Below are 57,671 nucleotides of genomic sequence, written 5' to 3' on the forward strand. Positions count from 1 at the left end.
TTTTCATAAGCAACGTCCTGTATTTTAAACATGAAAAAGCCCAGTAGTTAAATTTTACTATCGGGTAAAATTCAATCTTACTGAGCGAAATAAATAAAGCTACTCATTTGGCTAAATGTTCACTATTTATTTACGACACATATCAAGTTAATTTAGTGCTTTTTAAAACCATAAATCAACATAAAAGCACCCTCATCCTAACCTTCTCCCATAGGGAGAAGGAACTTTCAATACCAATATAATTCACTCCACATGATCATTTTTTGATTTATGAAAGATCTTTATTGATATGTCTTTGCCAAATAAACAATAGCCCCGCATCATTTTTAAATGATCAATTATTTCGTGCATCTTGATCTTGTTGGATCAATTCAATTTTATAGCCATCTGGATCTTCAACAAAAGCAATGACTGTGACACCACCTTTCATAGGTCCAGCTTCACGTACCACATTACCACCACGTGCTTTGATCTCTTCACAGGCTTTATAGGCATCATCGACACCAATGGCAATATGTCCATAAGCATTACCTAATTCATAACTTGCAGTATCCCAATTATGGGTAAGCTCTAATACAGTATGATACTCTTCATCACCATAACCCACAAATGCTAAAGTAAACCGCCCTTCTTCATAATCACGTTTACGAAGTAATGTCATACCGAGAACTTCAGTATAGAACGCTAAAGATTGTTCTAAATTGCCTACTCGTAACATGGTATGCAACATGCGCATGATTTATTTTCCTGTTTGATCAGATATCATCTGCCAATATAGGCAATACAGTTCAATATTTCAATTTATCTATATTTCAGCTGATCAATGATGTCGTCTTCTGGATTATTTTTAAGCAATAACCGCTTATTTTAGATGAACACTACAGCTTTATCTTTCGAATAAGCTGTTTGAATGTGTTAGCAATCCAATGATTCAAATTCTCATCCTGTTAAAAAAGCCTACTTTATCTATAAGATAAAATAGGCTCTTGCGATCATCATAAATCTATCTTGAGTAATTCAGTCGCTTACTCGATAGATTGATTCACCTTTTGCGCTTGATGTTCTCGCAATAATTTTCCAACCCATAGCACAAGCAATAGAATCGGAATACCAATTAAGGTGGTCATTAAAAAGAATTTAGGATAACCAATGTGGGTGACAATTGTTCCAGAATACCCGCCCAAAATCTTAGGTGTAAGCGTCATCAATGAACTAAAGATCGCATATTGAACTGCTGTAAATGACACACTGGTCAAACTAGACAAGAACGCAATAAATGCTGCACCAGCTAAACCAGAAGCTAAATTATCGACAACAATGGCAAAATACAGCCAACCAGAACTATATTTCTCAATCACTTTACCCTTAATCTCAACGGCTGCAGATGAATCCGCTTTGATTACTGGAATTGCTTGAACATCTACATCGATATCACTTTTTATCGTTGTTAATTGATAGCTTTGTTGAGTACTTAATGCTGCTTGTGCGTGTTGATAATTGACCACGGCGATCACGTTTTTTGAGCCAGAAGCATATAAGGCTTTACCCTCAATCGCACCACTAAACAAACCATCTTTATCTAATTTTGCAGGATATGTTTTGCCATCGAGTTTAAGGGTAATCGGCTGATCTGGATTAAGCTCAGATACAGGTATTCCTGCAATCTGCCCCTTAACCACAATACTTTGCTTTGCTTCTGTTTCAGACAATTGATTGTCACTGGTAATAGGCAACAATTGAATTTGGGGCTTGGCATTTTCTTTTAAATAGGGCACCGTATATTCATTCGCGACAGCCTGATCAACCAATGCTGCTTTGATATGAATGGTATTTTCCCCTAACAAGTCCTGACCAGGCACAGAAACTTTCCAATAGCCTACTTCATCAGGTTGAGCTTGAAATTTCTTATCGCCAATCTGTACAGATACAGCTTGCATTGGTGCACCCGATTTTACCAACCCGATAAAGATCAAATTGGTTGAACTTGCTAAAACAGCACCAACAAACATCAATTTCATAATGTTCATACGTTGCGCAAGTAAGCCACCTAAAAAACCACCCAATAGGCTAAAAATAACCCCGTAAATTTTAACGGCTTCTGCAATTTGCTCTTTGGTAAAGTTTAAATCTTGATAGAAAACATTCGAAATAACACCCGCAATAATGTCTGAAATTCGATAAAAACCGATCAATAACAGTAAAACCAATGCTAGCTTTACCCCATAACGCTTAAAAAAATCAGCAATCGGGTTAACCCAAGTCTCATAGGCCATCTTTTTATTGACCACACCAAAACGAATCAACGATGTTGCAACAAGAATTGCACCGAGACCTGAACCGAAAAAGCGTACTGCTTCCATTAAAAACTTCAGCAAGTTGTCTTCGACTTGCCAAGTCGCTTGCAGATATTGAACCATGTCATCGGAGTAAATATATAAACAAACAAAACTCGCCACAGCCAAGATAAAGACCAAAACTAAACGATAGTAATCAATATTTTTATAGTGTTTATCAACTCGATTAACCAAGGGTTCTCGGATTACTAAAGTGGTGATAATGCCCACTAGCATCACCAGCGCCATCGTTAAATAAGTATATTTCCACGCTTCATAAATATAGTTCCCTTTTGCAGTCCCCAAAGAAGCAGCAAGAAATAAAGCGCCCGCTCCGGCTAGAATCATCCCTAAACGATAGCCTGCGTTATAGGTCGATGCCAACACCGTTTGCATCTCGGTTTCAGCCAGCTCGATTCGATAGGCATCAATCACAATATCTTGTGTTGCTGCGGAAAAACCCAGTAATACTGCCCCCACAGCCATTTGGTAAATATAACTTTGGCCCAAAGCGGGATCAGAAAACGCCATAATACAGATCGCACAGATAATCAGTACTTGTGCAATCAACAACCAAGCACGGCGCCGACCCAGTTTTTTGGTGAGTATCGGGACGGGTAATTCATCAATCAGCGGTGCCCATACAAATTTAAAAGAATAGCCCAGCGCGGCCCAACTAAAAAAAGTCACTGCACTTTTTTCAATTCCAGCCTCACCCAACCATAAAGATAAACTTGAGAAAATGAGCAGAATTGGAATACCTGCCGAAAATCCAAGAAAGAGCATAATTGCAGCACGCCGATCGATAAAAGCGGCAAAAGCAGATTTCCATCCATTTTTTGCTGTGGAATTCTGCTCAGCTGATTGCTGAGATAATTGCGTTGTCATTGCGTTGTTATTTTCTGAAAAATGAAATAGTGCTATTCAACCGCTTAATGCTTAGAGTTTCAATCACTTTTATGCAACTGATGAGCGCTTTTACAGATATTTCCGCTTTTGGCGCTTGATCTTTACCCCCAATCCTGTATACCTTTAACTTTTCAACCCATATAAGTTTTGGATTTCACCTGTGACCCAAAGACACGATCAATTAAGCTCTACTACTGTTTCAATTACGACGACTGCAACCCCAATACAAAAAACTGAAACGATTTTTCCATCTGCTTTTGATCAAACGGAAATTCAAAACACGTTGACACAAACCGCATTAAAATCAGAACAACTGACGCATATCCCCAATCTGAGCAAGATTCCTACGTCAACCAAGCGAATCAAGCCCTTAAATAATTTCTTAGGGCAAGATCGCGCTAGAGCCTCTGTAGAAGCAGGGATTGCATTACCTTATTCAGGCTACAACATTTTTGCTGTGGGTACGGCAGGTCTTGGCAAAAGAACCATGATCAAGCGCCTGCTGCAACAACATGCCAAAACCATGCAAACGCCTGATGATTGGGTCTATGTTTATAATTTTAAAAATGCACGACAACCGATTGCACTACGTTTTCAAGCAGGCCAAGGCAGTAAGTTTCAAGCTTTAATCCACCAAGCATGGCAAACCATTCTCAAGCAACTTGAACGTCGCTTTAGTGCAGAAACGTATCACAATCGTATTGAACGCATTCGTCAAATTACGGGGAATGAGCAACAACTCGCTTTAGTTGAACTGACCAAAGAAGGCGAAGACCTCGACCTAAAACTGATTAATCGTAACGATGAACATATTTTTGTGCCGATCCATGTCAAAGATGACAAAGTATTGGAAATGTCACAGGAAGATATTAATGCGCTTGACAGTAAACAGCGCGCAGAAATTAATTCCAATATGCGTTATATGGATAAAAAGCTTGAGCGCCTTGGTCTACAACTCGGCGATTTGGAAGATGATGCACGTGATCAAGTTTCTGAACTGAATCGTGATATCGCCAAACAAGTGGTGATTCCTCGTATAGATTTGATTTTAAGTAAATTTAAAACCGTACACGGACTCGATCAATACTTAAAGCATTTTGCTGCAGATATCATTGAAAATGTTGAAACGATTTTAGATCAAGAAGGTGAAGAGTTCTCTCCTGCTTTATTTAATCGGGTGCCTTCACGTTACCAAGCTAATGTTGTGGTGAGCAATAAGCCAAACTCTGGTGCACCAGTTATTTTTGAAGACTTCCCAACACACTATAATTTACTGGGACATGTTGAACAGCTGACGCAAAACGGCACCATCACCACCGACTTTACTCTGATTCGCCCAGGCTCATTGCATCAAGCCAATGGTGGTTTTTTAATTTTAGAAGCAGAACAGCTGTTAGAACAGCCTTATGCATGGCAAGGGCTAAAACGTGCATTAAAATCAGGACAATTAAAGCTGTCTTCTCTTGAGCACATGCTGACTTTAACTGGCAGTATTTCAATTGAGCCTGCATCTGTGCCGCTCAACTTAAAAGTGGTTTTATTGGCAGAACCTGAAATTTATTATGAAATTTTAGAACTAGAGCCAGAATTAGGCAGTGTTTTTAAAATTCGTGCTGATTTTACCGATACCCTGCAACGTAATGATGATAATGAACAAGCTTATATGCAACTGATTGCAGACTATGTTCAACAAGACAAATTACTGCCTTTTGATCGCTCAGCATTGGCGGCATTACTAACAGATTCAAGTCGCCAAGCTGAAGACCAGAGTTCATTGTCTCTACATGCTTTGACCCTAGGTGACTTGATCCGTGAATCTCATCATCACGCTGCACAGTCAGATGAAAAGTTAGTCACCTCTCATCATATCAACACTGCCCTTAAACATCGTCAATATCGCTTAGGCTATTTAAGAGAACTCTATTGGCAAGACTTGTCACGTGGTACCCAACTGATTGAGACACGTGGCCATCGCTTGGGTCAGATCAATGCTTTATCCGTGATCCACTATGCTGATGTTGAGTTTGGTCTACCTTCACGCTTAACCGCTTCTGTATACCAAGGTGGCGGTGACATTCTAGATATTGAACGCAGTGTAGAACTTGGTGGTTCATTACATGCCAAAGGTGTCTTGCTGATGTCGAGCTTCTTAAAGGCTCATTTTGGTCGTGAACAGATTTTGCATTTCTCTGCTGCCCTCGCCTTTGAACAAAGTTATGGTCAAGTGGATGGTGACAGTGCCACGGTTGCAGAACTATCTGCATTGATTTCCGCAATCTGCCAATTGCCTATTGATCAATCGTGGGCGATCACAGGTTCGATGAACCAATTGGGTCAAGTTCAGCCTATTGGTGGGGTCAATGCAAAAATTGAAGGATTCTTCGATGCATGCAAACTCCAAGGATTAACAGGCAAACAAGGGGTGATTATTCCACGTCAGAATATGCAGCATTTAATGCTTCGCCATGATGTGATTGAGGCTGTCAATGAGGGGCAATTCCATATACATGCAATTGACACCATTGATCAAGCTTTAGAAATCCTAATGGCACGTCCTGTTGGAACATTAGACAAGAAAGGTCGTTATACCAAAGGTTCAATCTATGCAGCAGTGATGGCACAGCTTGAATATTGGCAAGCCTTGGAAGATGGCGTTGAAATAGAGCAAAAGCCAAAGAAAAAGAAAAAGAAAAAAAAGAACAAAGGAAAAAAACAGAAAAAGGCAGAAGCTGAATCAGCAAGCATCATTACTGACGAAAACCAAACTGAAGTTGCGGCAAAACAAAATAAGCACAAGTCAGCTTAAGTTGCTTCTTGGCTAAACTTCAGATAGACAAAGCTTTGAATATTCAAAGCTTTGTCTAATTTATTCTGATAATTTGTTAAATATTCAAAACAAACAAAGATTGAAACAGTGCATCAGTCACGACATAATCTCGTCTAGGCAACTGATCAGTTCAGCCAAGTGAAAACAACATAAAGCTTAGCCAATAAAAAAGCACCTTCTGGTGCTTTTTCTACATCATCTACTTATTAAGCATCTGCTGCTGGGCTATATTGCTCAATCAATGGTTTTAATTCACCATTTTGGAACATTTCTAGCATAATGTCGCTACCGCCAATCAATTCGCCATTAATCCACAATTGCGGGAATGTAGGCCAATTTGCAATTTGTGGCAAAGTTGCACGAATATCTGGATTTTCCAAGATATTTACATAAGCAAATGGACGACCAATTTGGCTAAGTGCTTCAACTGCACGTGCAGAAAAACCACATTGTGGGAATTGCGGAGTACCTTTCATATAAAGAAGTACTGCATGTTTAGCTATTTGATCGCGAATTAACGCTTCTGTATCACGCGCTTGTTCAGTCATTGATTAAATCCTCAACTCATCTGCCTGCATTATACCTAAATCCACAATAAAGAATATGTCTAGACGATTATTTCCAATTTTATTTATATTAAAGCTTTAAATCTTGCGCATATTTTGGTTAGATAATCCTTTACCCTTTCCACTCCTAACAGATAAGAGTTAGTTATGAATAACATTACCCTCGCTCCGGTACAAACTGATCAACCTTCACATTTGATGCCTGTATTCAGCCGTCAACCGATCAGCTTTGTCCGAGGACGAGGTTCTTATCTTTATACTGAAAATGGTACAGAGTATTTAGATGCATTGACAGGTATTGCCGTGTGTGGCTTAGGACATGCTCATCCTGTGCTGGCAGAGGCTATTGCAGAACAAGCGGCTACATTAATCCATACCAGCAATATTTACGAAGTCGCTTGGCAAACTGCAGCAGCGCAAAAGCTGGCTGAAGTTTCGGGTATGGAAGAAATCTTTTTCTCAAACAGTGGTGCAGAATCAAATGAAGGTGCAATTAAAATTGCACGTAAATTTGGTCACTTACAGGGTGTTTCTAATCCCAAAATCATTGTTGCGGATCAATCATTCCATGGTCGTACCCTTGCAACGCTTTCAGCTACGGGCAATAAAAAGGTTCAAGAAGGTTTTGCACCATTAGTTGAAGGCTTTATTCGTGTGCCTTTTGGCGATGTAGAAGCCATTGAAGAAGCCGCTATTCAGCATCCTGACATTGTGGCAATTCTGGTCGAACCGATCCAAGGTGAAGGCGGTGTCAATACCGCACCTCAAGGCTTTAGCTACCTTGAAGATATTCGTCGTATTTGTAATCAACATAATTGGTTAATGATGCTAGATGAAGTCCAAACAGGTAATGGTCGTACCGGTAAATACTTTGCTTATCAACATACCAATATTATTCCAGATGTTTTAACCACAGCAAAAGGCCTAGGAAATGGTTTCCCAATTGGTGCTGTGATGACACAAGGTCGTGGTGTTGGGGTACTTGCTGCGGGAAATCACGGCTCTACTTATAGTGGTACGCATTTAGGCTCACGCGTTGTCTACACAGTGATTGACTTGATCCAAAAAGAAAACATCGTTGCAAATGCTGCTGAAATTGGAGCATATCTGGTCGATCAGTTCCGTGCTCAACTTGTAGAGCAAAATGTGATTGTGCGTGGTTTCGGTATGATGATTGGTATCGAATTACCTAAAGACTGTGCCGAATTAGTAAACATTGCACGTGATAAGCATCATTTAATTATTAACGTTACTTCAGGCAATGTGGTGCGTTTACTGCCGGCTTTGAATATGAATCATCAACAAGCAGATGATTTATTAAAACGCTTAGTGCCTGCAATTAAAGAGTTCCTTGCCTAAGTGTGTATAAACGCTTTAAGAGATTAACCTGTTAATCTCTTTTTGTTTCATCATCATTGCGTATAAAATTGCAGATATAGAAAAGCCGCTTTAAAGCGGCTTTTTTATTAGAACTTATTAGAATTAGAACTTTGACTTTATGAAGCTTCTTGGAAAATTCTACCACCAGGTAACTGGCTAAAATATTGTTTCAAAGCATCCAAACAACGATGAATTTTCATCGGCTGCTGTTCACGCTTTAAGGTCACAGCACTTAAAGTGAAAGTTGGTAATTTCCACTCTGGAAGCACTTCAACCAATGTTCCGTTCATTAATTCTTTTTGCACATCTAAATAAAGGATTCGTGCAATACCATGCCCATGTTGGCACAATGATTTTGCAACAAATACGTTATTTGTCTGAAGACGATGCTTCATTTCTAAATTAACAACTTCACCTGTTGCACCATGCTGAAATGAAAAATGTTGAGAATTTTTCATGATATTTATCGGAATCAAATCATGATTCTGTAAATCTTCAGGACGTGAAATAGGTGCTGTTTGATTTAAATAACTTGGCGATGCAACTAAGATCTGATCGACTCGTGCAAGTGGCATACAACTCAAGTTATTCGCATCTTCGATTTTTGAAGACATGCGAATAGCAATATCTATACGCTCTTGAATCAAGTCAATATATTGGTTATCTGCTTCAAAATGAACCATCAAACCTCTATGTGCAGACATCCAATGCGATAAAGCAGGAACAACATGTGTTGCTCCTATTTCTGGGGTTGTCGCAATACGCAAATCCCCAACTAAATCATCGCGCAACTCATTAATGCGGATTTTTCCACGCTCTGCGGCAGCGAGCATTTCTTGACAACTGTGGAAAAAAGCTTGACCAGCCTCAGTTAAACTCAGCTTTCGCGTAGAACGATGTAGAAGTGTCACTTCCATTTCATGTTCTAGAGATCTAATTTGCTGACTAACCGCACTAGTCGTAATGCCAAGGTCACGCGCGGCACCACTAAAAGAGCTTTTTTCAACAACACAAGCAAATACACCCATTGCCCGAAGTTGATCTAACATAAATTTCCCTCTGAAATTATGAGCTGTTTCACACTTTTTTGTTCAAAACAACTCATTGTATTATACGAAGAAAATTACACTTTGCATTAAAATATTTAATTTATTGGTAAAATATTTGCTGGGTTTATCGGTTTGCCATCTAAACGTACCTGAAACTCCAACATGGTACTGCTAGCGCCTGAAGATCCCATCTCTGCAATCTTCTGTCCTGCTGTCACAGTTTGACCACTTTTCACCAACATTTTGCTGTTATGAGCATATGCAGTAATGTAACCATCAATATGTTTTACTAAGACAAGATTACCATATTCTTTTAATCCATCTGCAGCATAAACCACCTGTCCATCTGCTGCGGCAAAAATTGGATCACCTTGATTCCCTCCAAAACGTATTCCTTTAATATTATTCGCAATATTATAATTTGCAATAACAGATCCATTTGATGGTTTTACCCATCTCAATTGAGTTGATTGTACTGTCGTCGTCGTTTGTACAGGCGGTGGCGTTACTGACTGAGCCGTCGTTGTGCCAGTTGGCGACGTCGGCTGCTGCGTTGGTAACTTAATCGTTTGGCGTTGAATTTGTGGTTCATTGCTCGTCAACGGTTTCGTTGTAGATCTGGTGACATTACCCCCACCTTTTTTCAAACGTAATGACTGCCCTACATAAATTCGATAAGGCGCAGCAATATCATTCATTTCAGCAACACTGAGATAACTCAAACCATAACGCATAGAGATTGCACTTAGGGTATCACCAGAACGAACTGTGTAATAGTCAGGTGCAACAGCATAACGTGTAGGGTTATTAATTTGAGGCTTCGATGCACACCCAGTCACCACTATGGTAGAGGTGATTGCTATTGTGGACAAAATGATTTTCATCCATCGCTTAGGCATTTGAATTGGAAGTGTTGATCGAGCCAAAAGCATTGATTTCCCTCTCTACAATCTTAAAATTTAAAAATATTTGCTTAAGATTAGCAAAATACACACGTATTTCACTGTTTAACAGTGCTTTTTCACAAAGTTATAACACTCATACATCAAAATGACTATGTGAGAGTTGTGATTGTAGTGTTTCAAGAATTGTGTAATTGGTTGCATCCATCTGAATTGGCGTAATACTGACACAACCATTGGCAATGGCAAAAAAGTCAGATTGCAGGTTTTGTGCGTTTTTTTGGGGATCTGTCACCGCTTCACCCGCCAAACCAATCCAATAGACTTGACGACCACGCGGGTCAACCTGACTGGTCATTGGTTTTGATTGTATGCGACGACCCTGATACGTAATTTGAGCCCCTAAAATTTCTGCGACATCTGGGATATTGATATTTAAGATATGTCGTGGAGGCAGTTCAGGTAATCCTTTGGCAATAAAGTTGTAAACCCAGTTTGCGGCTTGCGCATAATCTTCAGGGTGGTCATAGGAACGTACATTACTGCCTGCCAATGAAACTGCGATTGCAGGCTGTTTCATCAAACGCCCTTCAAATGCCGCCCCCACAGTTCCAGAATAAAGGACATCGTCACCTAAATTCGCACCACTATTGATTCCACTGACAACTAAATCAAACTCAAAATCAAATAAACCATTCATGGACAAATAAACACAATCAGCAGGTGTGCCGTTTACTGCCCACATATCTGGTGCAACTTGAATCGGTCGAAGTGGTCGATCTAGGGTTAATGCACTTGAAAAACCACTGCGCTCACTTTCTGGCGCAACAATAACAACTCGACCTAATGGTCGTAATGCTTTTGCTAAAGCTTGAATACCTGGTGCAAAAACACCATCATCATTGGCAACTAAAATATTCACTAAAAAGTTCTCTGACTAAAAAATATTAAATGACTGCCGAGTAATTTAATTCAAATTTATTGAACAATTATATATAGTTACTTACTCAATTTTAAATCTAATTTGTGACTATAAAGATGATTACACGTTCTCTTACTCGTACTATTTCTATCGCACTCATCACACTTTGCGCACAATCTGCATTTTCAGAAACATTAACTTCACAAGAATCTGATCGAATTGTGAAAGAAGATATTGCCGCTACACAGGTGCTTGCCGAAGTTTGCCCAGCGTTAATTGGAAACAACCCTGCATTTCAAACTAAAATCGGAAGTTTAACCCAAACCTTATTAAAGGATTTGTCTAAACCTACAACATTGACTCAGCTTCAACAAGATCCAGAATACCAAACCGTACTCAAAGAAGCACAAACCAGTGCCAAAGAAGTTGATCAAGCTGAACACAAAGCAGTATGTGCAGATGTACTTGAACTTCCACACTAACATAAGATAAAAAACCTCCCCCCAATGCGATGTTAAAAAACCCTTTTTTGACATCTTTTGCATTGTTCAGTTTGCGAAAATTTCAAATAAATCTACAACATCGATACACTTTCTCTATATTTTTCACAGTTTTTACGTTTAATCTATGCAGGTTCTCAAATTAAAAATTGATTAGGTTATTTATGCGTATGACTTTAAAAATGCTTACATTAAGCCTTGTTTCAGCAAGTGGTTTGTTTATGACCCATGCTTTTGCCGCATCTGACAAAATCGAAGTCACACAGCAACAAGTATCTAAAGAAGAATTGGCTGCAATTTATGTATTGTCGGATATCTGCCCGAGTCTAATTAAAACAGATGCTGCGTTTAATAAAGGTTTTGATCACTTGCTTAAAGACTATATGCCTAATGACAAAGATCCTAAAGCAACCTTAAAATCACTTGCCAAGCAAAAAGATTTCCAAAGAGCATTAAAAGAAGCAAAAAGTGATGCTAAAAAAGCGGGTGATACTGAAAACACAGCAATTTGTAATGACATTAGTAACTATCAGTCATAACGATTTCTGCAATTTATTCAACAAATATTGAATTAGTTACAATAAGTAAGAAATAAGCCGACTTTCCTTATAGAAGTCGGCTTTGCTTTGCCCTAAAATGCTAGCCTGTTTGTGCTCATATAACGATTGGAACGACCTAGAATGACTCGAAAAAGCGCCATTGCTGCATTATTACTTTTACCTTCATTTTCTTATGCAGCAACCGTCTTAACAACTCCGCCAGAATTAAATAATAAATCGTATGTCTTAATGGACTATGAGACAGGTCAAATTCTTGCATCGAAGAATGAAAATGAAAAATTAGCACCTGCTTCGATGACGAAAATGATGACGAGTTACATCATTGAGCAAAAACTTCTTAAAGGCGAACTGACCGAAAGTGAAAAAGTTCGCATGAATGAGTCTGCATGGTGTCGTGGTAGCAGTACTGAATCTTGTATGTATGTGCCGTTAAATGGTACTGCAACAGTTTTAGAAATGTTACGAGGCATTATTATCCAGTCGGGTAATGATGCATCTAAAGCAATGGCTGAACATGTTTCAGGTAATGAAGGTTCATTTGCCTATGCAATGAACCAAGAAGCCAAACGTGTGGGCATGGTCAATACACACTTTATCAATGCAACAGGTATGCCTGCTGAAGGTCATTACTCCACTGCAAAAGATATGGCGGTACTTGCTAAACATATCATTCATGACAGTTCAAAATATTATCCTATTTATTCTGAAAAAGAATTTACCTTCAACGGGATTAAACAAGGTAACCGTAATGCCTTGCTTTATACTGACCCAAGTGTTGATGGCTTAAAAACAGGTCATACAGAGGAAGCTGGTTATTGCTTAACCACATCTTCAAAACGCGGTCCAATGCGTTTGATTTCAGTGATTTTTGGTGCACCGTCTATGAATGAACGTGCGAGCCAAACACGTTCATTGTTATCTTGGGGTTATTCAAACTTTGAAACGGTCAGCGTTCAACCTGCAAATCAAGTGCTTGCTAAAGCAAAAGTTTATTTTGGTAAAGAAAATGATGTACAAATTGGTTTAGCTGAAAACTTCAATGTGACCATGCCTAAAGGTCAAGCCAATGCAATCAAAACACAAGTCACTGTTCAACCCAACTTAAATGCACCATTAAAACAAGGTCAAGTCGTTGGTAAATTAACAGCAACCTTAGATGGTAAAGTGATTGCTGAAAAACCATTAGTGGCTTTAAAAGCTGTAGAAGAAGCAGGCTTCTTCTCTCGCTTAATCGACCATATCAAAATGTTCTTTAGCAACTTGTTCTAAGTTATTCGCTTAAACCTAATATTGAATCTATTAGACTAAAGCACAGGCATCCTGATCACAGATTTGGATGCCTTTTTAATTTATACTCGGTAAAAATACACTGGTTAAATTTGCTTTTGACATGGAAGCCAACATGAAAAAAAATATTCGTTCGTATTTAAGTCATCATCCTAAAATTGATTCAACTTGTTATATTGACGATCTCTCCGTTGTGATCGGTGAAGTAACTTTGGCGGAGAATGTATCTGTTTGGCCTTTTGCAGTGATTCGTGCTGATGTCAATCACATCAAAATTGGTCGTTATTCTAATGTACAAGACCATTGCATGTTACATGTCAGTCATAAAAATGATGCTAAACCCAATGGCTCACCTTTAGTGATTGGGGAAGATGTGACCATTGGACATCATGTCACCTTACATGGTTGTACCATTGGCAACCGTGTTTTAGTGGGAATTAATACCATTGTTCTAGATGATGTAGTGATTGAAGATGATGTCATGATTGGTGCGGGCTCACTGGTTCCACCGCGTAAGCGCTTAGAAAGTGGTTACCTCTATGTGGGAAGCCCAGTACAAAAGGTTCGACCTTTAACTGATAAAGAAAAGGAATTTTTGCCTTATTCCGCAAGACACTATGTCAAAGTAGCAAATCAATATTTAGAAGCGAATGATTAGGGATACAACAAACATATAAACATCTTTTAAAGCATATTGATTATTTGAATTAAGTGGTTCAAGTCGACTTCGTTCCACTGAAGCACAGTGGAATGAAGCCTATATTTTTTAGATCAAATTTCTATTTTGAAACATTGTAGTATTTGGTTAATTCTTCAAATACTGGTGCTTTGACATTATCTTTTAAGATATATCGAGTAATCACACCTTGATCTGTATGTATTTCCATAAAGATATTTTGAGAACTTTTAAAGTCCCCCATAAGATTGACTGGAATAAGCACACTGTTGCGAGAGCGATTTGCCTTAAAAGCAAAATCAATTTCAGTTGGTCCAATCACATTAAATGAGTGACTTTTTGCGCCATCACTAAATACAACTTTTTCAATATTATATTTTGTATAGGCACTATTTAAGCTAAGTTTCACTTTTAAAAAATCTTTATGTGTCTCATTCCACACTACGGTGACGATTGGACAAAGCTCATTTGGCTGACAAATTAATAATCCCTGCGTACCTAAATTTGAAGTAGCGTCATTAGGATTTGAAGCACACCCAGTAATTAGTAATACACTGAAAGGTATACATAATAATTTCTTTATCATACTTTTTTAAATCCTATTGTATGCCCAAAAATTGAAATGGTGGAGCGACCTTAAAAGAAGAATTAGCCTTACCTGCATAAACTTTTGCTTGATCAGCACCCAACTCAAGCTTTCTGGTTTGACCATCTTTAAAATCAATCTCTTTTAAGTCTACCCAAAAAACATTTGGTGATACAGCAGATTCAAAAAAATAAAGTCCTCGCTTATGATCTACCACTGTACGCCAACGTGTAGAGGAGATATTTGGCTCTTCTTCTGTATTGAGTCCAAACGGAACAGATGTGTTACGTATCACGCTAAATACACTTGCTAAAGAATATTCAGGTGTCGCATCTTTAGGAATCGCATTAATATAAAAAGACGCTCTTGCAAACCGATCTGCAGCTCGATTGGTCCCAGGTAACATCGTTGTTCCACCAATTTGTTTCCAATATGTATTTAACGCCAATTGCTGATCAAAGGTTGGAGAGTTTGTCATCACTTGATATTGTCGATTATGATGGATGACCTGCTTACCACCAATGTATTCAATAATAGCACTGTCACCCGTTGCATCTGAAATTGATAAATGCAGAGTCGCTAGTCTTTTTTCACCTGGCACTTGATCTGTTACTATCATAAACGGCTCTTGTGCTAAAGCCTGAATTGCTTCATCTACTGTTGCATAGTTATCTAAAACATACTGCGCCCAAAGTGAGATACTTAATGGCGGTTTTTTATTGTTTTTAACATTTGGATATTCAGACTCAACCAGCCAAAGTAAATTTGCAGCCAAACCCTTTTCATTCACACCATCTGTTGTTGAAATATCATAACCTGTTGCGACAACACTGCCATATTTAGATGTCCATTGAATCGATTTTGGCCCAGCCATACCACTGCGTTTTACATTATTGGGCAATATCCACAAGTTTGTTCCAACATCACTTTTCCAATCCATAGAACGTGCTGTCATCACATCATTATTGCCTAAATAAACAACCCTCGTACATGCCGTCGCCAGCTCAGCCGCAACCAAAAGCCCTGCTGCAAACAATACCTTTTTTATTGCCTTTTTCATGATTATACTCACTTATAAAATTACTAAAGTTAGACTTATTTTTGACTCAATATAAGCATATATTTCCAATAAAATATGCTTAAACTATATTTATCAAAAAAGTTTATTTCCATTCTATTTGTGATTACACATCTTTAAACGATAGATCCATGAACTAATTAATTTTGGATAACCATACCTATTCAACGAAGCATCCAATAAAACCAAATTGAATAAACACACTATTAACAGGAAAAATAAATAATTGTTAAGTTTAATAAAATTTTATATATACGTATTTTTTATCATATGTTTCAATCATAGTAAATGCCTTATTCGGGTATTTATTGTACAAAAATAAATTAAATGCCATTCACCATAAAACCAATAACTTTGAAATATTTACTTATGAGTTGCTACCTCTATCTATTGGTCATTACTGATAAGAATTAAAATAATAAAAAAAATTATTTCATAAATTGATGTCACATTTAATTGCATTTAGAGATCAAGATATAAGAATATTTTTATTAAACTTTTTACATGAAGTATCACAAAAAAACCATGGGATAAATCTTTCCTTTATAAAATAAGCAAATAAAAATTTAAAAAAAAATAAACAAAACTCGACCATGAGGTATTTTTAAACAGGCTATAGATATAAATCCTTTTAGGGTGATCAAAGAAAACCCTTATGAACATAGCCACCACGCGCTAAATTTTGTAGAATAATACTTTATCTCCCTTGGTGCTGGTCATGACCGCTTGGACACCCCACGTTACTGTTGCGACAGTTGTAGAAAAAGATGGAAAATTTCTTTTTGTAGAAGAATATACTGAAGGTGTAAGCCATACTGTGTTCAATCAACCCGCTGGGCATGTTGAATCTGATGAAACCATTATCCAAGCTGCGTTACGTGAAACCATGGAAGAGACAGGATATGCAGTAGAAATCAATTCATTACTGGGAATCTATACCTATACCCCACCCATGTTTCCAGACCGTACCTATTTTAGATTTTGCTTTTTAGCCCATGTAACTGAATACTTTTCAGACGCGCAACTTGATACAGATATCATTGGTCCGCAATGGATGACGCTTGAAGAACTGCTTGAATCTGCTCGCGCAAGAAGCCCTTTGGTCATTAAAGCTGTACAAGACGCACTTTCTGGGCAAAAATACCCGCTTTCGCTCATCTATGAGCACCAAAACTCTCCTTTAATTTCAAATTTGGATGCCTAATCCTATGCAACAACGTGTCATCGTCGGTATGTCGGGTGGTGTAGATTCATCTGTTTCTGCTGCACTTTTACTTCAACAAGGATATCAAGTTGAAGGGCTTTTCATGAAAAACTGGGAAGAAGATGATGGCACGGAATATTGTACCGCAATGGATGACCTTGCTGACGCACAAGCTGTGTGTGACAAAATTGGGATCAAACTCCATACTGCAAATTTTGCAATGGAATATTGGGATCGCGTTTTTGAACATTTCTTAGCAGAATATGCCGCTGGGCGTACGCCAAACCCAGATATTCTGTGTAATAAAGAAATTAAATTCCGTGCGTTCTTAGATCATGCTGTCAATTTAGGCGCTGATTTTATTGCAACTGGACATTATTGTCGTCGTGGCGAAACGGCCACCAATTCAAAAGGCGATCAATATGCGCCTTTATTACGTGGTGTAGACAACAACAAAGATCAAACTTATTTTCTTCACGCGGTTCATGGTCGTGAAATCAATAAGACCTTGTTCCCTGTTGGTGAGATTGAAAAACCACAAGTACGTAAAATTGCTGAAGAACTTGGTTTAGCTACTGCCAAGAAAAAAGATTCAACGGGGATTTGCTTTATTGGTGAACGCCGTTTTAATGACTTCTTAAAACAATATTTACCGGCTCAACCTGGGAAAATTGTCTTAGATACAGGAAAAGAGGTTGGTGATCATCACGGCTTAATGTACTATACGCTCGGTCAGCGTGGTGGTATTGGTTTAGGTGGACTCAAAGGTGCAGAAGAAGGTGCTTGGTTTGTTCTACATAAAGACATCGAAGGTAATCGTCTTGTGGTTGGACAAGGCCATGAACATCCACTGATGCAGAGTACCATTTTATGGTCTGAAACAATTGACTGGGTTGCAGGTGAACAAGCGATTCCAGACACAGGTTTCCGATGCACGGCAAAAACTCGTTACCGTCAGCCTGATCAAGCATGTACAATTTATAAAGATGCAAACACGCCAAATGGTGTTCGTGTCGAATTTGATGAAGCACAGCGTGCCGTTACGCCGGGACAAAGTGTTGTTTTCTATGTCGATGAAGTCTGTTTAGGTGGAGGTGTGATTCATCATACCAATGCACCAAAACCAGATTTTATTGAGTAATGATTAAAAATTATTTAAAGGAATTTAGGCATGGTTGAGTTGCCCTTTCAACAGCCTCAAACTTTGAATCAACGCCAAAACCGAGCTTTGGCGTTAGCAGCTGTGTTTCAAGCAACACAGCTGACGCATATGACTGCAATGTCAGGACGTCAAAGCATTGGTGAAAGCGGTAATTTCTATTTTGAACAGCTCATCAAAGCCAGCCTCAATATCCGTGCCACTGCCAATTCATCAGGTCAAACTTTAGACTTCTTCAATCAATTGGCAGACATCTCCTTAGGTTTAAAAGCTTTAGAAAGTAGTATTACGCAACCTTTCTCGACATCACCGAAATCTAGAATTCCTAAAATTGCCAATGCAAAACTGCCAATGACTTATGCTATGTCATTATTGGCCTTGGAAAAAAAAGTTTATAGCAATCCAAAGTTTGTTGAAATTATTGAACAATCTCAACAAAAAATATTAAAACAGCTGTCTTTTTTTGATAATAACTATTTACATCCAAGTATCATTGCCAATTTAGCACAAACCTATGTCGACACTGCTGGTCAAATTAACCCTCGAATTCTAGTCCGTGGTAATGCAGAAGCCTTTAAAGACTCTGCACATACCAATCGTATCCGTGCCAGTTTATTCACAGGCTTACAAATGGCTCACCTATGGCGTCAATTAGGTGGTAGTTCATGGAATATGATCTTTAGCAAACGTAAACTTCTTCAAGATATTCAAGATCTTGCTCGATTACAATATCAGGTTGTTTAATTTGATACTGTTCGAGTTACGCCATTCGCTCTAATTCCAAAATTTAAGGAATCTTTATGAACGCTTTAACCGCACTTTCTCCACTAGACGGACGCTATGCAAGCAAATGCGATGCATTACGCCCTTACCTCTCTGAGTTTGGTTTAATCCATGCTCGTGTGACTGTTGAAGTGCGTTGGTTACAAGCGCTTGCGAATCGTCCTGAAATCACAGAAGTTCCAGCTTTTTCTGCTGCAACCAATACAGCTTTAGATGCCATTGTTACTCAATTTTCGGAAGATGATGCTAACCGTATTAAAGAAATTGAACGTACCACTAACCATGATGTAAAAGCGGTTGAATATTTCTTAAAAGAAAAAATTGCACATATTGATGAGCTTAAAAATGCAGGCGAATTTATTCACTTTGCTTGTACTTCAGAAGACATCAACAACCTTTCTCATGCTTTGATGTTGAAAAATGGTCGTGAAGTGTTAGTTGTTGCTATGCAACAAATTGTTGATTCTATTGTGGCTTTAGCTGAAACACATGCAGAACAACCAATGCTATCACGCACCCATGGTCAAACTGCGAGCCCAACGACTTTGGGTAAAGAAATGGCCAACGTTGCATATCGTTTAGCGCGTCAAATCAAACAATTTAAACAAGTTGAATTATTGGGCAAAATTAATGGTGCGGTAGGTAACTACAACGCGCACTACTCTGCTTATCCAGAAATCAACTGGCCTGCTCACTCACAAGCATTTGTTGAATCACTCGGTTTAACCTTCAACCCTTATACAACTCAAATCGAACCACACGATTACATCGCTGAATTATTCGATGCTTTACGTCGTTTTAACACAATTCTTATCGACTTTAACCGTGACGTTTGGGGCTATATCTCTTTAGGCTTCTTTAAACAACGTTTAAAAGAAGGTGAAGTCGGTTCTTCTACAATGCCTCACAAAGTCAATCCAATTGATTTTGAAAACTCTGAAGGTAACTTGGGCATTGCCAATGCAGTATTAGCCCACTTAGGCGAAAAATTACCAATTTCTCGTTGGCAGCGTGATCTTACCGACTCGACTGTATTACGTAACATGGGTGTTGGCTTGGCACAAAGTTTAATTGCTTTTGAAGCATGTTCAAAAGGTATTGGTAAACTTGAGCTTAATGCAGCACGTATTCTTGAAGACCTTGATCATGCTCAAGAAGTATTGGCTGAACCAATCCAAACTGTAATGCGCCGTTATGCAGTTGAAAAACCATATGAAAAATTAAAAGCATTGACTCGCGGTCAAGCGATGACACGTGACATGATGGTTGATTTTGTCAATGGCACTGAACTTGAAGCCGTACCTGCTGCTGATCGTGCACGTTTGGCTGAAATGAGCCCTGCGACTTACACGGGTAATGCTGCGGATCAAGCCAAACAAATTAAAGATTTGATTGCTAAAATCTAAGCTTTTAATCTTCTAAAAGACCTGAAAATGCGAAGCCAATGCTTCGCATTTTTTTGCTTTTTGATTACAATGCGCAGTAATAATTTTTAGAAAATACCATAATGATTTATCATGCCTTAACAAAAAAACATTGGCTTGTTCTTGCTATTCTTGCAATCGCAATCATTCTTGCCAGTATCAATCCTTTAGAATATCCATCCTACATGCTGCATCAGATTGGCACCTTGCTCATGCTGATTACCCTGTTTTTCTGTCTAAAGAAAATAGGGCTGACATTTTCATCATTTTTATTGTATATCCTCTTCTTGGTGATTCATGTCATTGCAGCACATTATCTTTATTCTTATGTGCCTTATAATGATTGGTCAATCAAATACTTACATTTTGATCTCAATCAAGCAATGGGTTGGACACGTAACATGTTTGACCGCTTTGTACACTTGTTCTATGGTTTATTCCTTTACCCATTTTTCTACCGAATTTTCCAAGTCTGGTTACCAAGCTTAAAGCCTAAAACCTTATTTTTATTGGTCATTCAATTTGTTATGGCAACCAGTTTATTTTATGAATGGATTGAATGGTGGATTGCCATTGGCCTATCTCCAGAAGAAGCTGAAAACTACAATGGGCAACAAGGTGATATATGGGATGCACATAAGGATATGTTCTTAGCCACCATTGGTGCAATCATGACAGGACTAGTCTCTTTAAAAGCTGCGACAAAAGGGAATCATCCTCAATAATACGGACTTTCCTCTCAATATACTCACTCAGCGATCAAGTTCTTGGTGAGTATAGAATCCACTGAGTTTTACTTTTGCAATCTTTGTTTATTCTCTAAGATATCGGGCAAACTGCGCTCGATCCAACCAATCAAATAGTTTAATTTTTCAGCCGCTTGTGCACCTAAAATCGTCAATTGATACTCTACTTTCGGTGGTACTTCAGGGTAAACCGTTCTCAATATAAAGCCATCTTGCTCAAGCACTTTTAATGTCTGTGCCAGCATTTTTTCGCTGATCCCCTCAATTCGATTGCGCAGTTCACTAAAACGTTGTACACCATCATTTAAACAACGTAAAACCAATACAGACCATTTGCTGGTTAAATGCTCCAATATTTCTCTAGATGGGCACTGACTGGATAAAACTTGACCAATTAAATCACTTGAAGCATAGATGCTCATAAATTCTCTCTACACAGTAATTAGCTTACTTTTAGGTACGTACTTACATATAGTAAGTTTAATGATTATGATAATAACATCAAGTTTAAAAAACATCCAATTTAAATCATATTTAAAGGTGAATTTATGAAAATCGCAATTACAGGTGCAACGGGTCAACTTGGACAATTGGTGATCCAAGCCTTACTTCAACATACTGCTGCTGAAAATATTGTGGCGCTGGTTCGAAATATAGATAAAGCACAGTCGCTCAAACAACAAGGGATTGAACTTCGCCTATTTAACTATGATCAACCTGAAACATTAATACCTGCTTTACACAATGTAGATAAATTACTTTTAATTTCAGCCAATGAAATTGGTCGTCGTACCCCACAACATAAAGCAGTTATAGATGCCGCAGTCGCAGCCAAAGTTGAACACATTGCCTATACCAGCTTACTCAATGCAACAGATAACCCACTCGGTTTAGCGCAAGAACATCGTGAAACAGAAGAACTTATTCTGCAAAGTGGTTTGAAATATACGTTTTTACGCAACAATTGGTATAGCGAAAATTATCTTGGTAACGTTAAGCATACTGCGGAAACAGGAACGCTTTACGGCAGTGCTCAAAATGGAAAAATCAGTTCAGCTTCTCGTTTAGATTATGCTGAAGCTGCAGCCAAAGTCCTTGCTTCCTCAGGACATGAAAATAAAACCTATGAGCTTGCAGGTTCAAATCATTTTACCCTTGCAGATTTAGCCTCTTATATCGCTTTGGCATCAGGTAAAACTGTACAGTATCAAGATATCAGCCCAGAAGATTATACTCAGGCGCTTCTCACAGCAGGATTACCCCAAGCACTTGTAACGGTTATTGTTGATGCAGATGTACAGACTGTAAATGGTGCAATGTATAGTGAAAGTAAAGACTTGGAACATTTGATTGGTCGTAAAACAACGCATATTCAGGATCAGGTTAAAGCTTTATTTTAGGTATTTTAAAGATGAGCATGGGCTTAAATACAAAATTTAAGCCCATGCTATACTGAGTAATTAAGGATGAATATTTTTGATAGGGAAATCGATATTCATCTCTAGATCTGCGAGGGACTGCCTTTCTGTGTTGTACATGGTTGCACGGAACACCGCAATTTTTTTCATCGTCATTGGATCATTAATATTCAGTATTGGTCTAAGTTTATGCTTAACATATAAATGAATCACTTCATCAAATTCTAAATAAACGGGTCCATCAAACATAATCTTGATCGGGACTTGATATCGTCGTTTTAACTTAAATGGCACCGAAAGTTTAATCGGAATATCCACTTTTAAAGGAAATTGAGGCAACAGTTTATTTTGATAAACCAAGTCGGTAGTTGTTTCTAATGGCATTAGCGTTTCAATCTGAATATCAGTCTCATAATCAAGCTCAACCTCAATCGGCGTTGTCACAACAAAACTTAAATTAGCCAAATATTTGCCTTTCAAAGGTAAAGCCAACTCACGGTCAATCGTCAACTCAGTATCTAAAGCGCCTTGTGCATGTGTTTGTAAATAATTCCCCACATGGATTTTTGTCGGTAAAGATTCCGACAATTGAATTTGTGCGCTTTGTGCAGAAACCTGCATTGAGGCATGAATATTCAAATATAACCAAACGCACAGTGCAATGAGCAACACGACGCTGATAAAAGTGAACAACAAATTTCGTATAGATTTAAAGATCCACATTTCCATACCACCCTATTTTAAAGCTTCGGACTGTGGTTGTTGTGGTTCTACTGGCGGATGATCGCGACGTGATAGCCTTAAACTATTGAGCGGAATTTTAAGCTGCCCTTTTTCAATTTTTACCGGTAATGTATTTTGAACATCTACTGTTGCTTGAAGTGCTGATTTAATAGGAACATTGAGGTGGCCTTGAATTGGAATATTGGTTTTTAATGTCGCATCAAGTGGCACATGTAAATTTTCTTTAAGTAAAACCTTTACAGGCGCATCAAACTTTAAATGAATATTTTGGTTGAGTGGCACTTGTAAATTAATCGGCACATCCATATGAATCGGGATGTTCCCTTTTAACGGTAAAGTAATATCTTTGCCTAAAACAGTGACTTTAACCTTGGTATCAATCGGCATATCCTGATTGATTTTGATCACTTCACTCACAGGAATTGTGGTTTGAATTGGGACTTCATTATCAAAATACACATGTGGGGTTAAGGTTTGTGTAATCGGTAAGTTTAGCTTTTCATGAATAGGAATTTCAGCTTTCACTTTTCCTTTGACATCCACATCTAATGCGTCATGAATTTGTACTTTGGCTTGTAAAGGCTCTTTTAAATCGATACGTACAGCTTGATTTTCAAGTGGAATATAAATATTAAAATGTTTAAATACCCAGATTGCAATCAATACACCACACACTGTAGCAATAAGAATAAAGGCAACTCCTGCCATAACTTGCTTCAACTGCAAAATCCTGTCCTTAATTTTTATCCTTAATTATTTTTCATTTTAAATACTTATGTGAATTAATATGCGTTTTTATGTATAAAAGTCGAAGAGTTTTGTTTAATTAATAAACAATTGATATCTAACCTACGGATTATTTCGAAAAATCAGCTAACCAATAGCACTGCACAATTGCTGTATTATTTTTATACTCAACACTCACATCGCCTTTTTCATGATTTTGATTGAATTTTAGAGTTTCAAATCGCTGCTTTGCTGCTGTAGCACTCAGATCATAATATAAATATTCATTGTATTGTTGCGCTGGATGACCAAAACTAAACTCTATTTTGCGAATAGGAATGCCAGCATAAGTGACATTTTTTAATTTATAAGTGGTTGAGTCATATACCTGTTTATCCACATATTTTACATCAATCGTATAGTGTTTAAGTGATGCAATCAGTTCTGTATCTTCATTATGAAAATCATATTGCTGCCGAATTGCACAGTTTTGTTCAAAACGATCTTTTAATAAAGGACGTAATTCTAAGGATTTTGCATGTGTAGCAAAACAAGTAAATAACATCATGATGCATAAGATTTTTGTTTTCATTTTATTTTCTCTAATTTCTTAATCAAATGTTTTTAGTCAAATTGCTGAGACAAATGGTAATTTTCATTTGAATTTAACCATATATCATCAATTTTGAATATAAAAAAAGGAGCTTCATTTGAAGCTCCTTTTCGACGACTCTTACAAATTATGCATTTGTTTCAGCCGGTACTTTTGGATAGCTTACGCCACATACTTGTTCAGCAATACGCAATACTTGGCAGCTATAACCAACTTCGTTATCGTACCAAACGTAAGCTGTTAAACGGTTACCAGAAGTAATTGTTGCTTGTGCATCAAATACACCCGCTGTACGCGAACCAATAAAGTCAGACGATACAACTTCTGTAGAGTTGGTATAGCCAATTTGACCTTGAAGGTTAGAGTTGATCGAGATTTGACGAATATATTCGTTCACTTCTTCACGATCTACTTCTTTCTCAAGTGTTAAGTTAAGAATAGCAAGTGAAACGTTTGGTGTTGGAACACGTACTGAATTACCTGTTAATTTACCTTGTAACTGAGGTAATGCTTTCGCAACAGCTTTTGCAGCACCTGTTTCTGTAATAACCATATTCAGAGTTGCAGCACGACCACGGCGATCCGCTTTGTGGTAGTTATCAATCAAGTTCTGGTCATTTGTAAATGAGTGAACAGTTTCCACATGACCATTAATCACTTTGTATTTGTCTTCTAACACTTTTAAAACTGGTGTGATCGCGTTAGTTGTACAGCTTGCAGCAGAAATGATTTTGTCTGAATCAATGATGTCTGCTTGGTTAACACCAAACACGACATTCTTCATATCACCTTTACCAGGCGCTGTAAGCACAACACGACTTACGCCAGGGCATTTAAGGTGTTGAGATAAACCATCGATATCACGCCATTTACCCGTGTTATCAATCACTAGTGCATTGTCGATACCATAAGCTGTGTAATCAACTTCAGCAGGACTAGACGCATAGATCACTTTGATAAAGTTACCATTTGCAATGATTGCTTCATTTTGTTCATCAACAGAAATTGTTCCTGCAAATGGACCATGAATTGAGTCACGACGTAACAATGAAGCACGTTTTTCTAAATCACCATCAGATGATTTACGTACAACAATCGCTTTAAGGCTTAAACCACGACCAAGACCTGATTGGCTAATGATTAAACGCGCTAAAATACGGCCAATACGACCAAAACCATAAAGAACAACATCTTTAGGCTCAACTTGCGCAGGACGACCTTCTAAAGATTGAACAGCTTGAGCAACAAATGCATCAATATCGCCACCCTTTTCTTTATATTCAACTGCAAGTTTACCTAAATCAACTTCAGCAGAACCGATATTATCTAATTTCGCTAAAGCTTCTAAAATAGGGAAAGTATGTACAACAGAAAGCTCAACATCCATCATACGTGTACGACGGTGTGCTTTAAGAATTTGAATTACTGAACGGTTCACTAAAGAACGACCGTACACAGAAGTCACAATGTTTTTTTCACGGTATAATTGACCGATTAATGCAATCATACGTTCCGCGATTTCTTCACGGTTTTTCCAGCGACCTTGGTGCTCTGCATGTAGGGCGATGATAGTGTCTTTGCTCACAGATACGTCCTCTATTTATGTATATCTAGACATGGATTTTTAAACCCCATAATTGTAATGTAATTCTCATTTAGTTGAAATCAAATCGTGATACATTTTTATAATATTTTGTCATACTGGGTATTTTATTTTAAATTATGCCTTGATCTCTAAACAATATTTTAGCCATTTCGATTTTTTACATCTATGTAGATTTTTAGTATTGATATTGACTTTAGCAGAGTAAGAGGAAAATAAACCAGATAACAATGAAAGAACAAACCAGACAAAAGAAAAAAATAAAGCTGATGTAGCTTCGTTAAACATCCTATTATCGCGCTTAGTCTGAGCTTTCTACTCAGCCCCTAACACGCGCTTTAATCATCATTAATCGACGCATTAAATTCTTCTAAATCAAAATCAGCTAAATTTTCAGGCAGCTTCATTAAATAAGGAAAGCGAATAATGCCATTGTCCCCTGAAGGAAATGCGTAATGGCGCTCCAATTCACTCATTGAAGTCAGGCTTTCAAACTCGATGAATACACTATACTTTGCTAAACCTTTAGGGACAGTTAATACCTCTAAATAGGTTTGTTTTTTTATCAACATTGCGGCATGGTTTGCTTGAACAATATCCTTTTCAACTTTCCCACCTTTGATCATTTTTTTTAACAGTGAGCCTTCTACTTCATGCTGTTCATTCTTTAATTGCTTAACATAGCTGTCTAAAGCCCTATAATCCTTCACTTGCTCAGCGATAATTTCTTGAAGTTTTCTAATCGGTTGTTGAGAGCGTTCATGCATGACTTGCCACTCTCGCGGACTCATTGGAATAAAAATTTCATCTTTACGCTTTTCCAATAGCTTTAAATAAGCCAGCAGACGATATTCAAACAGTTGTACATGAGAATTAAAAAATAATGCGGGTTGTTCTTTAAAGTCACGATAATGCGATAAAATTTCAGAAAATATTCGATGTACACTCATAAACAAATATTCAAATTCTTCAATATGTGATAAATCGCTTTTAACCGCATTTCTTAAAGGCATCAATATATTGGCCGTGAGCAACTGTTCAATGGTTTTGATATGGTTTTGTGCAACCGTATCACTATTTTTCCCCACCATTCCAAGGGGTTCCATCAAAAATGGCAAGAGCTTGTTTTCAGTGAATTCTTCAAATTCTTGCACAATTTCAATCACATCTCTATGGACTTGATGCTGAATTGTGACCATTTTCTGAATCAAAAGATCCGTGCTATCTCGATATTCACTTTCACTCATTTGATCCGTATCGAGAACCAAACCCGTTACATAGACCTGATTTTTATATTCAATATTTTCTTCAAACAAAAAGCGTCGAATTGAATAAGGATTCTGTTCAAAATTTTCAATTGGTGCAATTAAATAGATAAATTCAGAGGTTTTAACAATCTCAAACTTACGAATCCGTTGTTCTCTTAAAATAAAATACTTAAAAAAAGGACGTTTCATTAATTCAGATGATTTGGTCAATAAGGGCTTAAACCAATAACCCAATAATTGTTGTTTAATAAACACTTCAATAATAAAACATTTAATTTGATCAGAAGTTAAGTTGCGGATACCTGCTGGCGCTTCAATATTTAATGTACGGATCAATTTCGCCACATCTTGTAAAAAAACACGACGAATCAGTAATTTTTCTCGCTGCAAATTTAGATGATCATCCACCGAAATCAAATCAATTTGATACAACGCATTTTCTAAATAGTCTGCAATCTGAATACTATCTGTAATATTTTTTAACCAATTGATTGAGTTGCTCAGTTTGGTTGCAATGGAACGCATTCGCTCATTTTCAAAGGTATATTTTAAATTTTCTAATGAATTTGTGATTTTAAATTCAAAGCTGTTATTGCCTTTGTTCCATTGAATTTCTTTCGGTCTTAAAATTTGACGCTCAATCTCTTCGCGTATTTCGATATTGGCTTCGTCAAAAACATCACACAAAACCTGTTCCCAGTTTAAATCGGTACTAGGCTCTAATTGCAATAAGGTTGCCCGTGTTTGATAGGGAATTATTGTTGTGTTCATAATATATTCAGCGTTTTTTTACTCAAAAACCAAATTAAAACATAGATTAATGAGATGAATTTAACACTTTTAAAAATTATAGTCCAATAATTATCAATTTATTTTTTCTTGATTAACCTATTCTTTCGTCTAATTTTTCGATATTCAAGGCTAAGTTTTTCCGTTTATTGTTTTGTTGATAGAGATGCCAGATCCCCTCCAATACCAAAACCCCCACAGCACACCAAATTGGAATATAGGTAAACCATTCATCTGCTGAAATAGACTCACCCAGCGCCAAGGATGCTAAGGCCAACAAGACAGGTTCTAAATAACTTAACAATCCAAACAAGACCATCGGTAGATGGCGACTCGCCAAAATATAGCTACCTAAACCAATCGCACTCAGTATTCCAAGTCCTGCAACCACAAATATTAAAACCGGTGCATCAGCAAATTGGCTATAAGCATCTAATCCTGTTTGAGTGAAATAAATTGCGATGGGAATACAAATTAAAATATCCCACCAAAAGCCACCTAAATTATCGGTTTTAATGGTTTTTCGCACCAGAAAATAAAGCGAATAGCCCAATGCAACACTGAGGGTTTCCCATGCAATAGTGCCCAAACGCCATAATTCGTGCCCTACTCCAAGCACCGCAAAAGCAACGGCAACCATCTGGAATTTAGATAATTTCTCTTTATAAAAAATGCTACCTGCAAGGACTAGAACCAAGGGTAAAAGAAAATATCCAAGCGATACTTGTAAGCCCCGTCCATTCATCGGCCCCCAAAGGAAAAGCCAAAGTTGGAAACAGGTCAAAATAGAAGTGATGATTAATAAAAGTAATAAAGCAGGTTGTTTGACCATTCGATGATAAATGGTTTTAACATGGACAAAATCACCGCTCAATAACATAAATAAGGTCAGGAACGGTAAAGTGGCGATAATCCGCCAACCAAAGGTTTGTTGACTATCTAGATCGCCCAGCAATTTGGTATAAAAGTATAAGACCCCAAATGTTACAGATGCCAATACAGACAATACGACGCCCTTAAACATCTGTCGCCTCACGGTGATTTTCAAATAAATTCTTAGGCATTATAAACATCTTCACCCAAAATTAATTTGAATATTCAATTATTTTTCCAAACTCAAGATTTGCAAATATCGAAATATTCAAACTATATCGGCTTAAATTTCTGATTATTCTTGTGCGTTCTGCTTGGTTCGAATCAGATCTTTTAAGTTAAAACCAACAGTCTGCGCATAACGAAGAAATTCAGTTACTTTTGTTTCATCTGGATGAGGGTCTCTAGACAGCAACCACAAATATTTTCGCTTCGGTTCTCCCACCAAAGCCATTTGATAGTTTGAATCAATTTTTAACACCCAATAATCACCACGTCCCACCGGCATCCAACGAATCGCTTCGGGAATAAAACTTACTTTAAATTTTGAATTAAACGGCTCATTACTGATAAATGCTTCACCCAATGAACGTAATTCTTGTCCATTTTGATCTACGCATCGATTATCAACTGCGACATTGCCATATTCATTCACGGTATATCGTGCAGTCACATCAGACTTACAATCTTTTTGAAAATACATTGGCTTGCGGGCAATTTCATACCATAGCCCTAAATATTGACCCAATTCCAATTTTGGAATCGCAGCTAAAGTCGAATTTTCCGCATAGACTTTTGGATAAAAAAAGTTCGAAAAAACCATCCCGAATACGATTATTAATTTTTTAAAGTCATAAGAATTGGGTAATATTTTAAATAATTGCACCTTATACCCTCAGCATTACTTTTTACTATTTATTATAAAATAATCAGAAATTTAAACTTAGACTGTAGCTTTATGTATCCTTGTTCGAGCTAAAGCTACAGCAAGCACAAAAGTGAAATCATTTCACAATGAGACAATTACTTTAACATTCTGGTTTTTAAACGCACAATTTCGTCACGTAATCGCGCAGCTTGTTCAAATTGCAGTTCTTTAGACGCTTTTAGCATTTCTTTTTCAAGCTTGCTAATGTGTTTCGTAAAGAGTTTTGGATCAGATAAAATATGACGCTCATCCGCAGTTAAAGCCTGATGCTGGTCACTAATACCTGCTTCAATTTGATCATCGCTGATCACTTCACCAGTATCAATTTCTTTAATTGCTTGACGAACAGCACTGCGTGGAATAATGCCATGCTCTTCATTAAATTGAATTTGTTTGGCCCGACGACGATCAGTTTCATCTATGGCTTTCTGCATCGAATCAGTTATACGGTCAGCATATAGAATCGCCTTACCTTTTAAATGACGAGCGGCACGACCGATGGTTTGGATTAACGACCGTTCAGAACGAAGAAAACCTTCTTTATCTGCATCAAGAATGGCAACCAACGATACTTCTGGCATATCCAGACCTTCACGCAACAAGTTAATCCCGACCAGAACATCATGTACTCCTGTCCGCAGTTCGTGAATAATTTTGACACGCTCAACGGTATCAATATCTGAATGTAAATAAGCCACCTTCACTCCATATTCTTTTAAATATGAAGTTAAGTCCTCTGCCATCCGCTTGGTTAAGGTGGTGACTAACACACGTTCATCGAGTTCTTTACGGATATTAATTTCTGAAAGTACATCATCCACTTGAGTCAATACAGGACGTATTTCAATTTCTGGATCGACCAATCCTGTTGGACGTACCACCTGCTCTGCAACTTGTTCAGATTTTTCCAGTTCGTATTTCGCAGGTGTTGCACTGACATAAATGGTGGTTGGAACAATACGCTCCCATTCCTCAAATTTCATCGGACGGTTATCCAATGCACTAGGTAAACGGAAACCATAATTGACCAAGTTTTCTTTACGTGAACGGTCACCTTTATACATTGCCCCAATTTGTGGAACTGTCACATGCGATTCATCAATAATCAGTAACGCATCATCAGGGATATAGTCAAATAATGTCGGAGGTGCTTCACCCGCTGGGCGACCAGATAAATGCCTTGAGTAGTTTTCAATGCCATTGGTATAACCCAATTGTTGCATCATTTCTAAATCATAACGGGTCCGTTGTTCGATCCGCTGTGCTTCAAGGAGTTTTTCATGTTCTTTAAAGAACACTAAACGATCAGCCAATTCATCACGAATCGTTCCAATTGCACGCTGCAAATTGTCTTTTGGCGTTACATAATGGCTTTTTGGGTAGATTGTTATACGCGGTGCTTTACGGACCATTTTCCCAGTAATTGGATCAAACCATCGAATTGAATCGACTTCATCATCAAACAACTCAACCCGAACTGCATGTTGGTCCGATTCAGCAGGGAAAATATCGATAATTTCGCCACGAATACGATAGGTACCGCGTAAAAATTCCAGCTCATTACGGGTATATTGCATTTCAACAAGTCTGCGAATAATGTCATCACGACTAATTCTGTCCCCTTGTACAATATGCAATAACATACTCATATAAGCATTGGGATCACCTAAACCATAGATTGCGGATACTGAAGCGACAATAATGGCATCACGGCGTTCTAATAAAGCACGTGTAGCAGAGAGACGCATTTGGTCAATATGATCATTGATTGCTGAATCTTTTTCAATAAAAGTATCCGAAGATGGTACATAAGCTTCAGGTTGATAATAGTCATAATAACTAACGAAGTATTCAACTGCATTGTTTGGGAAAAATGCTTTAAATTCACCATATAATTGTGCAGCGAGAGTCTTGTTATGTGCCATGACAATAGTTGGACGTTGCGTTTGTGCAATCACATTTGCCATGGTATAGGTTTTCCCTGAACCCGTTACACCGAGTAGAAGTTGGTCGTGAAAACCTTTATTTATGCCTTCGACTAATTTTGCTATTGCCTGTGGTTGATCCCCAGCAGGTTGATAATTTGTAACAAGTTCAAAAGGTTGATGTTCACTCACAATAATTCACTCTTTAACCAATCGGGAAGAAGCCACAGTAGTTTAACAGAAACCAATTAAACCCATACATTGACACCTATTCTAGATGGGGCTTTTTACACAATATTCAACAAATACCTTGACCCTTTTTTATTTCAATAGCAACATGGAAACAAGCCAATTAAAAGATTGAAAAACATGACATATCACTATCATGATGAAAGCATAATCAAAACTTTGCCAGAAGATACTGTGTTTGTTTTTGGTAGTAATATGGCGGGTACTCATCAAGGCGGTGCGGCAAAAACAGCACATTTACATTTTGGCGCAACCAAAGGTGTTGGACGTGGCTGGGCAGGACAAAGTTTTGCTATACCGACCATGAATGAACATTTACAACAAATGCCACTTTCGCAAATTCAACACTATATTGATGATTTTAAAATTTATACAAAAAATCACCCGAAGATGAAATATTTTATTACGTCGGTGGGTTGTGGTGTTGCAGGCTATAAAGTCGAAGAAATCGCGCCGATGTTTAAAGGTATTTCACGCAATGTGATCTTCCCTGCTTCATTCCGTCCATTTGTAGAAAAAACCTTGCCTAAGCTCACGCAAAAATTACTGCATAGTTTTTTAACTGATGACGTCATATTTAGTTCAGATATAGAGCAAAAGATTCAAAGCTTAGATTTAACTGAAGCTGAAAAAAGCCTTGCAACGATTATTCTCAATACGCCAATGTATCCTAACGACAGTAATGGTCGAGATCGTATTTTTGAAATACAAGATATCCTGCACAATTTAAATGGAAAAATATTTGAATTTCAATCTAATTCAGAAGGTTCAATGATTTTTGGAGGGGCTATTTTAGCACTTTTAGAACTCTATAATTTAAATGAAACAGACTTTATTGCAGTATGGACTGGTCAGCGTACTATTGCTGCACCAAAAGCAGAACATCGGGCTAAAAAGTAAAATGCTTTGATTATTTTTAATTGAACAACTATTTATGTTAAGTTTTTACTTATGTTATATAGTTAAACAGGGGTTGTTAACAATTCGTCTATGTTTGCGACTACGTGTATTTTTTAGGCGATACTAGGCACGAAGTACGAAATTTAGTCATTCTAAATGAGTAGTTCGTAACGACGTAGCGGCAAAAAACACACAAGTCCCCCGCTGCGCCTTGCGCTGCAAACAAAGCAGTGCTTTGTTCTTGCTCAGGGTTGTGGCTAAAATTATCTCAGCCTACGTTATGACACTCGAAAATAGTCTCGCTATTCTCTTCGTTTCATGCCTTGTCTGCTCAATTTTAGCCTACAACGCAAGCCATTTATGAAATGTCAACAGCCCCTAAATTAATAAACAATTTTTTGGAAAATATATGGAGCAAATGGATTTAACAATATTTGATTTGTCTCCAATTGCCATGTGGCTACAAGATTTTAGTGGTATAAAAAAAATATTTGATGAATGGACTGCGCAAGGTATTTCCGATATTAAGCAACATCTATTGGAAGATACTAGCCGTTTAAAACCTTGTTTGGCAGCGATCCGCACCATTCATATCAATAGAAGCACCCTGATTTTATATGAAGCTGATGATTTAGCGGAGATTTTAGAAAAATTTCCAGAAATGCATACAGAAAATACTGAACTATTACATATCCAATTTTTTTCAGCGCTTTGGAATAAAGAAACAGATTGCTCGATTCAAGTGGTCAACCTTAGCTGCAAAGGCAAAAAAATTGATATCCAACTTAGAGCCAATATTTTAAAGGATGCGAAACAAAGCTGGGATCGAGTTTTATTAACCACGGAAGATATCTCTCAGTGTCAAAATGCACGTCGGATTGCAGAATCCCTATTTTTGCATTCACCCACTGCCCTCTGGGTCAAAGACTACAGCAAAATAAAATCATTATTTAATCAATTAGTAGCGAATAATGTCACTGACTTAGATCAATATATTCAGCAAAATCCAGATTTTCTATTTCTTTGTTTTGAAAACATCCGATCAGTTGGTGTAAATCAAGCTTTACTGGACTTATTTAATGCCGACAATGAACAACATTTTTATCAGCATTTAAATCATATTTTTAGAGAGAATTATCAACAAAATTTTCATAAACAATTATTACACTTATGGAATGATCATCATCAACTTAAACGAGAATGTGAATACCAGTCAATCAATGGAGATTTGCTGCATGTACTCGAACAGTTTGTTATTTTTCCAGATTCAAAACATAACTGGGATACCGTGCAAATTGCCTTTACCGATTTAACGGAACGAAAAAAATTAGAAGATCATCTGCAACATGCCAGTAAACATGATCAATTAACGCAGTTATATAATCGAACATTTTTTATCGGTGAAATTCAACGCTTACAATCTCAAAAATTTAATTCACTTTCATGTATGTATTTAGACATCAATGGTTTAAAAAGAGTGAATGATTTACAGGGACATCATGTCGGCGACTTACTGATTCAACGTTTTGCACATCTGTTAAAAAAATCCACCATCAAAACACCTTATTCTGTTTCGCGTATTGGTGGTGATGAATTTGTGATTCTTATGCCTGAATCAAATCATCTGCATATAGAAACATTACTTAAGATCATTCAACAAGAATTAGAGATAGATCGACTGAACAATCCTCAACATCCAATTCATGTTGCGATTGGTTATGCGACAACAAGCCATTATAAAAATATTGATGATTTATTAAAAAAAGCAGATCAAATTATGTATCAAAATAAGCAAGCATATTATTTATTAAATACGGATTAATGTCTTTTAAGAATTAAAGAAATTAATTGAAATTAACCAACATCAATGCAAACCCAATAAAAGGATAACCAGCGATCATAAAATACAATAAGTAATAAATAACTTGGATTTTATTATTTTATATCGCTCTTTTTTAGGATATATTTCAAACATTCTAGATCACCGCTCAACACACGAGAATCTTATAATGGAATTTTCTGATTCTTCTATTTTTGATATATCACCTACCCCGATGTGGATAGAGGACTATAGCGAAGTAAGAGAACAATTTAATCAGTGGAAAGGCCAAGGAATCACAAATCTTCAAAGCTTTTTAGAAGAAAATCCAGATCAGATTACAGCTTGCGCACATAAAATTAAGATTCTTCATGTCAATAAAAAAACCTTAGATTTATTTGAAGCCAGAAATCAGCAACACCTGTATCAGAACTTAAATATTATTTTTCAGAAAGAAATGCTGCACTCACATATCAAAGAGCTGGTTGCACTTTGGAATGGAGAACCTGAGTTTTCAAATACCACTGTCAATTACACGATTTCAGGCAAAAAATTAGACATAAAATTACGCGGTATCATCATGCCGGGTTCAGAAGCCAGTTTAGACCGGGTTTTAATCACCACTGAAGATATTACGGACTATCAAAATGCGCGCCGTTTAGAAGAAAAAAATCGCCAACTGGCAGAATCTCGCTTTATTTACTCGCCTACCTCGTTGTGGGTTGAAGATTTTAGTCGTGTAAGACTCCGCATAGACCAACTCCGTGAAATTGGTATCGAAGATTTTCGCACCTTCTTAGATGTACATACCGACTTTGTAAACCAGTGTATCGAAGACATCATCTTATTGGATGTCAATCAAGCAACCCTTGATTTATTTAAAGCCAAAGACAAAGAAACCCTGTTTAAAAACTTAAATAAAGTATTTGCAAAAGAGATGTATCAGACTTTCCGTGAGCAACTGATTGAGCTATGGAATGGTAAAATTCATCATCAACGTGAAGCTGTAAATTATGCATTGGATGGTTCAGTACGAAATGTACTGCTCCAATTCACTGTTTTCCCAGGTTATGAACATGATTGGAGTCTAGTGCAAGTTGCATTGACTGATATTACTGCACGGAAAAAAGCAGAAACGTATTTGGAATATCTGGGGAAACATGATGTTCTGACTAAATTATTTAATCGTTCGTTCTATACAGAGGAAATTAATCGTTTAGAGCGTGGTGTACTGCGTCCGACTTCAGCCATTTTTATTGATATGAACGGTTTAAAAGCCATCAATGATCAGTTGGGTCATGATGTTGGTGATGAATTACTGCGACGAATGGGCAATATTCTGACTCGTACCATTGCCAATACAAGTTATACCGCTTCTCGTATTGGTGGAGATGAGTTTGTGATTCTTATGCCTGCGGCAAATGAACAGACCGTCGAATCGATGATTATGACCATTGAAGAATTACTCAATATCGACAATCAATATTATTCGTCACAGCCTATTAGTATTGCCATTGGTTATGCAACAACATCTGCAAATGAAAGTATAGACAATATGTTGAAACGTGCAGATTTATTGATGTATCAAAAGAAAAAAAATTATTATGAATATGTCACGGAAATGTTAAATGGTAGTGCTTAATATTCCACAAGGATAAATGCTATAGCGTTAAGTAAAAGATTCTTTTTAATTCTTTTTATAAAAATAGGTGCATCAAGCACCTATTTTTATATCTCAAACACTTAGCGTTTTCCCATCGAACGGCGTGTACCACGAGGTGGCATCCAAGTACGATCTGCATATTGCTCAGGTTTAGGACGGACGTTGTTGTGGGCAACATCATCATCATTTTCTAAAGATGATGGCATTGGAAATGGTAAATTCACCAATGGCTTCTTTTTGGGAGTATTTTGGGTGCTCATGTGATTCACTCAATTTTAACTGGCTATATTGTACGTAAATTTCAGCTTTGATGCGAGTGCTCTTAAACTTTCGCTTTTATTTGTATTCTCTTGATACATTAATTTCTGCTTTTGATGAATATTTATTGAATTTGCATAGATATTAGACGACCAAACATGAAAAATTAGGCTATGATAATGTGCTTTTTATTTTTTTAATCCCTATAAGAAGGAATAATGCCGTGGACGTACGTCTCTCTGATCGTGTAAATGCCATCAAACCGTCTCCAACGCTTGCTGTTACCAACAAAGCTGCTGAATTAAAAGCTGCGGGTAAAAATGTAATCGGATTGGGCGCTGGCGAACCAGATTTTGACACCCCACAACACATCAAAGATGCTGCTATTACAGCGATTAACAACGGTTTTACCAAATATACCGCTGTTGATGGTACACCAGGCCTTAAAAAAGCAATTATTGCGAAGCTAAAACGTGATAACAATCTTGACTATGCTGCAAATCAGATTTTAGTGTCTTGCGGTGGTAAACAGTCTTTCTTTAACTTAGCACTTGCTTTGTTAAACAAAGGTGATGAAGTCATTATTCCAGCGCCATATTGGGTAAGCTATCCAGATATGGTGATCATTGCTGAAGGTGTTCCTGTCATCGTGAAATGTGGTGAAGAACAACGTTTCAAGATTACACCTGCTCAACTAGAAGCTGCGATTACAGACAAAACACGTTTGGTGGTATTAAATAGTCCTTCTAACCCAACAGGCATGATCTACAGCAAAGCTGAGCTTGAAGCTTTAGCAGAAGTGCTCCGTAAATATCCTCAAGTTTATGTTGCTTCTGATGATATGTATGAGCCGATCCGTTGGGATGATGAATTCTACAATATTGCTACTGTAGCTCCTGATCTTTATGAGCGTGTTATCGTGCTTAACGGTGTATCTAAAGCATATGCAATGACTGGATGGCGTATCGGCTATGCAGCAGGACCTGCAAAATTGATTGGCGCAATGAAAAAAATCCAATCACAATCAACTTCAAACCCAACTTCGATTTCACAAGTTGCTGCTGAAGCTGCATTGAATGGTCCTCAAGATGTACTTCAACCGATGATTGAAGCGTTCAAACGTCGTCATGATTTAGTTGTGAATGGCTTGAATGAAATTCAAGGGATTAGCTGCTTACCTGCTGATGGTGCATTCTATGCTTATGCCAACATTCGTCCTTTGATTCGTGCAAAAGGCTTAAAATCTTGCACAGAATTCTCAGAATGGTTGTTGGAAGAAACTGGTGTTGCTGTTGTTCCTGGTGATGCTTTTGGTTTAGGCGGCTATATGCGTATTTCTTATGCGACTGCTGATGAAGTACTTGTTGATGCGCTTGCTCGTATTAAAAAAGCTGCAGATTCTATTGACGGTGTTGATGCAGCAATTGCTTCAATCGCAGCTGAAAAAGCAGCGCAATAAGACGAGATTTGTTTAAATGAAAAATGGGTGTATTGATTACACCCATTTTTTTATCTTTGTTGATCTTACTTATCAACAAGCTTCTATATTTTTTATAAATTAATCTTTGAGTAACAAGCCCGTGGTATTGTCTCCATCATTTCCAGTACCGTAATGATCTATACGTACAGTATCAACTTGTACAGTAGATGTGTTTGCCGCATAGTACTTTTCATGATCGACTAATAATAACCCTGTGGTATTGTCTCCATCATTGCCTGTGCCATAATGTTCAATTCTCGGCTCCTTATTTTGATCAAGCTTTGAATAAGGCACAAGTTTTATTGGCTCTTTCAATAAAAGACCTGACGTATTATCTCCATCGCTACCTGTACCAAAGTGATCAATGCGTATTTCTTGCGTATTTTGATGTGATGCAAAACTTAAACTTGAAACACTACAAAGACCAATAACAGTTAATCTGATTAAAGTTTTCATGTCATTCTTCCCATTGAGATATCATTTCATTCTAGAGGTCGAAACTATACAATTCACGGTCATGGGAATTACATTTATGACATTAACCAATCTAAGCAAGTCTTTAATAAAAATCTGAAATCTAGCCTAAATCTTCAAGTTTTATTGCTGTTCCAGATCAGTTTGGCTAAATACGATTCAGTGTTAAAGCGCGTTTTAAAGCATAAAAACTAACTTTGATCATTTGTATTTATTGATCACTTTGTATCAATGACGCTCTAAATACTTTCGGTGCACATCCATATGTTTGTGTGAAAGCACGAGTGAATGCTGCTTGTGAGCTATATCCTACTAATTCAGCAATTTGAAAGATATTTTTGTCTGTCTCTTTTAGAAACTGACTTGCCAGTCTCATCCGCCAATTTTTTAAATATTGAATTGGAGAAACACCGACTTGTTCAACAAATTTTTTAGCAAAACTTGAACGTGATTGATGGGTGGATTGAGCCAAATTTTCCACATCCCATGCATAAGCAGGACGATCATGCATCAAAGATAATGCTTTACTAATCGCAGGGTCACGTAAAGCAACAATCCAACTTTTATGTTCAATGGTTGCCTTTACCAACCAAAACCGTATTGACCACACCAATAGAAGATCAATGATTCGTGAAAGCATCACTTGACTACCAAGGCTAGGATGCTCAAGCTCAAGCTTTATCGCAGCAACAGTCATTGGCACCCATTCTGCAATTTTACCATTATCATTATGCGATGGGACATGGATATAACGAGGCAACCCCTCGATTATGGCTGCACCATAAATTCCGCTGAGTTTAAAAATACAGCTAATCACAGCGGCTGCTTGGTTTTCAGCATCCAACAATTCAATCGTGTGTTCTCCAGTTGAAGGTAGAACAATAATATCCCCTGCTTTTAAAACCAGATCTAGATTAGAGTTTGCTACTTTAAGTCTGCATGTCGCCTGCTGAACGATATGGATATATGCATAATCCTGTTTAAAGCTTAACTGTTGTTGATCTGTAAATCGCGCGAAGTCATAGATCTCACCTGATATTTTTGCAAACTGATAAATATCAAAGAATAGATCCGTTAAAGCACTTTTTTCAGCATATTCATCTCTCATTCTTTGTCACAATTCCTAAAAAGTGTTTCTGCAAAAACATTGGTGTTTCTGTTATTGTTAAAGTGAATTTAAACATGAATAATCGTTTATAGAAGCTTTTTTGAGTATAAAAATTACATTCAGTATCTATCCAATCTTTATACAAAAATTCTTCAACCATTTAGCTCAACAAATACAATAGCATTTAGCTAGGAGACACACATGAGTAATAAACCGACAATTATATTCGTACACGGATTTTGGGGAGGCGCTGCTCATTGGAGTAAAGTCGTAACTGAGCTGTCTCACCGAGGTTATGAATCATTACGTGCAGTAGAACTCCCGCTGAGCTCACTGGCTGAAGATGTTGAACGAACAAGAAAAATGATTGCGCAAGTTAAAGGAGATGTGCTTCTGGTTGGTCACTCATATGGTGGCGCTGTAATTACGGAAGTTGGCAATCAAGCGAATGTTGTAGGTCTGGTTTATATTGCTGCTTTTGCGCCTGACTCAAACGAAAGTCCTGGTGGCATTACTCAACAACATTTACCTGAGGCTGCACCAAACTTAGAACCAGACAGTGATGGTTATCTCTGGCTTAAAGCAGATAAATTCCATGAAAGTTTCTGTCAGGATTTAACTAAAGATGAAGGGTTTGCAATGGGTGTCACCCAGAAAGCGCCAGTAGCAAGCACTTTTGGCGATACGATTTCCACGCCAGCATGGAAAACGAAACCATCTTGGTATCAAATCTCGACTCAAGACCGAATGATCCACCCTGAAAATCAAAAAGTCATGTCTGCACGCTTAAATGCAAAAAAAGTGATTTCGCTAGATGCAAGTCATGCTTCTTTGGCATCACATCCAAAAGAAATTTCAGACTTGATTGAGGAAGCTGTCAGCTTTCTTGCTCAATAAATGATGAATGAATAGAGGAAATCAACAGATTTCCTCTATATCTTAGACCCATTTAAAACTTAGATTTATTGAAATTCAATTTGGCTATATAAATTTCTAAATTAGAATTCAGTAAGAAGACCACTTTTATACGGTTTCAATTCCTCAAATAGAGATAAAACCTCTACAACACTTTAAAACCGATGCTCCAGCTTTAAACTAACATTATGTTTATCATAAGAATATAGCCACTCTACATTGCTGTTATTTTGATTATATTGATAAGTGAGATTAGGTGTTAAACCATAAAAAGCCCAACGAGGTGCACTTAAAATCAAAGTATAGTTTTGTTCAAAATCATGTCGTCTAGCCTCCAATACCGGAGTAAATTTATCAAATTGACGCCAACGGAAAGAACTAAATATATTTGCGTTAAAACCTGAGTCAAAGTTTTTGGAAAGGCCTAAACGTATGCCCTGTTGCTGATAAGCTGTGAAATATTGCTCTTGGGTATTATGGTCGACAAAATCCAGTCCGCCAAATAGCGTCCAGTTTCTCGGTAAAATTTTCCAAAAGGTTGAATAGACTGAATATTCCAAGCCATCTTGGCCTTTATACTGGGAATAATTTATATCTTTCAATTCGGCTTCTAACTTGACGGCTTTGTCGTTAGAGATAAAACGCATCCACTCGCCCCTTAACCCATAGGCACTATACAGCGGGTCGTGGGCATAGTATTTATGTTCAAATACGGGTGCAATCAAGACTTGATTACGTTCATTGTAATAACTATAACCCGCATTTAAGTTAAAAGTTAATTCATTATAATCTGTCTGCTCTGGATAAACTTGACCATAGAATAATCCACGCAATGCAATGCCATGTTGTCCAGAAAGCGACCATCGTTTAGTTAAGGTCGCTTCATAGTCCAAACCTTGTGCACTGATCGCATCAGGTGTGCCACGTCTGATCCGTTCTATAGGCACCACTTCGTCTGTATCTGGATCTATACCATAGCGAGTAATAATGTCGTATTTATCGGAAGCATTATTAACATTACTGGCATAACGTGAACCAAAAGCCAATGAACCATGCCATTCATCTCGTTGTTTAAGCCCTTTGAGATACATCTCTACGGTTTGACGAATACCTTGGGCAGCAGGATCTGTAGACAGAGCCAGTTGAGATTGAATCTGCTGGAATAACTGTTGACCTTGCTGATTTTTTTGTTGTTCGGTGTAGACACGAGCCAGCTCAAGTTGGGTCATTAAATTATTGGATTGAATCTCTAGGCTATGTTTAAGTTTACTCTCAGCTAAACTTAAATTCCCCTGTGTTCGTGCCATGACGCCCTCAGCGAACTCAGTCAAAGCCTGATCATAATTTGGAAATTTTTTATATTTTTCAAGATAGCTTAAAGCCACTTGCCATTGTTTTTGCATCACTGCCAAGTAAAGTGCATATGCGACTTCTGCGGGTTCATCCTTAACCACATATTCTTGACCTTGTATGATCAGATTCGGTAATGCTTGTGTGTTTTTAGGGTCTTCTGATTTGAGTAGTTTCTTATCATTTTGATATTGCTGTTGGCTAATTTCCTGATTTAACCTGATACTGGTATCATCCGCTGCATAAACACATTGTCCACACTGCAATACGGCACCAAGCAATACTATTTTTTTCATCTATAAACTCACCAGATAGAATAAAAAAAGAAAGACTTACCGAAGTAAGCCTTTCTCATTTAAATCATTATTTTTTTCCACCAAAAGCAACGTCATGCACATTATTGTTAAATGTTGCAATTCCAGCTAAGCTGCTTTGGCTATTATAGAATTGACCTGAAACTGTCCCTGCACCAGCTGACGGATTAGTCGTCCAAGATGCATTTGAACCACTAATCGTTGCGTCGTTATTAATTGTTGCAGTACCCAAATTAAAGGTACGTGAACTATCGCTCAATGAACCCGTTAACTGTTTGGTTGCAAAGTTAGCAGTAAAAGTACCTGACAATAAATTAGAGCCATTATAATTATTGACACCTTGAACACTATAATTTGCAGTACCTGTAGACGGTACGCTGGTATCTGCATCTTTACCATTGTAATAAACAGTGTGTGTTGCTGGATCAACCGTACCTAAACGCTTACCGCTGGCATCTTTGGCTTCGGCATTCCACTCACCAAACCAGACGTCTTGTGTAGGCACTTGTTTATAGTTAGCATAACCAATCCCAGCATGAGACGCTGGAAGCCCAGGTAAGTACGGGCTTAGACGTACAACACCATTGCCATCTGCATAGCCATTAAAACCTGAGAATGCAACAATTGCACCGTTATAAAGAGTGTTAACACCAAAACCAACACCTGAGTTTGGATGAGTCGGTCCAAGTGAACCTGTAGAACCAACTACAATGTTACCAATATCACTTGATTCACCTACAACAGCTGCTTGTGCAACACCGACTAAACCAACAGATAGTAAAATAGCCAATGAGAAAGATTGAAGTTTCATTTTAAGTTCCTCGATTTGAGTTTAAAGTTTTATCATTAAGAATAAAAACAAAAGTCTTAATGATTATCATTAAAATAAAACATGTGCTGCACTGATTTTAATATTTAAATTCAAGTGTAAAATCAAGGAGTACGTGTCTTATTTTCCACACATTTATTGCATTTGGTGTGCAATAAATTCGGTTAATTACCTCTAAGTTCCTTAAAACTTATGGGTAATGCTTAGCTTAAATGTTCGACCTGGTGCTGCAATTGCCGAACGAGTTAATGGATCAATATAGAATTCGTCAGTGAGATTAGTCCCCACCAGTTCAAATAAGGTGTCTTGTTTAAGTCGATAATTGATATAAGCATCCACAATGGTCATTGAGTTCCATGCCAAAGGGGTATTGGCGTAATAACTCATCTCTATATCGTTATAGTTTTTAGTTTCAGGATTTTCATACTTATGGTGATAGCTCGCACGAGTTCCGACTTCAAGTTTTTGATCAAAGAATCGTCCACCAAGTGTTAAATTCACTGAATATTTTGGGGTTGCCATACTGACTAAATATCCGCCTACAAATCCATCATCAACACAACGATTTAATAAAAACTGGTGGCTCGCCCCTAAAAGCATCGCTGAGTTTTCATCACAAACTTTATTTTTAAAACGATAATTGGCACTTAAGTCAGTAAAGAAACGCCCATTGTCAAAGCGACTTTGCAGTTCTAATCCTTCTGTGGTAAGGCTATCGACATTGCTAAATGCCAAAGTTGGACTACGCTCAATCGCATTCTTAGTTTTGTTATAGTAATAAGCCAATTTAATATCTGCATAACTACTGTTTTTAAATAACTCAGATAGATTATGAACATAGGCAAGTTCATAATTTGATGCATGCTCTGGTTGTAACTTATAACCACTTAAGGTTCCAGAAAACCCAATCGTGCTTTCAAACATACTTGGCATTCTATAAGCTTCGCTATAACGTAAATACATTCGACTATTGGGGCTAAAATTAACCGTTGCTGAAGCTGTCGGTGTCCAACCATGATCTTTGCTTTTTTGCACACCTGTTTTTGTTAAGTCAATATCTTCATAACCGCTAGGAATGCCACTACCAGAATAATATCCATAATCCCGACCTTGTACTAAGGTCCCATTTAAAAAGGGATTATTGGCAATGGTTAATTTTCCACGGTTATCCATTTTGTAATCAATTTTATTAGATTTCTGATAAATTCGACTTAAAATTCGAGCCTGCTTGCGCTCATCAGTCCAACCTTCCGCTAAAGCAAGAGCCTCTATACTTTCTCGTGTTTGCTGTTCAAGTTCTGGTGTCATATTTGGGCGTTTAGTAAAATAAGTCATACTTAATGCCGTGGCTTTTTTAATCAGGCTAAACTGGGGATCACCCGCATTGACTCGTTCATTAAGAAAATCATCAAAGGCCCAATAGTTTTGATATCTTGCACCTGCGTTTAAATTCAGCCATGAGACAGGTTGATAGTCAAAGTTAAAATTAAATTCTTTTTCTTCTCGACGACCTGCTCTCGGTAACATCCTATAACCCGAATTTGTTCCGTTAATATTCGGGTCTTTATAAATATCATCCGAACTAAGTTTTTCTTTTTGAAAACTCCCCCCAACAGTTAAGCCCAGATTAGACAGCAATTTAAACTTATTACTTAGGGTCATTCCTTGACGAGTATTGTCTGAGTTTGCGGTAGCACTGTTCACAAAAACACCCAAGTTTGCATTGGTATCATTGGGAAATCCACCTGAACTATAGGTATGACTCTTGGTATCAGTCCGCCAAATATTGCCGTAGAAATCGACTAAATTATTATTTTGAGGTTGATATTTGTATTCCATATTATAGGCTTTAGAGTCGATATGACTTAAAGGCCATTGTGGTACCCCTGCTTTATTTTTGACGACTTCACCCCAAGCAATTCGTGAAGGTAAAATTTCTCCATTGATGATTGAACTGTCCCGATAACCGAACTCTAAACGCTGTTCATCTGTGGGTTTCCACGCCGCTTTTAACAAATAAGATTCTGTTTCAAGGGATGTATTGGGAACTTCTGTACCTCCTGGGTAAACTTTGGCAAGGTATGGAACGTAATTAAATCGTCCTGTGGCAGGTTTATCATAAAAATCACTGCCATTTTTTCCTGCAAAGTGATTGCCTTTATTACGATAAGCATAAGCAGCCAAAACTTCAAAATTATCACTACGTCCCGCCAAAGCAATACGTGTTGCAACATCATCGCCTGAATAAATATTATTTTCTTTATTCTGACGTGCTACTTTAAATAAGGATGGATCATAATAAGGCTCGAACACTGGATTGCCTTGCCAGTCCGTTCCTGTAGCTGGATAATTTGGATTATCATAAATGCTTTGACCTGTGAGTAATTGTGGTTCTCTAGGTTTCACTGCATTGCTGCTGGTTTCTACTTTTATCTCCCCACCAAAATTTTTACCTTCCTTTAAAACATCATCTACAGCTAGAGTATGAATAACGACCGCACCACCCACACCTGTATTTACATTGCGTGTGATGGAAGGCCCCTTAATGACTTGTAACCCACCGATTAAATTAGGGTCAATATAACTCCGATTATTCGCACCGTTATAACCACGCCATACAGTGAGTGCCTGTTCTGTCCCATCAATAAGGACAGGAACACGGCCCGGCCCTTGAACACCACGGATACTTGGATCTAAAGCACCACTGTTTCGGGCATCACCACTGTATACTCCGACCATTCCCTTGAATAAGTCTGCTGGCTGAGCGCCTTTATATCGTTCTATTTGCTCTTTGCTGGCATAGACGCTAGAAATATCTTGATCATAAACATCATTCTGCCCTTTTGTATCGCGACTGACAGTGCCAAAAACAGTCATTGGGCTAAGTTGTACGACATTTTCTTGATCAGCTATCATCGGCTGAGATTGTACTGGAATGGGTCTAATTTCAGCTTTATCCACATGCTTCAATATATAGCCATTTCCAACTTTCACCACAGTAAACTCGGTTGCTGCTAAAATATGTTGAAAGCCGTTTTCTAAATTATATTGTCCGCTTAAACCTAAGCTACGTTTACCTTTAAGCTGATTTGCATCAATTGCAATCGAGGTCCCCGCTTGCTCGGCAAAGGTATTCAGAACACTGGCAAGTGAACCCGCTGGAATATGATATGACTGCGTTTCTGTACTGAGCGCATAAGTGCTTTGTGTCGCGACTGTTGTTGCTACACCCACACAAACGAGATGAATCGCCAATGCCAATGATGTCACTTTGAAAGAATATTTTGGATGCTTTTGACCGCAAACAGCTTCACTCATTTTACGCCCCAGTAAATGTAAATAAGAATCATTCAATGTATTAAATTAAATGTATTCCTAATATTTGCTTCTACTTACTATGACGCTTCAGAATTGAAAAAGTGGAACCATTTATTCAAAATAAATTTAAATTATCTATCTTTTATTTTTCTAATTTTATTATTAATTATATTTATCAAACAATTAGTAAAAAACGATATAAATTTTAGGCCTAATTTAAAGCTAAACAGCATGATTCAAACCAAGTGCTTAAATCATGCTGTTTATTGCAAAGTCACAACTGTGAAATATGGGGTGATTTGATAGACATTTAGCTGAGGGAATACACTGCTTAATAATTGCAATGCACTTTCGGTATGATCTAAAGGCAATACAGCATTGACCTTAATTTTCTCTAACTTAGCAGCGTTAAATATAATTTTTTCTTTGCTGTTTCGATTCAGCTCATTTAGCACTTTTGACAAAGACATATTTTCAACAATCAAATGCCGTTGATTCCATTTCTGCTGTTCATTGTATAAATTAAAAGTATGTATAGGTTGTATACCATTTCGATCAAGTATGACTTCTTGCCCTGCTGTCACAATCACAGAAGATGCTTTGGTTTGATCTAACTCTTGTTTCGAGGACTGAACTTTCACTTTGGAATGTAGCATTTTAAGCCCAGTCGCATCTGGCTGATATTGAACACTAAATGCAGTTCCCAATGCTTCAATTTGACCATGTTGGGTTTTGACAATAAAAGGACGGGCTTTGTCTCTGGCCACATCTACAAATATTTCCCTTTGAACCAACTCCACAACACGCTGATTTGCTGAGAAGTCCAGATTAACCGCACTCTGACCACTGAGTTTAAGTTGTGAACCGTCTGCTAAGGTTTGGGTTTTCCATTCTCCCGCATGATTTTTAATATCAGCGGTTAGATATGACACTGGATGATAAATAAAATAACTATAAATACCCCCTACACAACACAATATCACCGTTAAAATTCCACCATAGCGCATATTTTTTTGCTTACGGGCACTATGCAAACCTGTTTTTAAGACAGATTGGGTCATTTTCTGTTGTTGTGGAGTCTGTACCAGTTTTTGAATCGAAGTAATATATTGCTCGATATCTTGAGCAATTTTTTGGCGTTGTGGACTCTTGCTTTTCCAAGCATCAAAATCTGTTTGCGCTGTTCTTTTGAGTAAGTCATCATCGGTACTCAGCAGCACAATCCATTCCGCTGCTTCTTCGATTAATTGTTGCTTACTCTTCTCTTCTTCAATCATTTACTCAAACAAATCCTTCTCTTGTTTCAGTGCGTAGCATTGCACAAGGCAAGTTGCTAGATATTTTTGAATCATCTTTGTTGAAACACCAATGATTTCTGCAATTTCTTTATGGGTTAAACCTTCAAAATAATGTAGCACAAAAGCTTGCTGTGCTTTTTCAGAGACGCGTATCAAAGCCTGACAAATCTGGTCAATCGCTTGAACAACCTGAAGTTGATCTTCTGGCGAAGGAATTGTATCCAGCATATATTCCATCTGACTTAATTCATTCAGATAGGCTTGCTCTATGCGCTTACGGCGCACCTGATCAATCATTAAATTTCTAGCAATGGTCACCAGATATGCACGAGGTTCTTTTACTCCAAAAAGTTCATCACGCGTTTGCAGAATTTTAATAAACGTATCTTGTACCAAATCTGCAGCTTGCTCACTATTGCCTACTTTTTTTCTAAGCCATTGATGCAACCAAGATTGGTGATTACGGTACAATTGATCTACAAATGCAGGATTTTTGTTCACAATAGGATCAACTCTTTGATGGTCTATTAAATGATAATAATTATCATTTAAATGTCAAGACACCCTGAGAGAAAATCCCCGTATATATGATTATTTTTTAGTTTATGTACATCCTTATGTTCTATTTGATCATTTAATATACTTAAAAAATAAAGTTAAATTATCAATAGTTAATGCCCATTGAACCTCAATATCTTGGTTATCATTCAGTTTAAATTCCGATTTATTATTTATGGATATTTTTATCATAAAATAATCTACCCTTTGGCATGTTGTTTTAATGACTACAATAAGGACAAGAGGGTTTTTCTATAACAAGATGATATGAACTTGCACCATGTTCTAAAATAAGTCCTCGAATTTGCTGCTCTAAAGCCTCATCATTAATTTGTTGCAACTGACTACACTTTTTACAATATATTCTCATATTGGTTTGACTTCCCTTGAATGAATATAATGCTTGTTCACTGCCCAGCTTAAATTTAACCAACAATCCTGCTTTAACAAGCTGTTTCAGGGTTTGATAGACACCAGCAAAAGATAATTTTTTCACTTTTAAATCTGGACTATACAAAATTTCGGCTGCTGTCAGCTCTCGTTGTGCATTTCTTAAAATATTCAGTAAAGTTAATCGTGTTGTGGTTACTTTTAAGTTTGCTTGCAACAGCAAGCGTTTAAGTTCTTCAGTATTTTTATAATATTCAAAGATTTCCATCCTGAGATTATCCTCATTTATGCTTTTAACCACATCCACAATTGCACACAAACCATCATCAAAACAATGGTCCCTACTGCCCATGGATGAGGCACAGTCCAAATTAAAATTCCAGCAGCCACACTCATACTGGCCAAAGAAAATAGTTTTACTTTTACAGGTAAAGTTCGTTTGAGTTGCCATTGCTGTAAAATTGGAGCAATGACTTTATTATTAACAATCCACTGATGCATTCGCTGTGAACCCTTTGCAGCAAACAACGTCGCAAGAAAATAAAAATCAAACGTAGGCAAACCAGGAACCACCAAACCGATCGTCCCTAAGACCAGACATAACCCCGCCAGTGCAATACAGATCCAGCGAACCAACCATGACTTCGCCAATCTCGGCTCCGACATAGAAATACTGGTATTTAGATTGGTCTCTGACCCCGTTTGCTTCATTGCTTGATTTCCTTTATCCATCATCAATTATTTATTTCAGTGTTTTTAATTGTGCTAAAAGTTCACCAAAACGATGAAAGCCTTGCATAGCCCCCTCAATAATCAATTGCTGTTCCTCTAAACTAAAATTTGCATCATCTAGGGTTTGCTTGAAACGCTTCCACACTAATCCACGACCCTCTGGATATGCTGCTAAGTTACGTGCAGCAAAATCAGCATTAAAGCCAAATCTAGCCTGAGCCTCTTTGAGTAAAAATGCTGCGCCTAAGGTTGAACCTTCTGAAACATAAATCCAGCCCAAAGATTGTGGAAAACTAATTTCATCTGTTGCAATACCCTGCTGCTGAGGCGTTAAACCTAAATCAGCCAAGTCTTGTAAAGCTGCATCGGAACGCCCACGCACATCTAAATCGGGAATCAATTGTTCAACCTGTGAATCTTGATAAAGATGTTCAACATCTTTCTGAAAATAATATTGCGACAGGGTGAATTGCGCATAATTCTCTTTACTCTCAAACGCGCCTGATTGCTGCATTAAAATTTCCATACGTTCATGCTCTGCCAGTGTTTCTTGTTTCAAGCGTTGCATTAAACTACTGCTGATCACTTTTTCTGTTGATGCGTTCATAAAAACTCCTAAATAAACCCTTTCATTGTTTAATGATCCAATCAGCGATTACGACCAAGCTTAAGCCGAATGGGAAAATCCACCACGATTGCCAATGCTTCACCATTGACAATATGTGGTTTAAATTTTGCTTTTTGTGCAGCTTGTATAGCTCTTTCATCCAAACTACTAATACCTGAGCTTTGCTTTACTCTGACATCTATCGGCTGCCCTTGAGGATTGATTTTGATGGTGAGAACCAACAAGCGCTGCTGGTTTTGCAATTCGCGATCATCGTAATTAAGCTTGCCAAAGCTGAGTACATCGACCCGACTCACGGGAAGCGGTTGCTGTGGTTGAGAAGTAGAGGCAGCGTTTTGTTCTTTTTTATTGTCTTTGCCTGCTTCACCACCTGCACGTTTGGCTATCTCATTTGACTGACCTGAAGCAGTCTGTTCAGTATTCGCAGATGATTTTGTTTCCGTGAATGTTTGTGTTGACTGACGATTTGATTCAGATTTACTTTCCGTCTGTTGATCGGTTAGTTTTTTTTCTTGTGTTTTCGTTGTCTGTTGTGTTGTTTGATCCATCTTCAACTTTTTTGACTCAGTACTATGTATCACTTTGACCTGTTGTTGATGTTGTACCGCTGTTGCTACTGTAGATTGAGGTTGTGCTTTTGATTGCGTTGCAGCTTGCTCTGATGCCATCTGCAGCTTTGTACTGCTTTGTTGTACAACATCGGTTTTGTTCAAGCTGATAAAACGAATTTGAATCGCATTTTCAGGTGAATGTGATTCAATACGAACATCTGTTTTTAAATAAGACAAAGACCATAACAACAATATATGACTGATCACTACCCCACAAAACGTAGAGTATTTTTGCTTATCATTTGAAGCGAGAATTACAGCAGACATAGGCTTAGATACAGCGCAAATAAATGTAGCGCATTTGCTGAGTGCTGAATAAAACCCTGTGCTTTTCTTGTCTGCTCAATCTATTGTATTGCGTTGTACTGTTCATGAATCCTTCCTGCTTCGTCTATCAGATCAATTGCCGTGAATTTAAAAAACATTGCCTTTATCTATATAGACGAATGAGAAGGCAAAAATGCCTAATGAGAAATGTAATTAAATGTAAATAAGAATGGTTTAGAAGAGGTAATTTGACGATAAAACAGTGGGCCACTGAACGTATTTATTTAAATGTAAAAAATAAACTTATATAAATAATGCAGTTAAAAGAAATGACCTGTATATCTAAAGAAAACAATACGAGATAAAAATAATAGGAAGAAAAATTAGGCATCCAAATAAATGCATATAATAAATGCGATGGATGGCTTAGAAATATTGTAGAGAACAAATGCTTATCCTCTACAAAACACAAGACTAAAAATTAAAAGCTTAACGCAGAGCGCTTAAGGCAGTTTACGTACAGGTAAAGCTTTGCCACGTAATTTCTCAACAGCACTGAGAATAAACACAAAAAATACTGGGACAAAAAAGATTGCAAGTATCGTCGCACTGACCATACCACCAAAAACCCCTGTACCAATCGCATGTTGAGTTTCAGAACTTGCGCCTGTAGCAATCACCAATGGAATCACACCAGCGGTAAAAGCCAAGGATGTCATCAAGATCGGTCTTAAACGAAGTTTGGCAGCCGCAACAGTGGCTTCAATCAGAGTCATTCCTTCTTCTTTTAGCATTTTGGCAAATTCAACAATCAAAATGGCATTTTTTGCAGATAATCCAATGATGGTAATTAAACCCACTTTAAAGAAAATATCATTGGGAATTCCTCGGATCCATACCGCAACCACTGCACCAATCATACCTAAAGGTACAACCAACATCACCGACAATGGAATCGACCAGCTTTCATAGAGTGCGGCAAGGACGAGGAAAACCACTAACATTGACAATGCCAATAAGAAATTGGTTTGCGCTTCTGACTGTTTTTCCTCCAAGGATTGCCCTGTCCACTCATAACCAATTCCTTTTGGTAATTGCTCAATCAGTCGCTCCATTTCCTTCATCACTACCCCTGAAGAAACCCCTTCTGCGCCTGCCCCTGCAATACTCAATGATGGTCGTCCATTATAGCGATTGTATTGCTGCGGAGACTGTGTCCACACAGGTGTAACAATCTCAGAGAGTTTAACCAGTGCTCCAGTCTTGTTAACCACATTCAAATTTAGAATATCAGTGACTTTCATCCGTGAATCAGCATCGACTTGAACAATCACTTGCTGCATTCGTCCCTGATTTGGAAAATCGTTGACATACATTGAGCCCATTGAAGATGAAATGGTATCTGTCACATCAGCAAAATTCACACCTAAAGCTTCTGCCTTATTACGATCAATTTTTAAATCGACATTACTACCTGGCGGTAAACCCTCTGGATAAACATAAGCCAGTTTTTTACTGGTTGCTGCAAGACCGATCAACTGCGCTTGTGCCTCATTCAAAGCTTGCATTCCAAGATTACCGCGATCTTGTAAACGTAAAGTAAAGCCCGAAGTTGTTCCCATTTCTTCAATTGCAGGCGGTAAAACAGACATAATCGTACCTTCTGCACTTTCTGCCATTGCCGCATTTACAGCGTTAACTTCATCTGCAGCGGAGGTATTTCTGTCTTTAAAATCTTTTAAATTTGTAAAGGCAATGGCTGTGTTATTACCAGAACCACTAAAGCCAAACCCAAGTACAGAAACATTTTCCTTAATACTTTCTCTGCTTTTTAAATGTTCCTCAAACGATTTTACAATGGTCAATGTCCGCTCTTGACTGGCATCTGCAGGCAATTGAAATGAGGTGATAAATGAGCCTTGGTCTTCTTCTGGTAAAAAAGCAGTTGGGATCGATTTAAACGCAAATACTAAGAAACCTGTCAGAACAACAAATACAATCATCACAGTAAAAATGTGTTTCAACAATTTCACTAAAATTGCTTCATACTTTTTATTGACGCGGTCAAAAAAGCGATCAAACCACGCAAAGAAGCCTTTTTTCTGATGATCTGCTTCAATCGGTTTTAACAAGGTTGCACAAAGTGCAGGGGTTAAGGTCAGTGCTAAAAATGCTGAGAATGCAATGGATACCGCCATGGTCACGGTAAATTGTCTATAGATAATCCCTACCGAACCACTGGCAAAGGCCATCGGTAAAAAAACCGCCACCAGTACCAAGGTTATCCCGATGATTGGACTGGTAATTTCTTGCATTGCTTTAGAAGTCGCATCAACAGGTGATAAGCCTTCCGTTGCCATGATACGTTCCACATTTTCAATCACCACAATCGCATCATCGACAATAATACCGATGGCTAAAACCATACCAAACATGGTTAAAACATTGACCGAAAAACCACTGATCAACATCACTGCAAATGTGCCCAGAAGTGCAATCGGTGCAACAATTGAAGGGATCAAGGTGTAACGAATGTTATGTAAAAATAAATACATAACAAGGAAAACCAACACCATTGCTTCCAGCAAAGTCATGATTACTTTTTCAATCGAAATTTTAACAAACGGCGCAGTATCATAAGGAATCGAATATTGCATCCCCTTTGGTAAAACCTTGCTCAACTCCTCAACTTTTGCTTTGACCGCTTCAGAGGTCTTAACCGCATTCCCGCCTGGGCTCATTTGAATCGCCAAAGCGGTTGCTGGCTTTCCATTTTCTAAAATAGAAAAACTATAGGTTTGCGCACCAAGCTCCACCCGTGCAACATCTTTCAGTGTGACTTGTGCGCCACTCTGATTGGCGCGCAAAGTAATATTTTGAAATTCTTCGACTGTACTTAATTGTCCTTCAGCCGTTAATGGCAGTGTAATCATCTGTCCTTGGACAGCAGGCAAACTCCCGACACTTCCCGGAGATATCGGCGTATTTTGTGCTTGAATGGCATTTGTGACATCTTTTATCGACAGCTGATAAGACACCAGTTTGTTTGGATCTATCCAAATACGCATGGCTTTTTCAGATCCAAAAGATTGGATACGTCCAACCCCTTCAACCCGTTTTAATTCTTCAACCACATTTCGAACCAAATAATCACTTAAATCAATTTCTTTAAATTGATCATTTGGTGAGTTAATTCCGACCATCATCAGAAATCCAGAAGATGCCGCTTCAACAATCAGACCTTGCTGTCTAACAGATTGTGGCAATCTCGGTTCGATAGACTTTAGTTTATTTTGCACATCTACCTGAGCCAACTCTGGATCAGTCCCCGGTTTAAATGTGGCGGTGATACTCGCTTGACCACTGGCATCAGAGGTGGCGCTGTAATAAAGTAAATTCTTTACTCCTGATAACTCTCTCTCAATCAAGGTGACAACACTATCATTCAAGGTTTCTGGTGTTGCTCCCGGATAAGTTGCATAGATACTAATCGAAGGTGGTGCAACTGAAGGAAAACGAGAAATCGGCAACTTTGGAATACTTAAGACACCAAACAGAATAATAAAGAGTGCAATTACCCAAGCAAAGATTGGCCGTTTAATAAAGAACTGCGATATCATAATTTTTCTCCTGTATTCGGAGAAGACTGACCTGCAGTGCTTTGATCACTGCCCTTATTTTGCGTTTGTAAAGTCCCAACATCGGTTGAGTATTGCGACTTCCACTGGGTTATTTTTAAAGGCTGTTCTGGCTGTTGAATTCGATCATGCCCCTCAACGATGACTTTTTCACCTGCTTTAATTCCACTATTCACCACATAGAAACCTTTATATAACTGCCCTAAACTCACTGGACGTGTTTCAGCAGTCTGATTTGCTTTTACAATCATCAGTTGTGCTTGACCTGAAATATCTCTTTGCACAGCTTGCTCAGGGACAAGTAAGGCATTGGGTTGTGATGCTCTGTTTAAACCAACTCTGACATACATCCCTGGCAATAATTTCCGTTGAGGGTTATTTACTTCCACACGGATGGTGACATCACCCGTATTAGGATCTACGCTGGTATCTGAGAATAAAATCTTTCCAGTCACTGGATACAATTTACCCTGACTATTGGATATGCTGACATCAGCACCACCACGTTGTAATAACGAACCATCATTCAAACGATCTTGCAATTGCTCATATTCAGAAATTGATTGTTTAACATCAACATAGACTTTATCTAACTGATGCACCAAAGCCATTGGATTGGTATCGCTGGTGCTGACCAATGCACCTTCGGTTACCAGCAACTTACCAATTTGACCTGAAATCGGGGCGCGTACAGTCGCATAGCGTAAGTTTAAATTTTGTCGTGCCAATGCTGCCTTGGTTTGAGCAACTTCAGCCAAAGCCTGTTGATAAGCGGCTTCCGTATTATTAAATTCCTGTTTACTAATGGCATTGGAAGGAAGCAGTTGTCGATATCGCTCCTGTTGGATTTTTAGACGCACCACTTCTGCCTGTGCTTTTGCCAATAAAGCCTGATTACTATTGACATCTGCTTGAAGAATTTCCGAATTGATCTTAAATAAGGGTTGTCCAGCCTTAACTTCACTGCCTTGGGTAAACAGCACCTTTTCAATAATTCCGCCAACTTGTGGGCGAATTTCTGAAATTCGATAAGCTTGTACACGTGCAGGTAAATTTTCAATCAAATGAATATCTTGCTGTTGAACGGTATAAATACTGACTTTGGCTGGCGCAGCCTGCTGTGCTTGTTCTGCTTCAGCATTTCCTGAGCGATTACATCCAGTTAACGCACTCCCACTTAAAACAACCAATAAAATAATAAAAAAATAAGGCTTAGGCATCATCTGCACCCAGAGTTCTAGATATGACGATTATTGGCAATATTTGTGTACTTAGCATCACCAAAGTGTGGAGATTGTGTGGATATAGCCACTAAAAATAAATTATGATGGTGTTATATCCATTTTAAAGTATCCAGCAATGGGCAATATTTCTTTTGCGTCTGATCCAGCCAGTAAACAAATTTTAGTCGTTGAAGATGATTATGATATCGGCGATATTGTGGAGCATTATCTGAAAAAAAATGGCTTCAATGTGCTTAGAGCACTTAATGGACAGCAAGCCATCGAAATACATGCGCAGCAACAGATTGATCTGGTGATTCTTGACGTGAAATTGCCGATCTTAAATGGTTGGGAAGTTTTAAATCATATTCGTCAATCCAAACAAACCCCTGTGATTATGCTGACTGCATTAGATCAAGAAGTGGATAAAGTCACAGCACTTAGAATCGGCGCTGATGACTTTGTGGTAAAACCATTCAATCCAAATGAAATTATTGCCAGAGTTGAAGCCGTATTGAGAAGAAGTGCAATGTCATCTCAGGCGAAAGCCCAAATCATTAGCTTTAAATCAATTGAAATTAATACAGAAACACTTTGTGTATACATTATCAAAGAACATTCGAAAGCACTGTTAAACCTTACCTTAACGGAATTTAAGATCCTTGCGTTGATGTCGCAAGCGCCCTACAAGGTTTTTACCCGATCAGAATTAATGAACCATTGCTTGCCTGATGGTGATGCCTTAGAGCGTACTGTAGACAGTCATATCAGTAAATTACGTAAAAAACTGGAAGATCATCATCAAACTGACTTACTGATCAATGTCCGTGGTGTTGGCTATCGTTTAAGGCAAAATGATGAAAAATAATATCGGAATTAGCCGCCAGCTGATTATCACCATGGCCAAAGTGAGCTTATTGACCACTTGTTTTTCCTTGATTTTTGGCTATTTGACTTATTTTGTTGCCATCGAGTTTAAATTGGTCTCGCTAGAACAGTTAAATTCCGAAGACTGGTCATTTAATTTTGTTGATCTCACTTGGATTTTACTGGTGACTTTATGCGGTTCATTAACTTCTGTTTATTTAGGATTAAAATTAGCGCAACGCTTTATCGCCCCGCTAAATTCTTTAGCCATTGCAGCAAGAGAAATTAGTTTGGGCAATCTTTCCGTAAGAGCGCAATTGGACAATCCCTCTTCTGTCGCTGAAATCACAAAGATGATCAATGATTTTAATCGTATGGCAGAAAAACTGGAAATCTCAGTCAACAATGCATCTATTTGGAATGCCGCAATTGCACATGAATTAAGAACACCTGTGACTATCTTACAAGGTCGCTTACAAGGCGTGCTTGACGATATATTTACCCCAGATAAAGCCCTATTAAAAAATTTACTCAATCAAGTTGAGCAGTTGTCATTTTTAATCGAAGATCTAAGAACCCTAAGTCTGGCGGATAATCAACAACTTCGACTTAACCTAGAGTCAGTTTGTCTATCTGACGTCATTACACAATCTGTAAACTTACTTCAAGACCGTTTTGATCAAGCAAAATTAGTCATCGAAACCAATTTATCAGATCAAGCCTGCTTTTTTGACCGACAACGGCTTGAACAGATCTTAATTGCATTATTTGAAAATGAAATTCGTTATGCACAGGCAGGGATTTTACGGATTAGCACCCAAAAAAAATCAGAAGGTTTGGTTTTAACCATTGAAGATCAAGGACCCGGTATTGCAGATCAGCATATCCCCTTTATATTTGATGCGTTTTATCGACTTGAAGAATCCAGAGGCAAGAAGAATGGTGGCAGTGGTTTAGGTCTATCTGTTGTCAATGCAATTATGATCGCGCATGAAGGTCGGATT

At 37.8% G+C, this 57,671-nt stretch carries 51 protein-coding genes (2 of these 51 only partly in view); 19 read left to right on the forward strand and 32 right to left on the reverse strand.

The window, feature by feature from the left end:
• From F981_RS10335 to F981_RS10345, 3 genes are all read right to left on the reverse strand, one after another.
• On the reverse strand, positions 1-7 hold the 5' portion of the coding sequence (locus tag F981_RS10335) for a bile acid:sodium symporter family protein (RefSeq protein WP_004721256.1). It extends 974 nt beyond the left edge of the window; the window shows 7 of its 981 coding nt (coding positions 1-7); it begins with the start codon at positions 5-7; its stop codon lies off the left edge, out of view.
• A gap of 327 nt (positions 8-334) precedes the next feature.
• Positions 335-736, reverse strand: coding sequence for a lactoylglutathione lyase (gene gloA / locus F981_RS10340; protein WP_004721258.1), 402 nt, complete (start codon positions 734-736; stop codon positions 335-337).
• Between the two features lie 289 nt (positions 737-1,025).
• Positions 1,026-3,221 (reverse strand): AmpG family muropeptide MFS transporter, encoded by a 2,196-nt coding sequence (locus F981_RS10345; protein WP_004721260.1) that lies wholly within the window; start codon positions 3,219-3,221, stop codon positions 1,026-1,028.
• A 181-nt stretch (positions 3,222-3,402) separates the two neighbouring features.
• Between F981_RS10345 and F981_RS10350 the strand changes: the two genes are divergently transcribed.
• Positions 3,403-6,048: a Lon protease family protein gene (locus F981_RS10350; RefSeq protein ID WP_004721262.1), complete on the forward strand. Its 2,646-nt coding sequence runs from the start codon at positions 3,403-3,405 to the stop codon at positions 6,046-6,048.
• A 227-nt stretch (positions 6,049-6,275) separates the two neighbouring features.
• Here the strand turns inward: F981_RS10350 and grxD are convergent, their stop codons facing one another.
• Positions 6,276-6,617, reverse strand: coding sequence for a Grx4 family monothiol glutaredoxin (grxD, locus tag F981_RS10355; RefSeq protein ID WP_004721264.1), 342 nt, complete (start codon positions 6,615-6,617; stop codon positions 6,276-6,278).
• A 165-nt stretch (positions 6,618-6,782) separates the two neighbouring features.
• Here grxD and F981_RS10360 point away from each other — a divergent pair, with 165 nt between their 5' ends.
• Entirely contained in the window at positions 6,783-7,994 is a 1,212-nt protein-coding gene (locus F981_RS10360) for an aspartate aminotransferase family protein (protein WP_004721267.1), read from the forward strand.
• Positions 7,995-8,131: 137 nt separating this feature from the next.
• On the opposite strand, the gene F981_RS10365 is transcribed toward F981_RS10360, so the two are convergent.
• The 3 genes from F981_RS10365 to surE all read right to left on the reverse strand — a co-directional run bounded on the left by F981_RS10365 (position 8,132) and on the right by surE (position 10,888).
• Positions 8,132-9,064: a LysR family transcriptional regulator gene (locus tag F981_RS10365; protein WP_004721269.1), complete on the reverse strand. Its 933-nt coding sequence runs from the start codon at positions 9,062-9,064 to the stop codon at positions 8,132-8,134.
• Between the two features lie 95 nt (positions 9,065-9,159).
• The gene (locus F981_RS10370; RefSeq protein WP_004721270.1) at positions 9,160-9,996 is read right to left on the reverse strand and encodes a peptidoglycan DD-metalloendopeptidase family protein; all 837 of its coding nucleotides are present in this window, start codon (positions 9,994-9,996) and stop codon (positions 9,160-9,162) included.
• A 106-nt stretch (positions 9,997-10,102) separates the two neighbouring features.
• Positions 10,103-10,888 (reverse strand): 5'/3'-nucleotidase SurE, encoded by a 786-nt coding sequence (gene surE / locus F981_RS10375; RefSeq protein WP_004721271.1) that lies wholly within the window; start codon positions 10,886-10,888, stop codon positions 10,103-10,105.
• 116 nt (positions 10,889-11,004) lie between these two features.
• Here surE and F981_RS10380 point away from each other — a divergent pair, with 116 nt between their 5' ends.
• The 4 genes from F981_RS10380 to F981_RS10395 all read left to right on the forward strand — a co-directional run bounded on the left by F981_RS10380 (position 11,005) and on the right by F981_RS10395 (position 13,893).
• Entirely contained in the window at positions 11,005-11,370 is a 366-nt protein-coding gene (locus F981_RS10380) for an MCR_0457 family protein (protein ID WP_004721272.1), read from the forward strand.
• A gap of 182 nt (positions 11,371-11,552) precedes the next feature.
• Positions 11,553-11,927 (forward strand): MCR_0457 family protein, encoded by a 375-nt coding sequence (locus F981_RS10385; protein WP_004721274.1) that lies wholly within the window; start codon positions 11,553-11,555, stop codon positions 11,925-11,927.
• A 141-nt stretch (positions 11,928-12,068) separates the two neighbouring features.
• Positions 12,069-13,217, forward strand: a complete 1,149-nt coding sequence (gene dacC, locus F981_RS10390) for a D-alanyl-D-alanine carboxypeptidase PBP5/6 (protein WP_004721275.1) — start codon at positions 12,069-12,071, stop codon at positions 13,215-13,217.
• A 133-nt stretch (positions 13,218-13,350) separates the two neighbouring features.
• The gene (locus F981_RS10395; RefSeq protein ID WP_004721277.1) at positions 13,351-13,893 is read left to right on the forward strand and encodes a gamma carbonic anhydrase family protein; all 543 of its coding nucleotides are present in this window, start codon (positions 13,351-13,353) and stop codon (positions 13,891-13,893) included.
• A 121-nt stretch (positions 13,894-14,014) separates the two neighbouring features.
• On the opposite strand, the gene F981_RS10400 is transcribed toward F981_RS10395, so the two are convergent.
• On the reverse strand, positions 14,015-14,497 hold the full coding sequence (locus F981_RS10400) for a hypothetical protein (RefSeq protein ID WP_004721281.1): 483 nt from the start codon (positions 14,495-14,497) through the stop codon (positions 14,015-14,017).
• Positions 14,498-14,510: 13 nt separating this feature from the next.
• Positions 14,511-15,557, reverse strand: a complete 1,047-nt coding sequence (locus F981_RS10405) for a linear amide C-N hydrolase (RefSeq protein WP_004721283.1) — start codon at positions 15,555-15,557, stop codon at positions 14,511-14,513.
• A gap of 736 nt (positions 15,558-16,293) precedes the next feature.
• On the opposite strand from F981_RS10405, the gene F981_RS10410 reads away from it, so the two are divergent.
• The 5 genes from F981_RS10410 to F981_RS10430 all read left to right on the forward strand — a co-directional run bounded on the left by F981_RS10410 (position 16,294) and on the right by F981_RS10430 (position 20,870).
• A complete protein-coding gene (locus F981_RS10410; protein WP_004721286.1) occupies positions 16,294-16,779 on the forward strand; it encodes an NUDIX hydrolase in 486 nt (161 codons plus the stop codon).
• A gap of 4 nt (positions 16,780-16,783) precedes the next feature.
• Positions 16,784-17,920, forward strand: a complete 1,137-nt coding sequence (gene mnmA, locus F981_RS10415; protein WP_004721289.1) for a tRNA 2-thiouridine(34) synthase MnmA — start codon at positions 16,784-16,786, stop codon at positions 17,918-17,920.
• 30 nt (positions 17,921-17,950) lie between these two features.
• On the forward strand, positions 17,951-18,682 hold the full coding sequence (hflD, locus tag F981_RS10420; protein ID WP_004721292.1) for a high frequency lysogenization protein HflD: 732 nt from the start codon (positions 17,951-17,953) through the stop codon (positions 18,680-18,682).
• A 56-nt stretch (positions 18,683-18,738) separates the two neighbouring features.
• Positions 18,739-20,127 (forward strand): adenylosuccinate lyase, encoded by a 1,389-nt coding sequence (purB, locus tag F981_RS10425; protein ID WP_004721294.1) that lies wholly within the window; start codon positions 18,739-18,741, stop codon positions 20,125-20,127.
• 101 nt (positions 20,128-20,228) lie between these two features.
• Positions 20,229-20,870, forward strand: a complete 642-nt coding sequence (locus tag F981_RS10430) for a DUF2238 domain-containing protein (RefSeq protein WP_004721297.1) — start codon at positions 20,229-20,231, stop codon at positions 20,868-20,870.
• Positions 20,871-20,938: 68 nt separating this feature from the next.
• On the opposite strand, the gene F981_RS10435 is transcribed toward F981_RS10430, so the two are convergent.
• Complete coding sequence (locus tag F981_RS10435) at positions 20,939-21,313, reverse strand: winged helix-turn-helix transcriptional regulator (protein WP_004721299.1); 375 nt, start codon at positions 21,311-21,313, stop codon at positions 20,939-20,941.
• Between the two features lie 126 nt (positions 21,314-21,439).
• Here F981_RS10435 and F981_RS10440 point away from each other — a divergent pair, with 126 nt between their 5' ends.
• Positions 21,440-22,291 (forward strand): SDR family oxidoreductase, encoded by an 852-nt coding sequence (locus F981_RS10440; RefSeq protein ID WP_004721300.1) that lies wholly within the window; start codon positions 21,440-21,442, stop codon positions 22,289-22,291.
• A 60-nt stretch (positions 22,292-22,351) separates the two neighbouring features.
• Here F981_RS10440 and F981_RS10445 read toward each other — a convergent pair whose 3' ends face one another.
• The 8 genes from F981_RS10445 to uvrB form a co-directional block, all read right to left on the reverse strand.
• Positions 22,352-23,032, reverse strand: coding sequence for a hypothetical protein (locus tag F981_RS10445; RefSeq protein ID WP_035371575.1), 681 nt, complete (start codon positions 23,030-23,032; stop codon positions 22,352-22,354).
• A 12-nt stretch (positions 23,033-23,044) separates the two neighbouring features.
• Complete coding sequence (locus tag F981_RS10450) at positions 23,045-23,779, reverse strand: hypothetical protein (protein WP_004721302.1); 735 nt, start codon at positions 23,777-23,779, stop codon at positions 23,045-23,047.
• 130 nt (positions 23,780-23,909) lie between these two features.
• Positions 23,910-24,371: a hypothetical protein gene (locus F981_RS10455; RefSeq protein ID WP_004721303.1), complete on the reverse strand. Its 462-nt coding sequence runs from the start codon at positions 24,369-24,371 to the stop codon at positions 23,910-23,912.
• Positions 24,372-24,519: 148 nt separating this feature from the next.
• The gene (locus F981_RS10460; RefSeq protein WP_004721304.1) at positions 24,520-25,977 is read right to left on the reverse strand and encodes a glyceraldehyde-3-phosphate dehydrogenase; all 1,458 of its coding nucleotides are present in this window, start codon (positions 25,975-25,977) and stop codon (positions 24,520-24,522) included.
• A 356-nt stretch (positions 25,978-26,333) separates the two neighbouring features.
• Positions 26,334-28,034 (reverse strand): hypothetical protein, encoded by a 1,701-nt coding sequence (locus tag F981_RS10465; RefSeq protein ID WP_004721305.1) that lies wholly within the window; start codon positions 28,032-28,034, stop codon positions 26,334-26,336.
• 112 nt (positions 28,035-28,146) lie between these two features.
• Positions 28,147-29,076, reverse strand: coding sequence for an EamA family transporter RarD (gene rarD / locus F981_RS10470; protein WP_004721306.1), 930 nt, complete (start codon positions 29,074-29,076; stop codon positions 28,147-28,149).
• A gap of 144 nt (positions 29,077-29,220) precedes the next feature.
• Positions 29,221-29,811: a lipocalin family protein gene (locus tag F981_RS10475; protein ID WP_004721307.1), complete on the reverse strand. Its 591-nt coding sequence runs from the start codon at positions 29,809-29,811 to the stop codon at positions 29,221-29,223.
• Between the two features lie 137 nt (positions 29,812-29,948).
• Positions 29,949-31,970, reverse strand: coding sequence for an excinuclease ABC subunit UvrB (gene uvrB, locus F981_RS10480; protein ID WP_004721309.1), 2,022 nt, complete (start codon positions 31,968-31,970; stop codon positions 29,949-29,951).
• Positions 31,971-32,147: 177 nt separating this feature from the next.
• Between uvrB and F981_RS10485 the strand changes: the two genes are divergently transcribed.
• The 3 genes from F981_RS10485 (at position 32,148) to F981_RS10495 (ending at position 36,388) form a co-directional block, all read left to right on the forward strand.
• On the forward strand, positions 32,148-32,927 hold the full coding sequence (locus F981_RS10485; protein WP_004721311.1) for an A1S_2505 family phage non-structural protein: 780 nt from the start codon (positions 32,148-32,150) through the stop codon (positions 32,925-32,927).
• Between the two features lie 409 nt (positions 32,928-33,336).
• Complete coding sequence (locus tag F981_RS10490; RefSeq protein ID WP_004721313.1) at positions 33,337-34,749, forward strand: sensor domain-containing diguanylate cyclase; 1,413 nt, start codon at positions 33,337-33,339, stop codon at positions 34,747-34,749.
• Between the two features lie 187 nt (positions 34,750-34,936).
• Positions 34,937-36,388 (forward strand): sensor domain-containing diguanylate cyclase, encoded by a 1,452-nt coding sequence (locus tag F981_RS10495; RefSeq protein WP_004721315.1) that lies wholly within the window; start codon positions 34,937-34,939, stop codon positions 36,386-36,388.
• A gap of 101 nt (positions 36,389-36,489) precedes the next feature.
• On the opposite strand, the gene F981_RS10500 is transcribed toward F981_RS10495, so the two are convergent.
• A complete protein-coding gene (locus tag F981_RS10500; protein WP_004721316.1) occupies positions 36,490-36,669 on the reverse strand; it encodes a hypothetical protein in 180 nt (59 codons plus the stop codon).
• A gap of 221 nt (positions 36,670-36,890) precedes the next feature.
• Here F981_RS10500 and F981_RS10505 point away from each other — a divergent pair, with 221 nt between their 5' ends.
• Positions 36,891-38,126: a pyridoxal phosphate-dependent aminotransferase gene (locus tag F981_RS10505; RefSeq protein ID WP_004721317.1), complete on the forward strand. Its 1,236-nt coding sequence runs from the start codon at positions 36,891-36,893 to the stop codon at positions 38,124-38,126.
• Positions 38,127-38,225: 99 nt separating this feature from the next.
• Here F981_RS10505 and F981_RS10510 read toward each other — a convergent pair whose 3' ends face one another.
• Entirely contained in the window at positions 38,226-38,603 is a 378-nt protein-coding gene (locus F981_RS10510) for a hypothetical protein (protein ID WP_004721319.1), read from the reverse strand.
• A gap of 229 nt (positions 38,604-38,832) precedes the next feature.
• Positions 38,833-39,729 (reverse strand): AraC family transcriptional regulator, encoded by an 897-nt coding sequence (locus tag F981_RS10515; protein ID WP_004721322.1) that lies wholly within the window; start codon positions 39,727-39,729, stop codon positions 38,833-38,835.
• A gap of 201 nt (positions 39,730-39,930) precedes the next feature.
• Between F981_RS10515 and F981_RS10520 the strand changes: the two genes are divergently transcribed.
• Positions 39,931-40,626 carry an alpha/beta hydrolase gene (locus F981_RS10520; protein WP_004721323.1) on the forward strand — a complete coding sequence of 232 codons (696 nt, stop codon included), beginning with the start codon at positions 39,931-39,933 and terminating at the stop codon, positions 40,624-40,626.
• A gap of 173 nt (positions 40,627-40,799) precedes the next feature.
• Here the strand turns inward: F981_RS10520 and F981_RS10525 are convergent, their stop codons facing one another.
• The 11 genes from F981_RS10525 to F981_RS10575 all read right to left on the reverse strand — a co-directional run bounded on the left by F981_RS10525 (position 40,800) and on the right by F981_RS10575 (position 55,800).
• Positions 40,800-42,290 (reverse strand): surface lipoprotein assembly modifier, encoded by a 1,491-nt coding sequence (locus tag F981_RS10525; protein ID WP_004721326.1) that lies wholly within the window; start codon positions 42,288-42,290, stop codon positions 40,800-40,802.
• A 67-nt stretch (positions 42,291-42,357) separates the two neighbouring features.
• Positions 42,358-43,119: a Slam-dependent surface lipoprotein gene (locus F981_RS10530; RefSeq protein ID WP_004721329.1), complete on the reverse strand. Its 762-nt coding sequence runs from the start codon at positions 43,117-43,119 to the stop codon at positions 42,358-42,360.
• A gap of 201 nt (positions 43,120-43,320) precedes the next feature.
• The gene (locus F981_RS10535; protein ID WP_004721330.1) at positions 43,321-46,455 is read right to left on the reverse strand and encodes a TonB-dependent receptor; all 3,135 of its coding nucleotides are present in this window, start codon (positions 46,453-46,455) and stop codon (positions 43,321-43,323) included.
• Between the two features lie 263 nt (positions 46,456-46,718).
• Positions 46,719-47,732, reverse strand: coding sequence for a FecR family protein (locus tag F981_RS10540; RefSeq protein WP_004721333.1), 1,014 nt, complete (start codon positions 47,730-47,732; stop codon positions 46,719-46,721).
• A complete protein-coding gene (locus F981_RS10545) occupies positions 47,733-48,254 on the reverse strand; it encodes a sigma-70 family RNA polymerase sigma factor (RefSeq protein WP_004721334.1) in 522 nt (173 codons plus the stop codon). It abuts the gene before it with no gap.
• Positions 48,255-48,531: 277 nt separating this feature from the next.
• The gene (locus F981_RS10550; RefSeq protein ID WP_004721340.1) at positions 48,532-48,969 is read right to left on the reverse strand and encodes a Fur family transcriptional regulator; all 438 of its coding nucleotides are present in this window, start codon (positions 48,967-48,969) and stop codon (positions 48,532-48,534) included.
• A 17-nt stretch (positions 48,970-48,986) separates the two neighbouring features.
• Positions 48,987-49,412, reverse strand: coding sequence for a YbaN family protein (locus F981_RS10555; RefSeq protein ID WP_004721341.1), 426 nt, complete (start codon positions 49,410-49,412; stop codon positions 48,987-48,989).
• A gap of 31 nt (positions 49,413-49,443) precedes the next feature.
• Positions 49,444-50,040 carry a biliverdin-producing heme oxygenase gene (locus F981_RS10560; RefSeq protein ID WP_004721344.1) on the reverse strand — a complete coding sequence of 199 codons (597 nt, stop codon included), beginning with the start codon at positions 50,038-50,040 and terminating at the stop codon, positions 49,444-49,446.
• A 41-nt stretch (positions 50,041-50,081) separates the two neighbouring features.
• The gene (locus F981_RS10565) at positions 50,082-50,939 is read right to left on the reverse strand and encodes an energy transducer TonB (RefSeq protein WP_004721345.1); all 858 of its coding nucleotides are present in this window, start codon (positions 50,937-50,939) and stop codon (positions 50,082-50,084) included.
• Positions 50,940-51,442: 503 nt separating this feature from the next.
• On the reverse strand, positions 51,443-54,559 hold the full coding sequence (locus F981_RS10570; RefSeq protein WP_004721347.1) for an efflux RND transporter permease subunit: 3,117 nt from the start codon (positions 54,557-54,559) through the stop codon (positions 51,443-51,445).
• Positions 54,556-55,800 (reverse strand): efflux RND transporter periplasmic adaptor subunit, encoded by a 1,245-nt coding sequence (locus F981_RS10575; protein ID WP_004721349.1) that lies wholly within the window; start codon positions 55,798-55,800, stop codon positions 54,556-54,558. The genes F981_RS10570 and F981_RS10575 overlap by 4 nt, the downstream gene beginning before the upstream one ends.
• 136 nt (positions 55,801-55,936) lie before the next feature.
• Between F981_RS10575 and adeR the strand changes: the two genes are divergently transcribed.
• Both adeR and adeS read left to right on the forward strand, forming a co-directional pair.
• Positions 55,937-56,668 (forward strand): efflux system response regulator transcription factor AdeR, encoded by a 732-nt coding sequence (adeR, locus tag F981_RS10580; protein ID WP_004721351.1) that lies wholly within the window; start codon positions 55,937-55,939, stop codon positions 56,666-56,668.
• A protein-coding gene (adeS, locus tag F981_RS10585) for a two-component sensor histidine kinase AdeS (protein WP_004721352.1) crosses the window boundary here: on the forward strand, positions 56,658-57,671 show its 5' portion. Its footprint extends 78 nt past the window's final position; the window shows 1,014 of its 1,092 coding nt (coding positions 1-1,014); its start codon is at positions 56,658-56,660; its stop codon lies off the right edge, out of view. The genes adeR and adeS overlap by 11 nt, the downstream gene beginning before the upstream one ends.

The sequence above is a fragment of the Acinetobacter guillouiae CIP 63.46 genome (genome assembly GCF_000368145.1).
GTDB classification, from domain to species: Bacteria; Pseudomonadota; Gammaproteobacteria; order Pseudomonadales; family Moraxellaceae; genus Acinetobacter; species Acinetobacter guillouiae.

Bases quoted from the DNA above. Each gene is read 5' to 3' on its own strand.
- F981_RS10445 (WP_035371575.1), bottom strand. From the start codon at position 23,032: ATGTGGATCTTTAAATCTATACGAAATTTGTTGTTCACTTTTATCAGC.
- F981_RS10525 (WP_004721326.1), bottom strand. From the start codon at position 42,290: ATGAAAAAAATAGTATTGCTTGGTGCCGTATTGCAGTGTGGACAATGT.
- F981_RS10535 (WP_004721330.1), bottom strand. From the start codon at position 46,455: ATGAGTGAAGCTGTTTGCGGTCAAAAGCATCCAAAATATTCTTTCAAA.
- F981_RS10365 (WP_004721269.1), bottom strand. From the start codon at position 9,064: ATGTTAGATCAACTTCGGGCAATGGGTGTATTTGCTTGTGTTGTTGAA.
- F981_RS10560 (WP_004721344.1), bottom strand. From the start codon at position 50,040: ATGAACGCATCAACAGAAAAAGTGATCAGCAGTAGTTTAATGCAACGC.
- F981_RS10455 (WP_004721303.1), bottom strand. From the start codon at position 24,371: ATGAAAACAAAAATCTTATGCATCATGATGTTATTTACTTGTTTTGCT.
- F981_RS10435 (WP_004721299.1), bottom strand. From the start codon at position 21,313: ATGAGCATCTATGCTTCAAGTGATTTAATTGGTCAAGTTTTATCCAGT.
- F981_RS10565 (WP_004721345.1), bottom strand. From the start codon at position 50,939: ATGTCTGCTGTAATTCTCGCTTCAAATGATAAGCAAAAATACTCTACG.
- F981_RS10410 (WP_004721286.1), top strand. From the start codon at position 16,294: ATGACCGCTTGGACACCCCACGTTACTGTTGCGACAGTTGTAGAAAAA.
- F981_RS10490 (WP_004721313.1), top strand. From the start codon at position 33,337: ATGGAGCAAATGGATTTAACAATATTTGATTTGTCTCCAATTGCCATG.
- F981_RS10395 (WP_004721277.1), top strand. From the start codon at position 13,351: ATGAAAAAAAATATTCGTTCGTATTTAAGTCATCATCCTAAAATTGAT.
- F981_RS10550 (WP_004721340.1), bottom strand. From the start codon at position 48,969: ATGGAAATCTTTGAATATTATAAAAATACTGAAGAACTTAAACGCTTG.
- F981_RS10370 (WP_004721270.1), bottom strand. From the start codon at position 9,996: ATGCTTTTGGCTCGATCAACACTTCCAATTCAAATGCCTAAGCGATGG.
- F981_RS10430 (WP_004721297.1), top strand. From the start codon at position 20,229: ATGATTTATCATGCCTTAACAAAAAAACATTGGCTTGTTCTTGCTATT.
- F981_RS10465 (WP_004721305.1), bottom strand. From the start codon at position 28,034: ATGAACACAACAATAATTCCCTATCAAACACGGGCAACCTTATTGCAA.
- hflD (WP_004721292.1), top strand. From the start codon at position 17,951: ATGGTTGAGTTGCCCTTTCAACAGCCTCAAACTTTGAATCAACGCCAA.
- F981_RS10555 (WP_004721341.1), bottom strand. From the start codon at position 49,412: ATGAAGCAAACGGGGTCAGAGACCAATCTAAATACCAGTATTTCTATG.
- F981_RS10495 (WP_004721315.1), top strand. From the start codon at position 34,937: ATGGAATTTTCTGATTCTTCTATTTTTGATATATCACCTACCCCGATG.
- purB (WP_004721294.1), top strand. From the start codon at position 18,739: ATGAACGCTTTAACCGCACTTTCTCCACTAGACGGACGCTATGCAAGC.
- F981_RS10540 (WP_004721333.1), bottom strand. From the start codon at position 47,732: ATGATTGAAGAAGAGAAGAGTAAGCAACAATTAATCGAAGAAGCAGCG.
- mnmA (WP_004721289.1), top strand. From the start codon at position 16,784: ATGCAACAACGTGTCATCGTCGGTATGTCGGGTGGTGTAGATTCATCT.
- F981_RS10360 (WP_004721267.1), top strand. From the start codon at position 6,783: ATGAATAACATTACCCTCGCTCCGGTACAAACTGATCAACCTTCACAT.
- F981_RS10405 (WP_004721283.1), bottom strand. From the start codon at position 15,557: ATGAAAAAGGCAATAAAAAAGGTATTGTTTGCAGCAGGGCTTTTGGTT.
- grxD (WP_004721264.1), bottom strand. From the start codon at position 6,617: ATGACTGAACAAGCGCGTGATACAGAAGCGTTAATTCGCGATCAAATA.
- rarD (WP_004721306.1), bottom strand. From the start codon at position 29,076: ATGTTTAAGGGCGTCGTATTGTCTGTATTGGCATCTGTAACATTTGGG.
- F981_RS10515 (WP_004721322.1), bottom strand. From the start codon at position 39,729: ATGAGAGATGAATATGCTGAAAAAAGTGCTTTAACGGATCTATTCTTT.
- F981_RS10400 (WP_004721281.1), bottom strand. From the start codon at position 14,497: ATGATAAAGAAATTATTATGTATACCTTTCAGTGTATTACTAATTACT.
- F981_RS10440 (WP_004721300.1), top strand. From the start codon at position 21,440: ATGAAAATCGCAATTACAGGTGCAACGGGTCAACTTGGACAATTGGTG.
- F981_RS10575 (WP_004721349.1), bottom strand. From the start codon at position 55,800: ATGATGCCTAAGCCTTATTTTTTTATTATTTTATTGGTTGTTTTAAGT.
- F981_RS10570 (WP_004721347.1), bottom strand. From the start codon at position 54,559: ATGATATCGCAGTTCTTTATTAAACGGCCAATCTTTGCTTGGGTAATT.
- F981_RS10520 (WP_004721323.1), top strand. From the start codon at position 39,931: ATGAGTAATAAACCGACAATTATATTCGTACACGGATTTTGGGGAGGC.
- adeR (WP_004721351.1), top strand. From the start codon at position 55,937: ATGGGCAATATTTCTTTTGCGTCTGATCCAGCCAGTAAACAAATTTTA.
- F981_RS10345 (WP_004721260.1), bottom strand. From the start codon at position 3,221: ATGACAACGCAATTATCTCAGCAATCAGCTGAGCAGAATTCCACAGCA.
- F981_RS10530 (WP_004721329.1), bottom strand. From the start codon at position 43,119: ATGAAACTTCAATCTTTCTCATTGGCTATTTTACTATCTGTTGGTTTA.
- dacC (WP_004721275.1), top strand. From the start codon at position 12,069: ATGACTCGAAAAAGCGCCATTGCTGCATTATTACTTTTACCTTCATTT.
- F981_RS10380 (WP_004721272.1), top strand. From the start codon at position 11,005: ATGATTACACGTTCTCTTACTCGTACTATTTCTATCGCACTCATCACA.
- F981_RS10510 (WP_004721319.1), bottom strand. From the start codon at position 38,603: ATGAAAACTTTAATCAGATTAACTGTTATTGGTCTTTGTAGTGTTTCA.
- F981_RS10485 (WP_004721311.1), top strand. From the start codon at position 32,148: ATGACATATCACTATCATGATGAAAGCATAATCAAAACTTTGCCAGAA.
- F981_RS10385 (WP_004721274.1), top strand. From the start codon at position 11,553: ATGCGTATGACTTTAAAAATGCTTACATTAAGCCTTGTTTCAGCAAGT.
- F981_RS10500 (WP_004721316.1), bottom strand. From the start codon at position 36,669: ATGAGCACCCAAAATACTCCCAAAAAGAAGCCATTGGTGAATTTACCA.
- gloA (WP_004721258.1), bottom strand. From the start codon at position 736: ATGCGCATGTTGCATACCATGTTACGAGTAGGCAATTTAGAACAATCT.